Below are 40,573 nucleotides of genomic sequence, written 5' to 3'. Positions count from 1 at the left end.
GACCCGGCACACCAGACTGACCCGGCACCGACTGAGACGGAACACCCGACGGACCGGCAGTGCCCGGCGAACCAGCCGAACCCGGAACCCCGGCGCCATTGGATTGACCCGGTGCCGGAGCGCCGGCTTGACCCGGCGGAGGGGAAACACTCGGCTGTCCCGGTATAGCCGTGCCCGGTCGCGACCGCTGCTGATCCGGCCGATTCGACCACGGCGTCGCCGGGCCGGTCTGCTCATCTTCCGCCGTTTCCGGCTCTTGCGCTGCTACCTCGACCCCGGTGGGCCAGATTTCAGCAGAGGTCATGATCGTCCCCCGGTTGTCGGTGCCATCGGCAGGTGGAGGATGCCCGAACGGTAGGTTCGAGCAGTGGGTCGCTGACGTTCATCCAACCCGTCTCACAAGTTGCTGTGAACTGATCTGGCAGCCTGGACAATTCGCGCTTGTCAGTGTAGTTGGATTCGGAACCGGCCTCCCGGTTCTGCCAGCGCCGCGCTTCCCGCCATTGGGAAGCCTCGACAATGAAGACGTCGAAAGTAGGTCTCACTCATGGTCGATCGCTGTGCTGCGCGACTTGAGGTGTTTGATCCGAGAGGTGGACCTGGCCGTGGTGATCCACGTACACCCTGTGGCCTCGACCGGGTACGCCGGTCGTCGCAGTATCTGCTCCCCGTCGATGTCAGGTAGGTGATCCCATGGGCTTCTGGAGTGGGCTCGGCAACTTCACGGTGACCACCGCGGCCGGCTTGGTCGGTGGCGCGGTCGGGTCCTTACTGGGTCCGGCCGGGACGGTGGCTGGCGCCGCCCTGTTCTCTGGGATGGCGGAGGCTGTTTGGACGGGCACAGTGGAAGACGGCACTTTTGAAGAGTCGGTCACCGAAGGTGCGAAAACCGGTTTGTTCGGCGTTTTCCTGGGAGGAGCGGGGGGTGGCGCGGCGAGGGGTCTTTTCGCCACCGCGCCGCAATTGTTCGGTCGGACGATGACGACTGGAGGCGGTCGTGCACTCGCCGGCGCACTGCGGCCGAATGTCGCTACGAACAGGGGGTTCCCGTCGTTCAGGGCGGCAAGGGGTTGGTTGACCGGCGCGGGAGTGGGTAGCGGAGCTATGAGCCTGGTAAATGGAGCGCCGCCGAAGTCGTCGAACGGCCAGCCGTACTCCGAGATGCTTCCGACCAAAATCCTTGATAGCTCGACAGTATTCAGCACCAGCTGAGGGGCAGCGCTATGGACATGCACCAGATGCTGATGCCCGATCGAGACAAGGTTCGGCAGGGCAATTACCCTTCGGAATGGGTTCACTCGGTCTTCACCGAGTCTTGCTTCAAAGATTTGTATAAAAACTTCGACAAGATTTGGAAAAGTCTCGGAAAGGACTCCAAGAGCGACCCTCCTAAAGTCCCGAGCGTGCCGCAGGTCGCCCCTGCGAATGTGGGCAGCTTCACCAACTATGCGGAAGTTGCGGTGCAACTCCGGCGATCGTACACTGAGCTGAACGGCAACGTCACTGAGTTGGTGAAGTCGGTGCGAGAGTCCGGAAAATGGTCGGAGGCGGGACAGGAAGCGACCAACAAGATAATCGACGAGCAAATCGTCGCGATGGCGCCTACCGCTCCGCCTCAAGGGATACAGATCGACAGTTATATTCTGACTTGGGTCACCGAAGCCAACAATTCTCTTGCGAGCGAGATCGAGACCGTCAAGCAGGGGCAGAGCGGCGTGGCCAAGGACATCGACGATCAGACCAAGATGATCAAGGAACTGCAAGATCACATAAAGAAACTGGAACAGGCGCAGAAGCACCCGGATTTGGATCCGCCGTCCATCGATACGGGGAAATGGCCGACCGGCCTGGGGGACCCCCGGTCCACCGACAACACCCTGCCTCCAGGTTTGGATGGCCTCGATGGTCTCGACGACCCGGACAACTCCGGCCTGACGCCCCCCGGTTTGAACGATCCTGGTTTGGACACCCCTGGCGTGGACAATGGTTTGAACCCCCAGACACCCGGCGGCATCGACCCGATCGGCAGCACGCCGGGCGTGACGACACCCCCCACCCCCGCCGTGCCGCCCGCTTCCGCCATGTCGCCGATGGGCTCCGGCATGGACATGATGAGTTCCATGCTGCCGATGATGATGCAGCAGGCGATGATGCGGAACATGGCCGATCGGGACTTGAACGATCGCCGTGCGGAACTGGATCCGAGCCGCTTCGACGACCGGCTCGATGCGGTGGCCCCGCCGCCGGTCGCGCCGCCGGTCACGGCTCAGCCCGCCGTCGCGCAGCCGTCCACGACGGCTCCGGCGACGCATCACCCCGCGACGCCGGCAGGCACAACGTCTTCCACCCAGCCCACCGTGGCGCCGGGCCGGACCCCGGACGCGGACGGCAGCGTGACGTACACCTTCCCCGACGGACGCACGCAAAAGGTTTCCGCCATGGTCGCTCAAGCCCTGGACGCGGCATTCGGCAATCGCAGCGGCACCGACGCGCAGAAGGCGTACGAGAAGACGTCGGCGAAGTGGTCGGACAAGAAGCAGATCGGTACTTCCGTCGATCCTTTCCAGTTGATGACCGGAGACGTCGCCGTGTGGGAGAAGCGCACCGCGATCCTCGTGGTGTTCCCCTCCGACGACGGCGCGGGCACACTGGAGGCCGTCATCGACGGCGAGCTGAAACCCTGCAACCCACCGGAGATGTCCGACAAGGCGGGAGAATTCGGTAGCTTCACCGGGTTCGTGCACCCGAAGGGCATCGAGGTGACCGCGCCGACCGACGGGTCCGTACCCCCGTCGACGCCGGGTTCGGCCGATCAGCCCGCGGCTGCGGCGATGCCGGTTGTCGCGACGGGCTGATCGCGCGAGCATGGGGACAGCGGCAGATGAGGAGAGGAGGTCGCGATGGCGCTGAAGGTGGATCCGCACGAACTCGTCGCTGCGGCGTCGAAACTCGCCGCGATGGCGCGCGATACCGGTGCGGCGATGCCCGGCGGATGGGTCGTGCCCGCGGGGGCTGACCCGATCTCCGCCGCCGCGGTGCCGCAACTCAACGCGCAGGCCGCGTCACTGTTCAACGGGATGGCCGGGGTTCTCACCGATATCCAGCGCACCGCGTACAACATCGGGGCGGCAGCCGCCGATTACACGTCGGCCGACGACGACGGCGCTCGGACCATCAACGGCAGCGGCGGTGAGCTTCTCGCCAATCCGGTCGGCGACGTGCAGGAGATCGGCCCCCGGCGCCCGCCGGGTCTGCGTTTCCCTGCCGCCGGCGGAGCCGTCGACCCGTTGACTTTCGCTCAGCAGTTGCACTCGGGCCCAGGGCCCGGTGCGGCGAAGGGATTCGCGGACGCGCTGCGCAAGTTCGCCGGCGGTCCGCATCTCGCGGCGATCGAGGGCGTGAACTCGGCGGCGAAGTCGATGCAGAACTGGGAACCGGTCGGTTCCGCGGCCGCCGCGGAGCTCGGTCAGCGCCGCGGGTGGTTGGACCAGCTCGGCATCGGTCTGGGCATGCTGGCCGACGGAATCGATACCTACAGTGACGCGTTCCGGACCGCGAAAGCCAAACATCCGACGCCGCAGGAGATCATCGCCGCGCGAAAGGAGCTCATCGCGGCGATGCGCTCCAAGAACGAACTCGGTATCCAGGCCGCCCTTGCGAAGTTCAACGAACAGAACGCCCGATCGGCGGAGACCATCACCGGTTACTCCACCGAGGTGGGCGCGAAGGTCGGAGCGAGTGAAGGCGCCAGTGAAGGCGCAGGAAAGGGCAGCGGCAATGGTGATTCCAGCGCATTGACGCAAATGCTGCCTGCCCTGATGAGCGCCATGGCCTCGGCCGGAATGCCGCTGAGCCAGCTCGGGCAATCGGATCCAGCGGACGTCTACGACGACTACGGCCTCGACCAGTACGGTTACGACGACCTAGGCATTCCCAGCGGGCTCGGTGCGGGCAGCCCGAGCGGGATGCCGGCCGGCAGCCCCGGCGCCGGTATACCGGATATCGAAGCGGCAACCGTCGCGGCAAGCGCCTTGCCGGTCGCCGCGGCGGCCACCCTCGGATCCGGCATGCCGCGCGCCTCGGTGATCGAGCCTCTCGGCACGGCGTCGGCCGCCAATGCGGCCGCCGCCCGCGGCGGTTCGCCGATGATGCCGTACATGCCGATGGCCCCGGGCATGGGCAACTCGGGCGGCAACAACGACCGCAACCGGGTGGTGGCGTGGCATCCCGACCGCTTGATGTACGTGGACGACACTCCGCACACCGAAGCGGTGATCGGCGAACGGCCGACCATAGCCCCGACGGTCACCCCGCCGACGCCCACTCCGAGCAACCAGACCCCTTCCCAACCCGGAGGTAACGCATGAGTGAGCACAGCGAGGTGGAGTCGTGAGTGCCATCCACCCGGACGTGCAGGCGGCTTTGGACGCCGCCCGCGATCTGCGGCACCGGATCGCGGAGATGCGGGAGAAGATCGACAACATCCGGGCCCGCAGGCCGTCGCCGAGCGGCGCGGTCATCCCGGAGGTCGACGCGATGGGCAGGTTGACCGATCTCTACCTCGCCCCCGGTACCGCCGCGCGCCTCACCAGCCCGGAACTGGTCGCCGAGATCATGTCCGCTATCCGGGAGAGCACCGCCGACGCGGCGCGGCAGTATCAAAGCGTCATGGAGACTCCGGTCGATGGAATCGAGCCGGTCGCCACTGCGTCGGGGCAGTCCGGATGACCGAGCCCGCCCCGGACGTCACCGTCGCGGACACGGTCCGGTGGTTGCACGACGAGGGGTTGGTCCGGCTGGCGGGGGTGGCGGACGGCATCTCGTCGACGATCGTCGCCTACACGATCGATGTCGCCACCGGAACCGTCTCGGCGCACCCCGCCACTGGAGGCGGGGTCGGCGCGGACGTGGTGTCCCTGGCCGCCGACGACCTGCCGTACCCGGTCGGCACTGCCCGGCGTCTGGTGATCGCAGGTGTCACGACGACGGATGCGGTACTCGTGATCGACTTGGCGACGACGCTGACGATCGCGATCAACGCCGACCATCCGGAGCAGGCGGCCCGGTCCTGGGTTCTGCAACTGCTGTTGAATCCGGAGATCACCATCACCACCAACAGCGCCGACGTCGCGATCGGCACCAGCACCCGGCTGCGGCAGAGCTTCATCCCGGGTGGCGGCGCGACCCTGGTCAACGTCGACGACACCCGCCCTCCGGTGACGGCGGTGACGTTGAACCCGGCCACGGAAGGTCCCGACCATCTCGACGTGGACCCGGACGGCACCGGGGAGCTGTATCTCGGCGCACGGTTCTGGCAGCTGCGCCAGGTCATGCGCATCGAGGACGCGGCCTGGTCCGTACTGGCGGCGCGCCTGGAATCGGTGGCCGACGATGCCGATTACACCCTCAATCCTCAGCCCGGCGAACGATTCTCGGAGACCAGCCGATGACCGACATGCACCCGATTCAGGTGGACGACTACGACTTCGACGATGACGACCAGCCGGAGGCCACCCCACCGGACTGGCGGACCTTGACCTACGAGGTCTTCAACCCAGACCACACCGTCGGCGTCGGATGCGATCGCGACGGCGAGATCATCGGCCTGCACATCACCGATGATGCCCGCGACAACGGCGACGAGTGGCTGGCGTCCCAGATCGTCAAGCTCGCGCGGCTGGCGCACGCGAAATCGCGGGTGGGGCTGCGGGCCGAGATGGAATACAAGGGCACGCGTTCCTACACGATCGACTCGTTCGATCTTCCGACCGAGGCGTCGTATCGCGCCATGGAGGAAGCCGAGTTCCGACGCGACACCTGAGTGCCGACCGCCGCACGGCGAGACAGGACAGCGAGATGACCGACAAATTCGATACCGACGATCCGCACGAGGTGGTCGCCGCCGCGCACAAGTTCCGCACCGCGATAGCCACGGTCGGTGGCCAGGTCGGGCAGATCAGTAGCGGTTTCGTCGCGCCACGGCGACCTGAATCGGAGATCGACCGGCAGCTGGTGACGCACACGCGGTGGATCAAGGCGACCTTCGAGCGCGCCGTACGGGCCAACGGCCGCCGCGTGGACGCGACGACAGAGGTCACCGCCCAAGTGTCCTACGCTCACGCCGACGCCGATCGCGCCGGTGCCGCCGCGGTGCGTCGCGGCGCCGAATCCGTCTGACTGCCTGATGGAACCGGAGCGCGACAGTCCGTACTGGGACGCCATCGTCGGCGACAACTGGCCGGCGATATCGCCGGGGGACTGGAGTGCACTGGAACGTCTCGCGCGAGAGGGCGCGGGAGCGTTGGACTTGCTCGACGCCGACAGCAAGCGTCGCGACTTCGACGAACGTGCCCGCTCCAGCGCCGGTCTACAGCCGATCAAGGACGACATGCTGCGCCAGCGGATGAATCCGCAGGCGTTCGCCGACGCGCTGGAGGCCACGGCGGACACCTTCCGGGACTTCTCGGACCTGGTGTATCGCACCCGCAACAAGATCCTGGACATCGTTGACGAGACCACCTCGCGGATCAGTGCGACCAAACGCGCGGCCGCGGCGGAAGAGGATGAATCCGATGCCCAGGCCATCCGCAGCCGGATCCCCGGAATGATCGCCGCGGCCAGGGAAGACGTGGAGGACGTCGTCCGCGCCGCGCTCGGTTCGATCAACCCGCAAGGCCTGCCCAGCCTGGGTTTGATCGCCGACGCGCTGGGGCAGCCGGGTCCTTGGCAGCCGGGCCACCGCAATGCGGACGACCACAGTGGGGACGTCCGCCATCAGCACCGGCCTGCGACGGACCATTCCGGCAGTCCACGACACGACGGACCGCCGGGGACGGATCGTCCGAAAGACGATCTCCCGGACGCGGTGGTCCCGCGGGATGTCGACGACCGGCCGGTCACCGCCGATCCGGTCGGCCCGGTGTTGCCCGGTGGCGAGCTCGAAAAGCCGCCCGGCCCCATCGTCGCCGGCGACAGCTCCAGCCCGCCGTCGACCGGCACCGTGCCGGATCAGCACATCCCCGGCGGACCGACGACCGTCCCGGTGAACACCGCGCCCGGCGGAGTCCAGGAGGGCGGACCCGGTCTGCCCGCCGCGGGTGGTCCGCCGCGCGGGCAGGTCACCGGCACCGAGCACACAATGCCGGGCCGGGATGCCCCGATGGACAGTGATGATCCGGCTGCGGCCGGTCCGGATGCGCGAGATTCGCACGGGAGGGATCCCGAGGTCACGGCCGAGGGAGCGGAGTCTGCGGCCACCGACCGTTCCACCAGCACCGTTTCGGCGGCGGATGCGCACGACCCGGTCGCGCCCGAGCAGCAGTTCGCCGGCTCTTCGACGGCTGTGGACGACATCACCGCCGCCACATCAGCTCCACCGCCTTTCATCCTTCCTCCACCGGTCGCGGCGCCCGCGTCCACCGCACCGTTCACACCAGCCGCGCCGACCGGGCAGGTCGCCTCGGCCGCTCCCGCCGGACCGGCTGTTTCCGCACCCGCGGCGCAGGCGGGATCGGTTCCGCCGCAAGTGCAGGCGAAGCAGACTGCGCCTCCACCCAGTGAATCGCGGGGGCCGGTCGCCGCACCCAAGGTCACGGTGGGGAGCGTCGGGCCGCCCCCGGGTGCGGGCGTGGGCAAAGCGCAGTCACCGGGTGCGACCGAGCAGCCCGCGGACCCGCGTGAGAACAGCACGGACGACAACGACGAGTCGATGCGCAGTGTGGTCGGCGCGGCCATGACATCGGCGGCCGCCCCGGCATTCGTCCTGGGTGAGCGGGTGGACGGTGATCTGGTGCTGGCCCGCACGCTGTTGGGGGGAATTCTGGCGGCGGGTGGGGACGCCGTTCTTGGGCTCGGCTGGGCGGTTTCGGTGATGCGTCATCCGAGCGGAATCACCGCGTTCGTCACCTCGAACGAGGGCCGCGGCTGGATACCGGCCGGGTTGTACCTGCCGCGTGAGTTGTCCACGCCGTGGGTATGGGAGGTGGCCGAGAGCGCGTGGGAGGGCGTCGCCGATCCTGTTCGCGTACTGGCGGAGTTCGGCATCGCCTGGGGTCGCAAGTCCGGCGCCAGGCTGACCGCTGTCGCCTCCTCGGAGGAAATCGACGCAGCGTTGCGACGGCAGTTGGGTGATGTGCCGATCGAAGGAGAAGTGGCCGCGTCGTCGGCGATGGACTTCAGCGCGCCGAGGCCGAGTCTGGCAGATCGCCTGGAAATGGTCGCGGCTCCGGCGCTGGTGCGGCGGGCCGCGACCACGCTGGAGTCGGAAATCGAACTGCGCTGCCGGGAACTGGCTTCGGACGCGCACGTTCGTGTCCACAAGGCCGGGCTGGGCTCCCCGGCCGCGCTGGACGCGCCGGCGACGCGCGAGCGCATTCTCGCCGCGCTGCGACAGCGCCGCGAGGTGCCGCAGGAGTGGTGGGAGGAGCTCCGGGATGCCGACGACCTGCTCACCGCGACGATGTTGTCGCATCGCGCCGATGTGTCCAGGGTCGCCCTGGGTGAGCTCCGCGCCGAACACGCCGACGGCCGACACGCATCGGAGATGAGCGCGTTGCGCGCCATGGTCTTCGAGCGGCGTTGTGACGAACTCGTGCTGCTGCTTGCCGAGGCGGCGACCAGGCAGAGTCTGCGCGACGCGGTGTATGCACATGCGCAGATCGTGAGTCACCCGGCTTTTGTCACATCCGCTCCCGCTCCCGCTGCGCCGGTTCGGCGACCGACCATCTCGGCAGGGCCGGGCCGCTGAGCGGAAGCGGATGCCGCGGTCGAAGGCATTGCGACACAAAGGTTTCGAAGAACATGCGCACCTGGCAACAGTCCCGCACTCCCCAGGTTTGGGAAGAATCGACAATAAGGGGACGTGTGGTGGGAAAGGATCTGATCGAGCATGCCGAACAGCAGCATGGAAATCGACCCTATGGTTTTGCGTCAGCTGGCCGACCAACACGACCGCGTCGCGCGCGACACGAGGGAATGGGCCAAACCGCCGACGGAGTGGCTCGCGAACTTCCTGCCCACCTACGGCAAGATCGCGTATCCGGTCTACGAAGCGCTGGAGCGCTACTACGACGCCCGGCAGCGTGCGGGCGAGGCGCTGGCCAGCGAACACGATCGCACCGCTGACTCGCTGCGGGCGTCCGCGGACGCCTACGAACAATCCGACGAGGATTTCGCCCAATACATCCGGCAGGTGGGCGGCGTGACCGACCAGCCGTCCCCGATCGCTCCGCCCGGAACCCAGACCGATCCGTTCGGTTCGGATCGCCCGACGGCGCCGTCCGTCTCCACACCCGGCGATGATCCCGGGACGGCCGACCCGAGTACAGCCGGGCCCGTTTCCACAGGTCCCGCTACGGCGGGCCCCGGCAGCGCCGAGAACGCTCCGCTCGCAGCAGCGCCTGGCGGACCCAACGGGGCATCGCCGACGGGTACGGGTGTGCCCGGCGCGACCGCCGCTCCGACGGATCCGGTAAGCGCCAACGGCAACGGCACGCCGAACGCGCCCGGAACGACGACGCCGGGCGGGCCGTCGAGCACCGGTGTGACCGCGCCGACGCCCGCAGGCCTGCCCCCCTCGGGGCCCGGCCCGCTCAACGGGGCTCCGGACGATCGCGCCGCCACGCAGTCGCCCAGTGGTGCGACGGGACGGACCGACATGCCGCCCATGCCGGTGCCGGTCGCGAGCCCGTTCGCGGCGGCGGTCGCCTCGGCGAAAGACAAGGAGGCCGATCCCGCGTACGTGGTGGGCAACCAGGTGAACGACGATCTGGTGCTGGCGAAGACGCTCCTCGGCAGCGTTCTCGCCGCCGTGGATTCCCCGGTGGGCATGGCCTGGGCGGTCGCGGTGATGCGCGGTCCCGGGGGTACGGGCGTCTTCATCACGTCGAACGAGGGCCGCGGCTGGCTGCCCGCCGGGTTGTTCCTTCCGCGTGAGGTTTCCACTCCGTGGAACTGGGACGAGTTGCTCGCCGCCGACGACGGCGCCGGATCGCCGTGGGAGGGCGTCACCGACCCCGCCCGGATATTGGCGGAGTTCGGCCTGGCCTGGGGCGCGAAGGCGAACGCGAATCTGTCGGCCCTGGTCTCCTCCGGACCGATCGATCCCGGCTTGCGATCCCGATTCGGCGAAGCGGCGATGGAGGGGCTCGTCGGCCCGTCCTACGACGTCGACCTGCGCGAGTTCACCCCGGATACAGCCGACCGCCTCGGCCTGACCGGTTCGATCGCGGGCCTGGAACATGTCTCGTCGGTACCCGACGCCCAGGTGCGGGCGCGCTGTGTGGAACTGGCCGTGGATGCCCACGCGCAGGTCGGCCGCTCCGGATCGGTTCCGGCCGAAGCCGCTACCTCGCGCCGGGTTCGGGAGCGAATCCTGGCCGACCTGCAAGCCGGACGGCCGGTGCCGCGCGAATTGTGGGACGAACTGCGCGACGCCGACGATCTGCTGGCGGCCTCCATGCTCGGGCAGCGGGTCGACGTGGGCCGGGTCGAGGTCGGGCAGCTGCGAGTGGACGCGGGGGCATCCCCCCTGCGCGGCATGGTCTTCGAGCGGCGCTGCAACGAGCTGGTGCTGCTATTGGCCGACGAGCCGAGCAAACAGACACTGCGCGATGCCGTGTACGCCCACGAACAGATCACGCTGCACCCCCAGTTCGTCTCGACACCGGCTCCCGTCTCCACCGCCGTGCAGCCGGAGCGCGTCGCACCCCCCGCGACGATTCCCTCGGTCACCGCTCCGGAGGTGGCCGGAGGGCCGCCGCCCGCGGTCGTGGCTGCGCCATCGACTCCGCCGCCGCCGGTGGCACCTCCTGAGCGGTCGTGAACACCGCACTTCGATAGACGGAGTCGGCGTGATCCGTGGCGCGGCAGCAACTCTTTCTGCCGCGCCACGAAGAATGCTCATACCTGAGCGAGCGGTTCCGAGTAAGGGGATCGTTCGTCAGGCGGCGTTGTCACGTGACTGCGGAGCAGGCATTCCGGAATTTCCCGGAATCTCGTTGGCGGGGTGACAGCGCCTGGGCGGCAACGAAGGCCCACCTACCCGGACGGTTGCGCCCACCGATCCAAGCCTGAGGTGGTGTGTCTTCGCGGGTCACTCCGACCGGCCTGGCGCCGCGCTGTGGCAGCGGGCGGATCGCGGCAGAACGCCACGACCAGCGCAGCGGCTTGCTCGCAGCATCGACGCCGAGCCTAGCCCGATTCTCGAGGCCGGATGTGCGCGGCCGCGTCGTCCGCCGGACTCGATTCGTCGGGCCTGAACCGTTCGTGCGGGATCGGCGCAAGGCCGAGGGTGCCCATCCCGCCGTCTTCGGCGCCGCATCGACCCAGGGCAGTCCCTCCCGACACCGGCCGAAGAGCTCCGGGCTAAGCCTCGATGACGGAAACCGCCTCCGCTTGCTCTTCGTCGGCATCGACCGCCGCAGTCTGCGTGGGCTCCCCGCTCGGCTGCTCGGACACGGCACGGTCCCTGGTCCGCCGGACCGGGATCACGCCAGGCGCCGTGGTCGTCGCCGGAGCGGGATTCGGATTGTCCGCAGGTTCGGTATTCCCCACCGGGGCCGCGGTGATGCCGCCGGGCTCCGCGGTGGCCGGTTGCGCGACGGCCGGTTGCGCATTCGGATCGCCTTGCGGCGGTGCGCCCGCGGGGGCGGCCTGATTGCCGGGGGGCGGGTTCTGGCCCGGCTGTCCGGGGGCGCCCTTGTTCTGGGCCTCTTTGGCTTTCTCCGCTTGCTCGGCCTTGTTCTCTTCGGCCCTCTGCATCATCTCGGGTATCTGCGAGATAAGCGGCATCGCCGCCATCGGCAGCATCGCGAGCATCGGCAACAGCGACGACAATCCGCCGTCACCACCACCACCGGTACCGCCGCCGGACGCGCCCCCGCCGCCGTTCTGGCCGCCGCCGTTCGAGTTACCCTTTCCTTTGCCGTTCGCCATGTCATCGTTGAGGTCGGCGATCGCGGTGACTTTGTCGTAGACCGCCTCCACGGCCGCGGCCACCGCCTTGAGCAGGGGAAGCTCCTGTGCGGGCTTGAGTTTGGCGCTACCCGCGGCCTTGAGCTTCGTATTCAAGTCGGTCACTATCGTTTTGATGGACCGTAGGGCCTGTACCTGTTCGGCGGCCACTGTGACGGAGGTTTTGACCACCTGGTCGTCCATCTGCAGCAACTTGAGCTGCCTGGCCTCGACCTTGTCGACGGTCTTGCGGTATTCGTCGTCCGCCTCGCCCTTGCCGAGGGTCTCGTAGATCGCCGGCTTGAGCAGGTCGTCGACTTTCGGCGGCGGGGTCGTCATGCCGCGGCCCAACAGGTCCACGGCGGTCTGAATCGCCGTGTCTGCCAATGCGATGAAGGCACGCAGCCCTTCCGACGCGCCAGGCGGGCAGTGCAGATCGACCAGCCAGAAGTGCTTGGCCTCGGAGGCGTAGCTCGCCAAGGGGGCAGAGGCCGACACCGCCGCCTTTTTGGCTTCGGTATTCGTCGCCGTTGTTACCATGCCGTCGCCACCCGCCTCTCAGGAGTCCCAACCATTGTCTCCGCTTCCCGGTTCTGGGAAGTGGTTCATAGTTCGATCACCCACCCACGAATGGGAATACGGCCGAATCGGTTCGGGCGACACAATAACTGGAAGAGTGTGAGAGGCGGTCGGTGATGAGCGATGGCGAGTCGGTCGAATGGCACCGGCACTGACGAACGACCTGGACGGGGTGCTCCGATCGCTGCTTGCGCTGTACGGAGACGGTCAGCCCGCAGGCCAGGCGGCAACCGGGACACAAGCGCTCGCCGCCGACCTGCGTACTACGTCCGGGGCGGTGGCGCTGCGGTACGGCGAGGCACAGGGCATGCAGTTGTCGGTCGCGGAATCGCATGCGGGCAAGGACAGCATCGTGAGCAAAGCGGTCGGCGAGTCCGGTGACGGAACCGTCAACGGACGCGGCCGCCTGACCAACCACATCGCGGATTTCCAGACCCGGGCGCAGGCGATCGCCGCGGTGGGTGACACCCGCTTCAGCGGTCCCGCGCTACTGGACGCGGCGCAGACCACGATCTCGAATGCCGCCAAGCAGGTCGACGCCGATGTCGCCGCCGCACGACAGCAGGCCGCGCAGATCATGCCACCCGCGGCGCCGCCGGTCCGGCAGGCCCGGCACGGCCCCGCGCCGCGGCGGCGGCGACGGACACGCTCGAGGTCCAGGTCCTCTTCCCGGCTGCGCCGCAACAGCGCGGTGCGCTCGGACGGCACCAGGGGGAGCGACGCGGTGCTGGCCGCCAGTAATTGGCTCGGCACCCCCTATGTGTGGGGCGGGGGCGGCGCCGGTGGACCCAGCGGCGGCGGATTCGATTGCTCAGGTCTCACTCAGTACGCGATCGCCCAAGCCAGCCACGGGGAAGTGGTGCTACCCCGCACCACGTACGATCAGATCTACAGCGGGGTTCGGGTGCACCCCGAGGACGTGCGTCCCGGTGACCTGGTGTTCCCCGCCGGATCGTTCAGTGCGCGCGGGCCCGAGCACGTGCAGCTGGCGGCCGGCAACGGCATGGTCATCGAAGCGCCCTACACGGGTTCGACGGTGAAGTGGTCGCGTATGCCGAGCGAGGCCGTCGTCGTCCGCGTGCTGTGAACCGGTGACGGGGGAGGAGAGCCGAGCGTGGTTATAGACATCCCCAGCGAGGTCGCGCTCTTCCTCAATATCTGCGGCATCCCCTACCCCGATATCAACGAGGACGATGTGCGCGCTCTTGCCGCGCATGTGCGCACCTTCGCCGCACAGGTGCGTGACACGCACGACTCGGCCACCGGCGTGATCGGCCAGATGGGTGACTTCTACTCGGGGGAGTCCTACCAGCAGCTCGTCGCCACGTGGGCGAGCATGAGTTCAACCCACATGCGGCAACTCGACAGCGCGTGCGACTTCGTCGGGCAGGCACTCGACGTGGCGGCGACAGTGATCACCGCGGTGAAGGTCGCCGTATTGGCCGAACTCGCCGCCCTGGCCGTGACGTACGCCTCGATCCTGGTCACGCCGCCGCTGGCGCCGTCCGCGCCGCTGGTCGTCGCCGCGGCGCGCCGACTGTGCGAGGAGATGGCGCAGTACCTGATCGCCTACATCGTCGCCGAAGTCATCGGCAAGGCGATCGAACCGCTCGAGCAGGCCATCGACGACATGGTGTCGGGAATCGTCTATGACGCGACCCGGGACGCGCTCGACATCCCGTCCTCGGGCAAACCCACGCCGCTGCGCATCGACCCCGACGCGGTGCAGCATTTCGCGAAAGTGCTCGATGATCACGCCGACGACATCATGCGGCATGCGGCGACATTCGCGGATAACGTCGCGACACTCGACTTCACGACATCGATGCCGTTCGACGCCATGGTGCCTCCCGCCGCGACGGACGGCGGCCCTCCAGGTGGACCCGTGCCTACGCCGGAACAATTGCTTCTCCGGCACGGCGAACAGCCCGAGACGCGCTTCGGCACAGCCGGGCCGAGCGGCCTGCCAGGACACGGAGCCGGCGATGCGCCCGTCCCCGCCACGATGCGTGAACCCGCGAACGCCGCCGCGACCGGTGAACGACCGGCCGGTCGAAACGGATTCGAAAACGACGGGGCTGCACCGGTCCGTGCCGGTGACCGATCGGCCTCTCACGCGGAGGCGGAAGCTCGTGGTCCGGTCTCGGACACCGCGAAGATGTCGCAGGTCTCCGCGCCGCACAGCGCGGCGTCGAATGCGACGGACGCGCCGACAGGACTCGAGAGCCCACGCGCGAGGGTGGTACACCCCGGCGCGGATGCCGCAGCGGCGGCTCGCGACGTAGTGCCGGCGGACCCGGCGTATTCCCAGTTCAGCCGCCCCGGCTTGCAGTCCGGTGTGGCCCCGGCCGGGGATGTGCCCGTGATCGACGAGCTCGCATCCGACAGTCCCGTCATGGCCGAATCTCCGGGCGTTGCGCCACTCGCCCAGCAGGGTGGCGGCGCGGCCACGCCATGGGGACGTGCCCCGCAACCGGTGGGCGCGTCGAATTCCAATCCGAAACCCGGACCTCCGGCGAAGGTCCCGCCGAAGGTGCGTCGGCCTGCGGCCACCCCGTGGGCGAAGAGCCGTCGGACTCGGCAGGTTCCCGCTGGGGTACAGGTGCCCGCTGGGGTATACGCACCGTCCACTCGGCCGCCTCTGAGTCCGGTACCGGAAAAGGGTTCCGAAGCCAACGGTGCGAAAGATCTCGCCGACGCGAACCCCGCTCCTTCACGAGTTACGGCTTCGGCGTCCGACTCGGGGAACCCGCCCCCGCCGCGCGCCTGACCGAAAAGAACCACGACATAGGAAAACCCATTCCCGAGCGCGGGAATGGGTTGCTGAGTCCACGAGGCGGCAGTGGTAGACCTAGACGCTTCAGGCCGAGCGTCCTGTCCCCCACAACGGCCGGTGGCCTGCCGGTGCCACCGGCCGTTGCTTTTGGGTTCAGATCGCCGGGATGAGGGACCGGCGATCTGTGTTCAGACAGTACCCTCTTCTGTCGGAACGTTCAATAGCGTGCACCTAAATAACGGCAAGAATTTTGCGAAGCGTTTGGTGATCTGCTGCGCGGCGGCTGGGAGACCGGGTCGCGGCTGGCCAGCCGCCGCTGAAGGGGTCGTCTGCAGGGGGATGATTGCCGACCCCGAAGTGAACATACCGTTAACTGACGGCACGTTCAAAATGGCATGCCGCGGGCGAGGGTCGCCGAGGTCATCGAGCTTCCCATCATTGGGAAGTGGTGAGTCCGAAGCGTGATCGCCGGAATCTATCGTTCGAGCAGGCTAGTTCGGCGGAAGGGAAGTCCGAGTGTCAGCGGCCGAGGACGCGTTCTACACGGGTGTTCAGAATCTTGGGTTGGTCGCCGGGGGTGTGCGCAACGAGCAGCACGCGGCGGCGGCGTTTCGGGCGGCCACCGACCTCGATCCGGACATGTGCGATGCCTGGCTCGGGCGCGCCATGGCAGGGGAGGTCACCTCGGAGGTGATCTACGGCGCCTATCGCTCGGTGCACAACCTCTACCGCGACCAGCAGCGGGCGGGTCTGGTCGAGCGCGCCCTCTGGTGTCAGGTCGAGATCGGCATGTACGGCCTGCGGGTGGCAATGGCCGATCGCGATCAGATCGCGATCGCTCAGGCGTGCTCGTACGCCGAAGGCGGTGAATGGCAGGAGGCCGCCGCGATTCTCGACGAGGTGCCACGCGACGACGTCTCCGACTTCGTGCGCATGTCGTTGTACTTCCGGACCAAGCAATGGCCGGAGGTGCTCGCCCTGCGCAACGCGCGTCCGGTTCTGGAGGATGGCCTGCTGGACATCGCCGCCGAGTTGATGACCGCTCAGTCCCTGGCACACCTGGGCCGCTTCGGCGAGGCCATGCCGCGCGCACAGCGGATCGTGGAGGACAGTTCCTCGGGCAACCTGTCCTACATCTGGGCCGACGCGCACTTCCTGCTCGGCATGCTGATGCGGCACAACGGCGATCACGACGCCGCCGAGAAGGTTCTCAAGGGGCTGCAGGGTTCGGCGTTGTGGCCCGAGCGCGAGGAATGGCAGCGCGCGGTGCGGGACAAGTCGTACCGATTCGAGGTCGCCACCGCGGAACTCATCGCGTCCCGCACGAACAGGTGGGACCCGACGACCGGTGATGATCCGCGCGAGGCGGCTGCCAGCGCGGCCCGCGCGGAGCGCGAGAGCCTTCTCACGGAGGCCTCCGATCTGCTGCAGGCGCAGATCGGCATGGATTCGGTCAAGGAGCAGGTCGACCGGCTCAAGTCGGGCGTGCTGATGGACCAGGTGCGCGCCAAGCGCGGGCTCGCAGTGGATTCCAAGTCGCAGCACCTCATCTTCTCCGGCCCGCCCGGCACCGGCAAGACGACCATCGCCCGCGTGATCGCCAAGATCTTCGCCGGCCTCGGTGTCGTGGAGAACGCCGACGTCATCGAAGTGTCCCGCAACGACATGGTCGGCACCCACCTGGGGCACACGGCGCCCAAGACCAACGCGCTGATCGACTCGGCGCTGGGCGGCGTGCTGTTCATCGACGAGGCCTACACCTTGATTCAGGAGGGTCTCTCCGGCGGCGACGCGTTCGGCAAGGAAGCGGTCGATACGCTGCTGGCCCGGATGGAGAACGATCGCGACAAGCTCGTGGTGATCATCGCCGGGTACGAGGATCAGATCGATCGGTTCCTGGCTTCCAACGACGGCCTCGCCTCGCGTTTCACCAAGCGCATCCGGTTCGCCAGCTACGGCGCCGACGAGTTGGTGCAGATCGCCGACCATATCGCGCGGAAGAAGGATTCGATCCTGTCCGAGCAGGCGCGCGAGGTGCTGCGGCTGCGGTGTGAAGAGCTGGCGGGACAGACCAAGAACGGCAGGCGGCTGATCGACCTGGCGGGCAACGGCCGTTTCGTGCGCAACGTCGTCGAGGCCGCCGAAGCCGAGCGTGACTACCGCTTCACCAGAGACAACGCCGATATCGCCGCGATGACCGATGAGGAGCTCATGACGATCGACGCGTTCGACGTCAGCGCGGCGCTGGAGGGTTTGGCGCCGAGCGCACGGGCGTGAGGCGTCCGCTGAGCCAGTATTCCCGCTACTGGGAATGTGGGTCGTACTGATGCTGTAACCGCTGGTTACGGTGTGGTGGCAGGGCGGCGGAAGGAACGAGAACCGGTGGCGCGCTTCCGGGTTGTGACCAAACACCAGATCTCCGGCTGGCGTTTTCTGCTTCGCCGGATCGAGCACGCGCTGGTCCGTCGGGACGCGTCGATGATCGATGATCCGCAACGCGGTCGCTCGACGGCGTTGTCCATCGGCATCGCGATCGCCTGTGTGATCATCGCGGGCGCCGCGGTGCTGGCCTTTTTCAAGCCCGCCAAAAAGGTCGGCGACTCGAACATCGTGGCGGAGAAGGACAGCGGGGCATTGTTCGTGCGCCTGAACAACCGGTTGTTTCCAGCGCTGAACCTCACCTCGGCGCGGTTGATCGTCGGTTCTCCGGACAAGCCGGTGCAGGTCTCCCGCGAGGAGTTGTCGAAATACCCGCGCGGGCCGTGGGTCGGTATTCCCGGCGCGCCCGGCAGCATCGTGGACACCGACGAGAGGGATTCGTCGTGGACGGTGTGCGACACGGCGCGAACCGGTGCGGCTGCGCCGGTCAATCCCGCCACCGGCCTGCCGACCTTGAGTCGCTCCGCGGTGCGGACCACAGCGATCGGCGGCCCGCTGACCGTGGATGGCGAGGCCAACCGCCCGCTGGGGGATGGCGAGGCTCGTCTGCTGCGCGACGACACCACGACGTGGTTGGTGTACGGCGATGCCGAGAAGGGCGTGGTTCGCGCCGCCATCGACCTCGCGAACACCGCGGTCGCCATGGCGCTCGGCATCGATTCGACCGCGCCGGTGATGGCGGCGTCCAAGGGCTTGGTCAACGCGATTCCGGAAGCGCCTCCGTTGCGGGTGCCCGACGTGCCGGGTAAGGGCGAGTCGATCACGCTGAACAATGGATTCACCACGCCGGTCGGGTCGGTACTGACCGTGTCGACGCCGGACCAGGGAGCTTCGTATTACCTTGTGTCGCAATCGGGGCTGGTGCGGATCAGCACAGTGTTGGCGGCGATGGTCCGGAACGCGGACTCCCAAGGCTCGGTGTCCACCCGCGCGGTCGGGCCCGATGTGATCGCGGCGAATCTGCGTCCCGGACAATGGCCGGGCACCGCCTCCTATCCGGTCCGACCGATTCGTCTGGTCGACCCCGAACGGTCCGGCGTGACGTGCTTGCACTGGTCGCGCACCGGAAACGACCCGAACGCGACTACGGAACTGCTGGTAGGCAGGCAGTTGCCCCTCACGAAAGACGAGCAGGGCCGCTCGGTGGACCTGGTGACCTCGGCCGCCTCGCGTGGCACCACCGCGGACGCGGCCTACCTGCCCAGGGATACCGGCCGTTTCGTGCAGGTCACCGGCGCGGAACCGGGGTCGCCGCTGCGGGAATCGCTCTACTGGGTCTCCGACAGCGGCGTCCGCTACGGCGTCATCACCGCTAACAACGGAGGTGGCTCCGATCCCACCTTGGCCGCGCTCGGGCTACGAGCGCCGGTGCCGGCGCCGTGGAGCATCATTTCTCTGTTCGCGGTCGGACCCGCCCTGTCCCAGAAGGAAGCACGCATCCAACACGACGGAATTCCGAACAACAAGACCGTCGCCGGGCTCGGTGGTTCGTAGTGACCACGACTCGCCGATTCGTGCGGCCGGCCCGGATGGTGCGCGGTCCGAAGGCCCCCGCGGTGACCGAGCTGCGACTACAACCGCCGACCGAGCTGCCCAAGCCGGTTCCGCCGTCGCGACTGCGCATGATCATGCCCGTGGTCATGGTGGCGGCCATGTGCGGCATGATGGTCATGATGTTCCGCGGCGGCGGAGCCATGAACCCGATGATGTTGATGTTCCCCGCCATGATGTTGGTGTCGATGTTCGGCATGATGGGCGGTGCGTTCGCGGGCAACTCCAGCGGCGGCGCGGCGAGCCTGAACGAGGAACGCAAGGACTACCTGCGCAGCCTCACCGACAACCGCAAGACGGTGCACGCGGCGGAGGCCGAACTGTATGCCTTCCTGCGCTACACCCATCCCGGTCCCGAGGAGATCGCCCGGCTGATCGGTGGCAAGCGGATGTGGGAGGTGCAGGTCGCGAGTCCGCAATTCCTCCGGGTGCGGGTCGGCCGCGGGCGCATCGCCAACCAGGTGCGCGTCATCGTGCCCGAAGCCGCGCCGACCTCCGATCTGGACCCGGTCGGCGTCGTGGAACTGACCCGTTTCGCCAAGGCGTACTCCACGGTCGGCGGCATGCCCGTCGCGATCAATCTGCTCTCGGCGCCGCAGGTCGGCATCGACGGCGATCCCGATCTGGTGACCGGTTTGATTCGCGCGATGATCGCCGAGGTCGCGGTGCTGCACGGCCCGGACCAGGTGGCGGTCGCGGCGGTGCTGTCGGATCCGGACGCACCGGAATGGTCCTGGCTGAAATGGCTGCCGCATTCCCAGCATCCGAGTGAGACCGACGCCATCGGCTCCAGCCGGATGGTCTACCGCACCGTCGCCGAGCTGCGTACCAAGGTGCTCGCCGGGCTGAATCGAGGGCCGTTCTCGGCCAATTCACAGCCCACCCTGGACCGCACGCACTACCTGCTGATCGTCGACGTCACCGGGCCGGCGAGCGATCGCGACATCTCCGGCATCGATGGCTGCACGTGGCTGCGGCTGGGGTCCGCGGAGCAGAATCTGCCGCGCGCACTGCGCTTCACCGTAACCGAGGACCGGTCGCTGAACGAGGTGTCTGCGCGCGGGTTGCGGCGGGTCGGAGTGGCCGATTCGCTGTCCGTGGCGGCGATGACGTCGATGGCGCGCAGTCTTTCGCCGTACCGATTGTCCACCGTGGTCGAGGCGGTGGCCGCCGAACAGGCCAGCGGTGGCACGTCTTGGGAGGAAATGGTCGGCATCGCCGACCCCGGCGCCATCCGCGTGGAACAAGCGTGGATTCCGCGTCGCGACGAGGACCGGGCACGTCTGAACATTCCGTTCGGTCACGACCCCGCCGGCGGTGTGGTCTATCTCGACATCAAGGAATCGGCCGAAGAAGGCATGGGTCCGCACGGCATGTGCATCGGCGCGACCGGGTCGGGTAAGTCGGAGTTTCTTCGCACCCTGGTGCTCTCGGCGGTGGCGACACACTCCCCGGATGTCCTGAACCTCCTGCTCGTCGACTTCAAAGGTGGCGCGACCTTCCTCGGATTCGACCGGCTGTCGCACGTGACGGCCGTGGTGACGAACATGGAGGAAGAAGCCGACCTCGTCACCCGTATGGAAGACGTCATCAACGGTGAGATGGCGCGGCGGCAGCGGATCCTCCGTGACGCGGGCAATTTCGCCAGCGTCGCCGACTACGAGCGGGCCAGGGAGCAGGGGGCGGACCTGCGCCCGCTGCCCACGCTGCTGATCATCCTCGATGAGTTCGCCGAACTGCTCGAGCAGTATCCGAACTTCTCCAAACTGTTCGTGGCCATCGGCCGATTGGGCCGATCGCTGCGCATCCACCTGCTGCTCGCGTCGCAGAAAGTGCCCGCCAACCGGATGGGCGAGCTGGAAGCGCACCTGTCCTACCGGATCGCGCTGCGCACCAACCAGACCAGCGACTCGCGCGACGCGATCGGCACGGCGGACGCCTACCACTTGCCGAAGAAGCCAGGTTCGGGTTACCTGCGGGTGGGCTCTGGCGATCTCCAGCGGTTCCAGGCCGCGTACGTGGGCGAGAAGTACTCGCCGCCCGCGCAGGTGTCCGCGGCCTCCGCGCAGCGCGCGCGACGGCCCGGCGGCGGGTACCGTCCACCGCAACGCTTCATCGCTGGGCACATCGCCGACACCCGGCCCGCGGTAGTTGAGCCGGTGGCCGTCCAAGAGGCGCCCGAGGCTGCCGACGGCGAGTCGATCACCGTGATGGAAGCGGTGTTGCAGCAACTGGCCCGGCACGGAAATCCCGCGCACAAGATGTGGCTGCCGCCGCTGGTCACGCCGCCCACCTTGGAGCGGATGATCCGCGCTGTGCCGCAGGGAGCGTTGCAGATGCCGTTGGCGTTGGTGGACAAGCCGCGTCAACAACGCCAGGACGTCTGGTCGGTCGACATGTCCGGCGGTGGCGGGCACATGGCCATCGTCGGCGGCACGCAGTCCGGCAAATCGACGGCGCTGCAGTCGTTCATCCTGTCCGCGGCGCTGACCCATACTCCCGAACAGGTGCAGTTCTACTGCCTGGACTTCTCCGGCGGCGGGTTGTCGTCGTTGGCGAATCTGCCGCACGTGGGATCGGTCGCTGCGGCCAGGGACGGTGACCGCATCCGGCGGACGATCGCGTTGGTGACGAACCTGCTCGAGAGCAGGCAGTCGCTGTTCGCCGAGTTCGGGATCGACACCATCCGGAAGTTCCGCACGGTGCGTGACGGGCCGGGTGGGGCGCCCTGGCTCGACCGTGATCCCTACGGTGATGTCTTCTTGGTCATCGACGGATGGGACGTCGGGTTCGGTACGAACGGCCCGTACTACGACGAGTACACCCCGCTGATGGAATCCCTCGCCCTGCAGGGTTTGAACTACGGCATTCACTTGGTGGTGAGCAGTTCACGCTGGATCGCTATTCGCCCCGCGATCAAGGACCTGATGCAGACTCGCCTCGAGATGCGTCTGGGCGACCTGGCCGACACGACCTTCAATGTCCACCGCGCTGTGGTCGCGGCGATCCCCGCCAACCGGCCCGGGCGCTGCATCTCGACCGACGGCCTGCACATGCTGACGGCGTTACCGCGTATCGACGGGGTGGGCGATGCCGAGACGGCCGCGGAGGGCCTCGCCGCCGCCGGCGCCGAGATCATCCAGCGGTACCCCGACAGGCGCGCGCCGCAGGTGAAACTGCTACCACCGCAGGTAAGCATCGATGAGGTGCGCGCGGGATGGCCGGTGCCGCAGACACTCGCGCAACGACTCGTAGTGCCCTTCGGTCTCCGGGAATCCGATTTGCGGCCGGCGACGATCGATTTCAGTGTGTCGACGCACTTTATCGTGCTCGGCTCGACCGGATCGGGGAAGTCGACCACATTGGCTGCTCTGCTGGCGTCCATTCAGCGTCAGTATGACCCCTCGCAGGCACGTGTGCTGCTGATCGACTACCGGCGCAGGCATTTGGAAACGGTGCCGCCGGAAATGCTCATCGGGCACGTCACCAACGAGCGTGACCTGCGTGATGCGCTGCCTGCGCTGGTGGAGAAGATGCGCTCGCGGCGCCCACCGGAGAATGTGACCACGCGGCAGCTCGCGGAAAGATCCTGGTGGAGCGGACCTGAGGTCTTCGTCGTGATCGACGACTACCACATGATCGCGCAGCGCGGCGCGTTCAATCCGCTGGAGCCGCTGAAGGAGATCATTGTCGACGGTCGAGACACCGGCTTGCACGTCATCGCGGCGCGCAACATCGCGCAAGCGGATACCGCGTTGTACGACAACGTGATCGGCCAGATGAAGAACCTCAATTCCTCCGGTCTGGTCATGGATGGCTCGAAGCTCGACGGCATACTGATCGGCGACGTGCGAGCCACCAAGCAACCGCCTGGACGTGGAATCTATGTGGAGCCCATGAGTTCCCGTAGAGACCTCGTCCAGGCGGCCTGGGTACCCCAGCAGATGTGATTCCGGCGGGTCGTCCCAAGGTTGGGAATAAATTACGGTTTTCTTAGCAGCCGCTCGATCCGAGCTGGTAGTCACGCTCGATTGGAGTCTCGCCATGGCGCTCCCGGATGTTGGCAAGATGCTGCCGGATGTGCAGGAGGCCGAGACCGCTCCCCGGTGGGCACTCGGGTCCATCTCCGGCAGGGCTGTCGGTTCGGGGATGTCGTCGAAACGGCGGCCGGCAGTGGAGCCGCGCGGGATTCCGCTGAGCGACGTCGGAAGGCCCTCGGATACTGCCACGCTGGTGTCGGCCGCTCGGTGCGATCGTCGAAGACGGGACGCCACCGAAGCGAGAGAGATCCATGCTTTCGCAGCGGTATTCGATCCCGAAGTAACTCAGGAGGTGCCGGTACTGGAGAAGCTCTCCACAAGCGGTGTGGTCGAGGACGTCGGTGTCGCGAGTCGCGTATCGACGAGTCCGATGCACACGTTGTCAACGTCCTCGGCGAATCCGTCCGAGGCAAGGTAAACGCCCCATAGGATAGGAATAGATATGGCCATCGGCTACACCGGCGACGAGGATGACATCAACACCGCCGCCAAGAAGTTCTTTACCCACGCAGACACCTTCAAGAACCATTTGGGCATTCTCGAAGGAATCAAGATGGAGTACGCGCCTGCGGTTCAGGGCGCGACCGGAAATGCCATCCAGCAGGCGATGCAGGGAGCTCTCGACAAGGGCGGAAAGCTGCACTCGACCTTCATGGAGATCGTCGACGCACTGAATGTCGCCGGTTCGACCTTCGGTAGCCAGGACCAGGAAAACGCGTCGCAGGTCAACAAATACAATCTCAACTTCTGATGCCGGATCTGCAGAAGAAAGATATCGGGAAAGGTCTCCGAAAATGGTTTTGAAGAACGATTACAATGCCGTTGAGGGCCTGGTGATCCGCACCAGTAAGGCGCTCGAGGACATGACCGTCAACAAGGAGGAGCGGAAAGCGGTAGCCGCTCTGCTCGAGCAATATTTCCAAGGTGACGCCGGTAGCGAAAACGAACGCCTGCAGAAGCGCATCGATGGCCTGATCACCCAGTACAACGAGGCGCTGGAGAGTCTGAAGGCGGCCACCAAGGGCGTGTCCGGCATCGATGGCCAGTTCCGTGTGGTTGACCAGGGTCAAGCCATGAGGTTCTCGCAGATCGGGCTCTGACGACCCGGTCCCGATCGCCATCCGCGCGGATCGTCCGGCTCGACTCGAGCCGGCTCCGTGATGGTCGATCGGATGCGATGGCGGTGCTCGCGTTGTGCCGGTGCCGCGGCCGCTCGGAAATCGAATGCGATCGCCCTCGACGAATTCGTTCGCGAACATCGTCGAGGGCGATCGCATGTCCTGGATGCCGGTCGGCGGGGTGGGCGGACGACTCGTGTCACGTGACGCGTCCGCTCGGGTTTCAAGGGTCTTCCGCAGGCGGCGAGGGGTGGTCGGCAGGGGTGAACGCGAGTTCCGTGTCGCATCCCCATCGCTGGGAATAGCTTAACGTTCTGATTGCACCGCTCGATGTCGATGTACTACTCGCCAAGAGTGGGTACTGGTCGTTAGGAGACTTCCATGCATCTCGCTGTCGATTGGGATCATCTCCCGGTTATCGCCTCGCAACTGGGCGTCAGCGCGGAGGATTTGATGTTGATGCTGGGTGCGACCGCTCCCGTCGCTGTCCCCGCCCCGCCGGGTCTCGATGATGTGAGCGCGCTCATCCCCACCGCGTGCGCCAAGCAGGCGGGGCTGTTCTTCCCCACCACGGCAAACGGAATCGCCCTCGGCGTCGATGGTGCGGTCGCTCTACCAGAAGTGGGCGTTGCCTTCGCTGTCGGTGACGCGACCGGCCATAGCCAGGTGATCAGTAGAGTAGCCGCGTTCTAGGCGCGGATACCGCGAGCGAAAGCTGACGAGATGCTTGCTGTGGTACTCGGCGCGCTGGGGCCGGAGGGGATCATCGCCCCGGTGCTCGCCGGCGATGGGGTCGCCACGACGCGGCTGACCGCGAAAGCTTATTCGGCTATGGCCATGCGATTGAATGCCGCCGCGGCCAACACCGACAGTTCGATGCTCCAGATGAGTACGACGTTCCAAGCGCTCACCGCCGACCAGGCGCAGGCGGCGTTCCGCAAACATGCGGCATGGTTGCGTGAGCAGGCGGCGGTGGCCGAGGCGACCGGCCAGTTGCTGGACCGAGCGGCGGACATCTCCACCGCCGCGAAGGCCGCGATGGCGGTCCTCGCCGCCAAGGCCGCCCAGGTCCGGGCTCAGGAGGGCGCCGCGCTCCTCGGCGGTTTCGGCCCATTGAGCGGGGCGGCCCTCCTCGAAGCCGAAGCCGAGTTGCTCGCGCTCCGAGCGGCCGCCCTCGGCGTCATGGGCGCTTACGCCGGGGCGCTGGTGCCCACACTGGCCGCATTGCCGCCACCGCTCGAGGCGCCGCCTGTCGTGACCGGCGGCCCAGGGCCGGGTCCGCAGACGCAAAACGTGTCCTACGACAACCCGACCGACTACACCGGGAACGACTTCACCAAGACGGACCTATCGTCGACGTCTACGGGCGATGGGCCGACCAACGGAACGGACAACACCGGATCGGGCGGTGATAAGAACCTCACCGATACAACAAAGCCCGACCCGACCCAGCCGACGGATCCCACTCAACCGGCCGATCCGACCCAGCCGACGGATCCGCTGGACCCCGCCACGAATCCCGAGCAATTGTCGCCGGACCCGAATGCCAATGGCTGGTCCGGAGATTCGGGAATGAACGGCACGGGAGACGGAGCCACGGACCAGTGGTTGTATGGCGCGTCGCAGAACTCGCCGACATTGGCCGCATTGAGCGGTGGAGCCGGGAGTCTCGTCGCGCTCAATATGGCCCGCGGCGGCCTCGGATCGATGCCGGGCGTTGCGACCGGTTTCCGGATGCCCGCCAGCTGGAATCCAGGAGCCGGACGGGCGTTCGGCGCCATGCCGCAGCAAGCGGCGTCCGGGCCGATGGGCCGGAAGGGTCCGCCGCGCGGTGCGGTCGCGCCCAGGGCGCGAATGCGACGACGCCGCGACGACGAGAAGAGGTCGTCGAAGGTGTTCGTCCCGGGTGAACCGCAGGATGTTCCGGTACTCGAGCAACCTCCCGTCATCGGGGTCATCGAGTACGAGGACCGGGACGGCCGAGACGAGGCGATGCTCGAATCGGTACCGGCGGTGGGTGTTATCGAGCGAAACGACAACGAAGACGAAGGGGTCCTCGCCTCCGCAGAACGTCCTCGGTGAAGCGCACCGAGGCCGATATCCAGTCGAAGGGGATGATCGATGCATTCGAGGAAGGTGTGGAAGACGATCCGGTCGCAATCGACCTGAATGTCGATGCCGCCCTGCTGTTACAGCATCTGGTCGACATCGAGTCCTATCCGCCGGTACTGGCGCTGCTGCCGAACATCTACCGCATCGAGGATCGGGATCGGGTGTACGCCGTAGTCGCCGAGCAGCTCACCGAAGTGGGCGTGCTCGAAGATGGACGCGTGCACCCGGTCGTCGAGCACTGGCTGCGGTGCCTGTACCGGCCGGACGTGGAAATGGCGGTACGGATCCTGGACACCGGTTTGGACGGCGAGCCGAAAGGAATGCTGCGGATGTCACTGGTGCGCGCGGGCGAGACCCATGTACTCGCGGTGCGCTCCGACGACCATGTCGTCATCCAGTCGGTGTTCCAGCAGGGCGACCAACTCGACACCTTGCCGGCTGCTGTCCTGGCCGCGCTCGGTCCGGCACCGGTATTGCAGTTCGAGTCGGTCGCCGCCACGGTGGAGCAATTCGGGGAGATTCCCGATGACCCGGACGAACGGCGGCGCGCCCTGGTAGAACTCGGGGCGGAACCGCACGCCGCCGCGGTGTTGAGCCGGGTGCTGGACGAGGTGGTCCGACGGGCGGAGGTGGTGATCATCGAGCATCGCGACGGCAGCTCCGCGCAGTCCGTATCCAGCGTGAACGTGGTGGATACGCTGTCGGGGCGAATCATCGTGACGCCGAGCGTCGCGATGGACGGACGGAAGTGGGCGAGATATGCCCCTGGCGACGATGCGGCTTTACGGGCGGGCATCGGGGCGCTCATCGACCTGCTGCCCGGTCGAAGTTGGTTCGACACCAGCAGAGTGAACTGAACGTCGGACCGTGGTTGTGGAGAGGACGACGGATATGAACCGAGCACCGAGCAGAAACGGTCACGCGGCCGAGTCCGCGCGCGCTCGCGGCGGTTACGACGCGTACTTCGCCCCGACGAACGAGCTGTCCGACGCGGCCGTCGCGCCGGGCCCCGCCGCAGAGATGAGTCAGGACGCCGACAAGTCCGCCCACGTCGATCCGGTGATCGGTGCGCCGCGCGAGCCGCAGGCGCCCGCCGGGGAGCCCGATCCCCGCTCCGCGCAGGCGGCAGTGACATCGCCGGTCGGTGCGAGCATGCCGCCTCGGCAGGCGAATGGGCCGACAGCGCAACCCGACATGCCGCCGCAGGCCAATGTGGCTCCGCCGCGGACAGATGTGCCCCCGCCGCCCAATGCCTCATCGGCACCGACGAATATGCCTCCATCACAGAGGAACGCGCCGTCCGCGCAGGCGAGTACGCCTTCGCCCGACTATTCGGCGGCCCCCCCGCCTGCCCCGCAACAATATTCGGCGCAGCAGCGGTCCGCCGAGCAGTACCAGGTCGACCGTGCTGCCTCCACGCAGTCCCAGGCGATCGCGCGAACCGACGCTACGTCCGCGAATCAGGAGTGGGCGTCGGGCTCGGCCACGCCCTGGGTCCCCGAGCGCGTCGACCACTCCGCCTACGAGCCGACGCCCCGCATCGAGGTGCTGCCCGCCGCGCTCAGCTCGATCGACCTGCTCGCCGACATCTCCGCCGCGAAGCGGGCGCAGCTGCGATCCAACTCCGGGATGCGCGGCGCGCTCAACAAAGTCGGCTTCAACCTGGGGCTCTCACCCGCCGAGCAGCGCGCCGAGGACCGCAAGACGCGCATTCGGCGCCAGCTCACCACGACTTATCAGATCGCGGTGATCAGTGTGAAGGGCGGCGTCGGCCGCACCACCACCGCCGCGACGCTCGGCTCGACCTTCGCGGGCCTGCGCCCGGACCGGGTGGTCGCGATCGACGCGAATCCGGACTTCGGTGATCTCTCGACCCGCACCTGCCGGCACCCGTACGGCTTGACCTTGCGCGACCTGGCGCAGTCGCAGAACCTCGACGCGTTCTCCGCGGTGCAGTCGTTCACCTCGATCAATTCCTCCGACCTCGCCGTGATCGCTTCGCCGTGGTCCACAGAGGCCACCGAGGCGCTGTCCGGTCGCGAGTACAGCACCGCCGTGGAAACCCTGCGCAAGCACTTCAATCTTCTGGTGGTCGACTGCGGGACCGGCGTGCTCGATTCGGTGACGGCGACGGTGCTGCAGACCAGCGATGCCGTCGTGGTCGTCACCCCCGCCACCGTCGGCGGCGTGACCGGCGCGGTGGCCACCTTGAACTGGCTGAGTTCGCACGGCCTGCAACACCTGATCGCGAAGTCGATCGTCGGCATCGTGCATCACCAGCCGCTGAAGCCGACCGTCGACGTGGACGCGATCGAGAAGCTGTTCGAGACCGCGCAACGCCCGACCTGCGTCCTGCCCTATGACGCGCATCTGGCCGAAGGCGGCGAGATCGACCTGCGGTTGTTGGAGAAGGAGACCGTGCTCGCGTTCGAAGAGCTGGCCGCTTGGCTGGCCGATGGATTCCCTGGATACCTCTCCAGCGGCGCCGACAGCTCCGGTGACCGCGGAGGGTGGCGATGAGTACTGCCGTCGCGCCCGCGCCCGCCGGGACGCAGCCGTCGGCGGAGGTCGCGCGGGCTCGCATCGCCGTGATGGTTTCCACCTATCAGGTCGACGTGGTGGTGCCGACCAAGTTCACCATCGAGACGTTCATCGATGATCTGCTGGTCGTGCTGGCCTCGGCGATCGATGACGAGAGCGTCGATTTCACGCCGCCGCAGGGACAGTGGAGCCTGGCCCGGCCAGGCGAGCCGCCGATTCCGCGCTGGCGCAGCCTGGCCGACCACGACGTCACCGACGGGGCCGTGCTGATGCTGGCGGTCGTCGAATCGGCTGAGGTGTTCACGCCGGTGGTCGAGGACATCACCGACGCTCTCGCCTTGATCAACGAGCGCGAGTTCGCCGAGTTCGACGCGAACACCGCGGCGATCGTCGGGCTGTCCGTCCTCGGCATCGGAGCCTCGGCGGTGGCCGCCATGCTGGCCTGGTCGTGGACCATGACCGGATCGACGCTGTGGTGCGGGCTGCCCGCCCTGTTGCTCGGCGGGCTGTGCTGGGCCGCGGCCGCGCTGGCCCATCGGCGCAACGCGCCGGCGAAGCTGCCTCTCGGCTTGACGCTGACGGCGACGCCGCTGCTGTTCGCCGGAGGCGCGATGCTGGTGCCGCCCGCCTATGGTCAGCCAGGCCCGTTCGCCGCGGCCAACCTGGCGGCGGGGGCGGTGGTCGCAGCGGTAGCCGCCGCCACCATGATGCGGTTGAGCAAGACGGGCATCGCGACCCTGATGGCGGTGACGGTGCTCGGCATCGTGCTGACCGTCGCGGCGTTGCCGCTGACCTACGCGGATCTGTCCGTCGGGCAAGTAGCGGGCGGCACGGTATTCGTCGCGATCGTGCTGTTGACCGCGGCGCCACGTTTGGCCGTGGTCATCGCTCGCATTCGTCCGCCGGATCTGCCGGACCCGGGCAACGAGGTCTCCCCGACCACGCTGACCGATATCTTCGACGCGGAGACGGTGCGCGAAGGCGACGAGCACACTGCCGTCGGCGAGCAGCAGCGCCATGCCAACGAAGCCGGTATCGAAGGCCGTGCCCGGCTCGCGGTGACCAGCCTGCGCGGTTTGATGGCCGCTATCTCCACCGTGCTCGCGATCGCCGCGGTGATCTCGGCCGCGGTCAGCCCAGGCGGCATCCGCGAGATCGTCATGGCCGCGGCGATCGGCGGACTGCTTGCCATGCGCGCGCGCTGGCATCCGGATCGAGTGCAGGCGATCGCGCTGGTCGCCGGGTCCGTGGCGACCGTCTGCGGTGTCGGCTTCGTTCTGGTCGGCGCGTACGAGAGCCCCGTGGCGCGGCTGGTGGTCGGCCTCGTGGTGGCGTCGGCGGCCTGCCTCGCCTGCGTCGCGGCGCTGCGGCTGCCGGGCAAACGGCTGTCGCCGGTCACCCGCAGGGTCATCGACCTGGTGGAATACGCGCTGATTCTGATCGTTCCGGTGATCGCGTTCTGGATCATGGGCGTCTATACCGCGATGCGAGGGATCTGATGAAGGTCGGCAGTGCCGCTGTGGCGGTTCTCGCCGGGGTGATGCTGGCCGTCCCCGCCGCACCCGCGGTCGCCCTGGAGCCGCCCCAGGTCGTGGTCGGCGCTCCGCCCGCGGACGACCCGCCCGGGCCCGAGCAGCCGATGAAGCAGGACAAAGGCTGCCTGGCCGCGGGTGTGCTGCCCGACAGCGATCTCAGCCGCACGCCACCGGCGGAGCTGGCGCTGGATCTGCGCCGTGCCAAGGCGCTGAGCAGGGGCGCGGGAGTGACCGTGGCCGTCATCGACACCGGGGTGCAGCCGCACCCGCGCATGCCCAACCTGGTCGGCGGTGGCGACTACCTCGCGGCCGGCGGCGACGGACTGTCCGACTGCGACGCACACGGCACGCTGGTCGCCGGAATCATCGGCGCCACCGCCGATCCGCAAGATGGATTCGCCGGAGTAGCGCCGGACGCGCGCATCATCTCCATCCGTACCCGTTCGGGCGCGTTCAGTCCCGAACGCCCGAGTTCCGATCCGAGCCAGCGAACCGCCATCGAGATCCGGACGCTGGCGCGGGCTATCACGCGCGCCGCGAATCAGGGCGCCGGTGTGATCACCGTGTCTCTGCCCATCTGCCTTCCGGTGGACGCGCAGGTCGACCAGTCCATGCTTTCGGCGGCGATCGGCCATGCCGTCCACGTGCGCGGCGCGCTCATCGTGGCCGGTGCGGGTAACACCGGAGGCGGCGGCTGCGCGCAGAATCCGGACATCGACCCGACGCGCCCGGCGGACCCGCGCAACTGGCGCGACGTGAAGACCATCTCCACCCCCGGGTGGTTCGGCGCCGACGTGCTCACGGTGGGCTTCACCACCGCGACCGGCGCTCCCATGCAGGATTCGCTCACCGGACCGTGGGTTTCCGTCGCCGCCCCCGGTACCGGCATCGAATCACTCGGACCGGGCGGCGGTGGCCTGATCAACGGTGTCGGCGAACCCGACAAGCTGGTGCCGGTCGGCGGTGCGTCGTTCGCCGCGGCTTACGTCAGCGGGGTTGCCGCCCTGTTGCGGTCCCGTTTCCCCAACGAGACACCGCGCGAGATCGCCGCCCGCCTGCAAGCCAGCGCGCACGCCCCCGCACGCGGCATCGACAACGCGATCGGCGCGGGCGTGATCGACCCGCTCGCCGCCCTGAGCTATCGCACACCGCCACAGCAGCCATCGGGCCTGTTCCGGTCCGCGGAACTACCGGTGCCGCCGCCGCCGCGCGCGAAGGATCTGCGGCCCGCGATCACCGCGACTGTCGTCATCCTCGCCGCCGTGCTGCTCGGCCTCGCGGGCAGCCACCTGAACTCCGTCATGCGGAGGCGCCGGTGAGCTTCCCGAGCGTACGGGTCGCCGGCGTCGAGCGTGGTCCGTTCGCCGCCTTCGTCGTCGTCGGCAGCCCGCTGCTGGTGGGCCTGTCGGCGAAGACGCCGTGGTGGGTGAGCGCGGTGGTGGTCACGGTCCTGGTTGTGACGGTGACCGTCCGGGTGAACGAACGGACGGGCGTTCGCTGGCTGCTCGACTGGGCGGTCTACCGCAGAGCCCGGGCCGCCAGGGCGCGCGAACGCACGCAGATCGCCAGCATTCGGGACGTGCAGGTCGCCGCAGGTGTATGCGGCGTCAACGAGGCGGGCAGCACGTTGGTCGCGATGATCCAGCTCGCGCCGAACCTGGACCTGCCCACCGTCATCGCCGAGCGGACCCTGTATACCGAGGACACCATCTCGGTGGACATGCTGTTCCCGATGCTGGATCAGTTCGGCATCGCGGTCGACATCGACATCGTGACCACCGGTCAGCGGGTCCGCTCGGGTGGCAGCTACAGCATGCTGTACGACCAGCTGATCGGCACTCATCCGGTGGTCGGTGACCGGTTGACCTGGCTGGTGGTCCGGCTCGATCAGGAGCGCAACCTGCAGGCGCTGAGTAAGCGCGGACCGTGCGCGGTGGTCGCCCCCAAAGCGCTGGCCAGTGCCACGCATCGGATCGCGAGCCGGCTGCGCGAGCGGGGCATCGCCGCGCACGCGCTGCCCGCCGCCGCCTTGCGGGAAGCGACGCGCCTGCTGCACGCGGGAGTCGAACTCTCCGATCTCCGGGAGAATTGGAGCAATCTGGAGTCGTCGGTGCCCGGCCGGTGTGTGACCAGCTTCCTGATCGACTGGACCCGGTTGGGCTCGGAGAGCCTGGACGACTGCTGGACCTGGAACCGCGGCCGCACCACCCTCGTGGTGAGCCTGACCGACGACACGGTAGGTCCGCGCGCCATCGTCCGGTTCATCGGCCCCGCGGTCACCACCGATCCGCCGGACTATCTACGGCTGCTGCGCGGCGCGCAGTCCACGGCCTTGCTGGCGTCGTTGCCCACCGGTGCCTCCGTCCGCGCTCTGCGCGGCTTCGAGTCCGGCGCCGACATCGCACCCGAGGATGTCGCCAGCGATCTGGCCATCGCGATCGGACCGAATGGTCAGATCCTCGGCGCGATCAGCGGCCAGCCGCGCCACACGCTGGCGCTGCCGTTGTTCGATCCGGCCCGGTTCAACCCGCGCCGCCGCACCATCGACGTGCATGCGAGGTTGCCCGTCGCTCAGCAGATCATCCTGCGGGCGATGGTGGTCGGCGCCGACGTGGAGATCCATTCGGCGCGTCCGGAGAGCTGGCGCCAGTTGGTGACCGCGGTCGGCGATCCGCGCTCGATGCGCTTGGCCGACCCGGGCGACGGGCATACCCGCTCGCAAACTGCGGAGGTGGAGCCCCCGGCCACCATCGCCGTCTTCGACCACCTGCCGCCACGTGCGTCCAGGGCGCACACGACGGTCACCATCAGCGAGCCCGGCGGTCCGCGCAGGCGTGCGGTCGATCTCGCGATCAACCAGGTCAGCGCAACCGCGGTGGACGTGAGCATCCCGATGCGCACGGTGCGGGTTGACCTCATCGAGCCGAGAGGCGAAACACGATATTTCGATACTGTCGACGGCCCGCCCGCGCATCCCGCGCAGGCATCCGGACCCGTGGTTGCACCTCCGCAACCCGGTGGCCGTCGCGTGAGCTGATGGGAGCGGTCGGTTAATGTCTATCACCGTGGTAGCGGACACCCATTCCGATGGCGGCGATCTCCCTCATCCGGACGCCGGGGACGCGCTGACCCCCAGACAGGCCGCGGCGGCGATCTTCTCCAGTCGGCTGTCGGAGCTGATCGCGGAATCCGTCGTCTCGACCGAGGACGGATCGACGCGGTCGCTGACGCTCTACTCACTGGCGCAGCATCTGGAACTGGCCTACCCGGACGTGCCGGTGTCGCAGTCGGGCCTGTACCGGCTGATCCACGGTGACGCGATCCCGCGCTTGGACCTGGTGATCGCGCTGGCGCGGGTGTTCGACGTGCCACCGGAGTACTTCGTGACCGAGGAGAAGAAGCGCTGATCCGGCCGACCGGCTGTTCTCTCCAGCGGGAATAGCGACGGCTCGGTGGATGACATGATCCGGATACGATCCGGATCATGCCCGCCGAGGACCCGGGAGACGTCTTTCTCCGTCATCGAGGTGCGGTCCTCGACGCACTGCTCGCCGATCCTTCGCTCGGGTCTTCCGCGTCGCCGTCCACCGTCGCCGCGGATTTCGGCGCCGACCCGGTCGACAGCGCGGCGATCAGCGTTCCGTCGCTCGGTTTGCCGGATCTCGACTCGCAGCCGCGCGAGGCCGCGCCGCGGCGTCGCGCCGGTGACGGCCCGAAGGCCAGCGAACGCATCCTGGCGCTGCTGAACGGGCAGGCGCAGGACCCCACCCCGGCGATGGATTTCGCGAACGACTACTCGTCGGTCGCCGCGAGATCGAACGCGGAGGCCACGCCGGAGCCGGAGCCGGAGCGTCCGTCGACGGCGTCGGCCACCCGGCTCGCCCCCGCGCAGCAGATGGCGAAGGACGCGCTCGTCCAGCTGCGCAAACCCAAAGTCGCGCTGATCGTCGCCGCGGTGCTCGCCGTCCTGCTGGTGCTGCTGTTGATCACAACGGGCGGCCAGGAGAACACCTCGCAGAACCAGGTGCTGGTCGTCACGCCGCCGCCGAGTTCCGCCGCGCCGTCGACCTCGCCCGCACCGCCGGCGAGTGGGATCATTCAGCCGAAGGCCGCGAACTCGAAGTGCCCGCCCGGCAGCACGTCGGCAATGGACGCTTTCGGCGGGCAGACGGGCAAGGCGTGGTCGTGTGTACGCGCCTACAAGGTCGACGGGCAGGTCATCACCATCGATCTGGGCAAGACGTATCAGATCGACTCGATCGGCATCGTGCCCGGCTGGGACCACATCAGCGCCGACGGCACCGATCAGTGGGCCAAATATCGCACCGTCAGCCGGGTTTCCTACCAGTTCGACGACGCCAACAAGACCGTCTACACGCAGCCGACCCTCGACCAGCGGACCCTGGTGGTGACCAAGACCGAGCCCCCGGTGAGCGCTTCGAAGATCGTGCTGACCGTGCTGGAGTCCAAGGGTGATCCGTCGATCAACACCACCGCGATCGCCTCGATCGTCATCACGGGGCGCTGAGGTGTCCACCCTGCCCGAACTGGTCTGCCAGTACTGCTCGCACCGCAACACCGGTGCCGATGCGCGCTGCGCGCACTGCGGAGCGCCGCTGCACGCGGCCGTGGACAAGGTGAAGTCCGTCGCGGAGAAACTGCCCGCCCAGGTCGCCGAAGTCGCCGAGAAGGCCGGCGGCGAGGCGAAGCGATTGGTGCACAAGGCGTATCCGCGCTGGCAGTGGCAGGCAGTCGGGGTGCTCGGGCTGCTGATGGTGCTCGCCGCGGTCTGGGGTGTGCGGTCCTGTTCGCTGTCGCTGCCGTCGACGGTGCAGGGAACGGCGCCGGTGCGAGCCATGCCGGATCTGCTGCGCACCTCGGCGATCTGTCAACCGCTCGACTCGGGCGGGCAGCGAGAGAAGTGCGTCATCACCGCCACCGACCCGATGTTGTTCGGCAATATCGCCGGCGGCCGTGACCTGACCCTCTACGTCGAAGTGCTACCGCAGGATCGATTGGCCGACAGCATCTCTCGATGGCGCGGCGCGGGCGGAGCGGCCCTCGTGGACGGTCCCGTCTACGCGGCGATCGGCCCCTCGGCAACCGTCTGGTACGCCGACACTCGGACGGGTCTGCGGTTGGAGACGGGCACCTTCGCCGGACGAACCGGTGCTCAGACCTTCATGTCGAGGGCAGGGCTGGTCCGCTGACGTAACAGCGACCGCTCCACCGAGCCTCGGAAAATCCCTGATCCGGACGGCGTAACCCATGTTCGTCCTGGCAGATTATTGTTACACTGTTGATTGTGCCGTTATCCAGCGGTACGTTATGTGAAGTACGAAACACGTACGAGCGCAGTTCTCGGGAAGGCAACGGATCGATGGTGGCAACCACCCAGCAGACGATTTCACCGAAGCGGTTCCGCGATGATCCGACCGATCTGGAGGCGGCATATTTCCGGTGGATCCAGCCGGGACCCTCGGCGTCGGCGATCACGGACCGGGCCGAGCGGATCTTCCGGCAGCACTTGGAGCTTGCGGCCACCCGCGCGCCCGGTTCGGCGACCACCAGGGTCTACCGGCCGGACGACAGCGCCGGGGTCGGCGCCGCGATCCAGATCGTCAACGACGACATGCCGTTGCTGGTCGATTCGGTGACCGCGGCGCTGCGCCGCCTCGGCGCGACGGTCACCGAAGTCGTGCACCCGGTCTTCGACGTCTCGCGTGATGTGGACGGCCGCGTGCTGTCCATCGCGCCCCGGGACGGCGTGACCGAGCAGGCCGCCGGGGAAGCCGACGGGCGGACGCTGCGCGAATCGTGGATCCACGTGCAGCTGGGCGCGGGCCTGTCCGACGAACTGGTGGACCGGATCGAACAAGCCTTGCCGCCGCTGCTGGCCGACCTGCGGCGGGTGGCCGACGACACGCCGACCATGGTCGAGGTGCTCAATACCGTTGCCGATCAGCTCGATCAGGCCGCGCAGTGGGCCGGTGACGCGGAGATCCCGCAAACCGCCGGGCTGTTGCGCTGGCTGTCGGACGGGCATTTCACGCCCCTCGGCTACGGCTACTACCACTTCCGCCGCTCCGCGCCCAGCGCGAACGCCGACTTCGAGCCGTGGCAGCTGCCCGGCACCGGGCTCGGCATCCTCGGCAACGGCGCCGACGCGGACATCAGCGTGCCCGTGGTGGGTGCGAAGCGCACGGTGCTGCGGATGGCCAACGGCTCGGTCGACTCGCTGCTGCCGGGATCGCGGGACCTGTACTTCATCAGCGTGGCCGATTACGGCGCGAGCGACCCGAGCGGCCGGGCGGCCTGGGGCGACACCGTCAAGATGGTGAAGGGCGAGCACGTCTTCGTCGGCACCTTCACCGTCGCGGGCCTGCACGAGAACATCCTCGACATCCCGGTCATCTCCCGGCGGGTGCTGCAGGTCATCGAATGGGCGGGTTTCGGCCTCGACTCGTTCTCCGGGCAGGCCATGCTGGAGATGCTGCAGTCGTTCCCCCGGGTGGAACTGTTCTCCACCGATGCGCGGAGGCTGTTCGAAACCGTCTCCGCGGTCATGAATCTCGGGCTGCGTCGGCAGGTGCGGCTGTTCATCCGGCGCGATTCGCGCAGCGACACCATCTACTGCCTGGTGTACATGCCACGCGACCGCTACTCCACCGAGGTCCGCGTGCGCATGGGCGAGATCCTGCGCGAGCAGTTCGACGCCGAGCAGATCGCGTACTCGGCCCGGGCCACCGAATCGGAGCTGGCCGTCGTGTACTTCACCGTGCACCGGAAGCCGGGCGCCGAGGCCGCCGACATCTCCGAGGAGAATCGCGAGCGGATCCAGGAGTTGCTGCTGGCGACGACGTGGACATGGGGCGACCGCCTGGTCGCCGAGGCCGCGGGTGTAGCCGACGTGCCGCAGGCGCTGGTCACCGAGTACGTGACGGCCTTCCCGGCCAGCTACCAGCAGGAGCACGAGCCCGCGCACGCGCTCAGCGATCTGCGCAGGCTCGAGCGACTGGCCGATGGCGCGATCGATACCGATTTCTACCGCCAAGGCGACTCCGCCTCCGCCGAATGGCGCTTCACGCTGTACGTGGCGGGCGAGGGTGTCTCGCTGAGCCGGGTGCTTCCGGTTCTGCACAGCCTCGGCGTGGAGGTGGTCGACGAGCGGCCCTACCGCATCGTGCTGGCGGACCGGCCGGACCGCTGGATCTACGACTTCGGGCTGCGGGTGACCGCGGCGCCGCTGCGTGAAGCGCTGGCCGCCGAGCCCTCCGCGCAACTGGCGCACTCCGTCGACGCCACGTCGCTGCCGGAAAGCAGTGTGCGGCGGCGTTTTCCGGACGCGGTGACCGCGATGTGGTTCGGTCGCGCCGAAGTCGACGGCCTGAACGAACTGGTGCTGCGCGCCGGTCTGCACTGGCGCGAGGTGGCCTTGCTGCGTGCCTACGCGAAGTATCTGCAGCAGGCCGGATTCGCCTACACGTTCGGAAACATCACCCGCGTCTTGCTCACGCATCCGGCGACGGCGCGCTCATGCCTCGACCTGTTCGCCGCGTACTTCGACCCGGACGGCGTCGGCACGCAGGCCGCCGACCGGGCAGCGGAGATCGCCGCGCGGGTGCAGGACGAGATCGACGCGGTGGTCAGCCTGGACACCGACCGCATCCTGCGCGCCCTGTTCGGCCTGATCGAGGCGACCCTGCGGACGAATTACTACCGGCATGACGAGGCGGGTGCCACGCTGGACTACCTGTCGGTCAAGCTGAATCCGCACGCCATTGCCGAATTGCCCAAGCCCAAGCCGCAATTCGAGATCTTCGTCTACTCGCCCCGAGTCGAGGGCGTGCACCTGCGCTTCGGTTCCGTGGCGCGTGGCGGCTTGCGTTGGTCGGATCGGTTGGAGGACTTCCGCACCGAGATCTTGGGTTTGGTCAAGGCGCAGGCGGTGAAGAATGCCGTGATCGTGCCGGTGGGCGCCAAGGGCGGCTTCGTGGTGAAGCAACCGCCGACGCCGACCGGTGATCCGGTCGCGGACCGGCAGGCATTGGGCGCGGAAGGCGTCGCGTGCTATCGCACGTTCATTTCCGGCCTGCTGGACGTCACCGACAACGTGGACCGCGCTACCGGCGAAGTGCTCCCGCCAGCGCGGGTGGTGCGCCGGGACGGTGACGACACCTACCTGGTGGTGGCCGCGGACAAGGGCACGGCGACGTTCTCCGACATCGCCAACGACGTGGCGCAAAGCTACGGCTTCTGGCTCGGCGATGCCTTCGCCTCCGGCGGTTCGGCCGGCTACGACCACAAAGCCATGGGCATCACCGCCAAGGGCGCGTGGGAGAGCGTCAAACGGCACTTCCGCGAGATGGAGATCGATACTCAGAGCCAGGATTTCACCGTCGTGGGCGTCGGTGACATGAGTGGTGATGTGTTCGGTAACGGGATGTTGTTGTCGGAGCACATCCGGTTGGTGGCTGCGTTCGACCACCGCCATATTTTCTTGGATCCGGATCCGGATGCGGCGCGTTCGTATCGGGAGCGGCAGCGGATGTTCGCGTTGCCGAGGTCGTCGTGGGCGGACTACGACACGTCGCTGATCAGCCCCGGCGGCGGCGTCTACGACCGCTCCGCCAAAGCGATTCCGGTGACGCCGGAGGTGCGCGTGGCACTCGACCTGCCCGCGAATGTGACCACCTTGTCGCCGCCCGAGATGATGAAGGCCATTCTGCTGGCCCCGGTCGATCTGCTGTGGAACGGTGGGATCGGCACCTACGTCAAGGCGAGCACCGAAACCAACGCCGACGTGGGCGACAAGTCCAACGACTCGGTCCGGGTGAACGCCGACCGGTTGCGGGTCAAGGTGATCGGCGAGGGCGGCAACCTGGGCGCGACGGCGCTGGGCCGCATCGAATTCTGCCGCAACGGCGGACGCATGAACACCGACGCGCTGGACAACTCGGCGGGCGTGGACTGCTCCGACCACGAGGTCAACATCAAGATCTTGCTCGACGCCGTCGTCTCCAGCGGGGAGCTGCCCCTCGCCGAGCGCAATCCGCTGCTGGCCTCGATGACCGACGAGGTCTCCGACCTCGTGCTGCGCGACAACATCTCGCAGAACTTCCGGCTCGGGATGTCGCGGGCCGACGCGGCGGGCATGTCCGGGGTGCACGGCAGGATGATCAACGACCTCGAGCAGCGGCGCGGTTTGGACCGCGAACTGGAGGCGCTGCCGACCGAAGCGGAGCTGGCCCGCCGCGCCGCCGATGGGACCGGGCTCACCTCGCCCGAATTGGCGAATCTCATGGCGCACGTGAAGCTCTCGCTGAAGGCCGACCTGCTGGCCGGTGATCTGCTCGACAGCGCGGCGTTCGCGTCGGTGCTGCCCGCCTACTTCCCCGCCCCGCTGCGGGAGCGGTTCGCCGCCGCGATCGGCAGGCACCCGCTGCGGCGGGAGATCGTGGCCACCGTCGTGGTCAACGAGATGGTGGACTACGGCGGGATCACCTACGCGTTCCGCCTCGCGGAAGAGGCCGGGGCAACCACCGACGACGCGGTGCGCGCGTACAAGGCCGCGGTGGAGATCTTCGATCTGCACGCCCTGTGGCAGCGCATCCGGGAGACGCCGATGTCCACGGCGGCGCGCAACGAACTGGAGTTGGAGACCAAGCGCACCTTGGACCGGGCGTCGCGCTGGCTGCTGTCCAACCGGCCGCAGCCGATCGCGATCGGCGCGGACATCGCCAGGTACCGCGACGGCGTGCGCGCCCTGTCCGGTCAGGTGCCCACGTGGCTCACCGGCTACCTCACCGACGATCTCGCCGAGCGTTCGCGGCGGTCGATCGCCCGTGGCGCGCCGCGGGAGCTGGCCGAGGAGGTCTTCGGGCTGATCCACCGCTTCCCGCTGCTGGACGTGATCGACCTGGCCGACAT

General features: G+C 67.8%; 27 protein-coding genes (1 of these 27 only partly in view). 26 read left to right on the top strand and 1 reads right to left on the bottom strand.

Annotated features, from left to right (window positions below; all coding sequences use genetic code 11):
• The first annotated feature begins 1,223 nt into the window (after positions 1-1,223).
• The 8 genes from ACWEKR_RS20615 to ACWEKR_RS20580 all read left to right on the top strand — a co-directional run bounded on the left by ACWEKR_RS20615 (position 1,224) and on the right by ACWEKR_RS20580 (position 10,822).
• Entirely contained in the window at positions 1,224-2,855 is a 1,632-nt protein-coding gene (locus ACWEKR_RS20615) for a hypothetical protein (protein ID WP_452355838.1), read from the top strand.
• A 45-nt stretch (positions 2,856-2,900) separates the two neighbouring features.
• Complete coding sequence (locus tag ACWEKR_RS20610; RefSeq protein WP_452355837.1) at positions 2,901-4,367, top strand: PPE domain-containing protein; 1,467 nt, start codon at positions 2,901-2,903, stop codon at positions 4,365-4,367.
• A gap of 22 nt (positions 4,368-4,389) precedes the next feature.
• Entirely contained in the window at positions 4,390-4,728 is a 339-nt protein-coding gene (locus ACWEKR_RS20605) for a YbaB/EbfC family nucleoid-associated protein (RefSeq protein WP_195087235.1), read from the top strand.
• Entirely contained in the window at positions 4,725-5,450 is a 726-nt protein-coding gene (locus ACWEKR_RS20600) for a hypothetical protein (RefSeq protein ID WP_452355836.1), read from the top strand. Before ACWEKR_RS20605 ends, ACWEKR_RS20600 begins: the two co-directional genes overlap by 4 nt.
• On the top strand, positions 5,447-5,821 hold the full coding sequence (locus tag ACWEKR_RS20595; protein ID WP_452355835.1) for a hypothetical protein: 375 nt from the start codon (positions 5,447-5,449) through the stop codon (positions 5,819-5,821). Before ACWEKR_RS20600 ends, ACWEKR_RS20595 begins: the two co-directional genes overlap by 4 nt.
• 35 nt (positions 5,822-5,856) lie before the next feature.
• Positions 5,857-6,177 carry a hypothetical protein gene (locus tag ACWEKR_RS20590; protein ID WP_452355834.1) on the top strand — a complete coding sequence of 107 codons (321 nt, stop codon included), beginning with the start codon at positions 5,857-5,859 and terminating at the stop codon, positions 6,175-6,177.
• Between the two features lie 7 nt (positions 6,178-6,184).
• Entirely contained in the window at positions 6,185-8,746 is a 2,562-nt protein-coding gene (locus tag ACWEKR_RS20585; protein ID WP_452355833.1) for a hypothetical protein, read from the top strand.
• A 141-nt stretch (positions 8,747-8,887) separates the two neighbouring features.
• On the top strand, positions 8,888-10,822 hold the full coding sequence (locus ACWEKR_RS20580) for a type VII secretion target (protein ID WP_452355832.1): 1,935 nt from the start codon (positions 8,888-8,890) through the stop codon (positions 10,820-10,822).
• A gap of 542 nt (positions 10,823-11,364) precedes the next feature.
• Here ACWEKR_RS20580 and ACWEKR_RS20575 read toward each other — a convergent pair.
• The gene (locus ACWEKR_RS20575; RefSeq protein ID WP_452355831.1) at positions 11,365-12,492 is read right to left on the bottom strand and encodes a hypothetical protein; all 1,128 of its coding nucleotides are present in this window, start codon (positions 12,490-12,492) and stop codon (positions 11,365-11,367) included.
• A gap of 178 nt (positions 12,493-12,670) precedes the next feature.
• On the opposite strand from ACWEKR_RS20575, the gene ACWEKR_RS20570 reads away from it, so the two are divergent.
• From ACWEKR_RS20570 to ACWEKR_RS20485, 18 genes are all read left to right on the top strand, one after another.
• Entirely contained in the window at positions 12,671-13,618 is a 948-nt protein-coding gene (locus tag ACWEKR_RS20570; protein ID WP_452355830.1) for a C40 family peptidase, read from the top strand.
• 27 nt (positions 13,619-13,645) lie between these two features.
• Positions 13,646-15,301, top strand: coding sequence for a WXG100-like domain-containing protein (locus ACWEKR_RS20565; protein WP_452355829.1), 1,656 nt, complete (start codon positions 13,646-13,648; stop codon positions 15,299-15,301).
• A gap of 522 nt (positions 15,302-15,823) precedes the next feature.
• Complete coding sequence (gene eccA / locus ACWEKR_RS20560; protein ID WP_195087220.1) at positions 15,824-17,584, top strand: type VII secretion AAA-ATPase EccA; 1,761 nt, start codon at positions 15,824-15,826, stop codon at positions 17,582-17,584.
• A 105-nt stretch (positions 17,585-17,689) separates the two neighbouring features.
• Positions 17,690-19,240, top strand: coding sequence for a type VII secretion protein EccB (gene eccB, locus ACWEKR_RS20555; protein WP_452355828.1), 1,551 nt, complete (start codon positions 17,690-17,692; stop codon positions 19,238-19,240).
• A complete protein-coding gene (gene eccCa, locus ACWEKR_RS20550; protein WP_452355827.1) occupies positions 19,240-23,247 on the top strand; it encodes a type VII secretion protein EccCa in 4,008 nt (1,335 codons plus the stop codon). The genes eccB and eccCa overlap by 1 nt, the downstream gene beginning before the upstream one ends.
• Before the next feature lie 532 nt (positions 23,248-23,779).
• Positions 23,780-24,088 carry a WXG100 family type VII secretion target gene (locus ACWEKR_RS20545; protein ID WP_452355826.1) on the top strand — a complete coding sequence of 103 codons (309 nt, stop codon included), beginning with the start codon at positions 23,780-23,782 and terminating at the stop codon, positions 24,086-24,088.
• A 43-nt stretch (positions 24,089-24,131) separates the two neighbouring features.
• On the top strand, positions 24,132-24,437 hold the full coding sequence (locus ACWEKR_RS20540) for a hypothetical protein (RefSeq protein WP_452355825.1): 306 nt from the start codon (positions 24,132-24,134) through the stop codon (positions 24,435-24,437).
• A gap of 399 nt (positions 24,438-24,836) precedes the next feature.
• On the top strand, positions 24,837-25,148 hold the full coding sequence (locus ACWEKR_RS20535) for a hypothetical protein (protein ID WP_452355824.1): 312 nt from the start codon (positions 24,837-24,839) through the stop codon (positions 25,146-25,148).
• Between the two features lie 30 nt (positions 25,149-25,178).
• Positions 25,179-26,537, top strand: coding sequence for a PPE domain-containing protein (locus ACWEKR_RS20530; protein WP_452355823.1), 1,359 nt, complete (start codon positions 25,179-25,181; stop codon positions 26,535-26,537).
• Complete coding sequence (locus ACWEKR_RS20525) at positions 26,534-27,424, top strand: ESX secretion-associated protein EspG (protein ID WP_452355822.1); 891 nt, start codon at positions 26,534-26,536, stop codon at positions 27,422-27,424. Before ACWEKR_RS20530 ends, ACWEKR_RS20525 begins: the two co-directional genes overlap by 4 nt.
• A 34-nt stretch (positions 27,425-27,458) precedes the next feature.
• Positions 27,459-29,087 carry an AAA family ATPase gene (locus ACWEKR_RS20520; protein ID WP_452355821.1) on the top strand — a complete coding sequence of 543 codons (1,629 nt, stop codon included), beginning with the start codon at positions 27,459-27,461 and terminating at the stop codon, positions 29,085-29,087.
• Complete coding sequence (gene eccD, locus ACWEKR_RS20515; protein ID WP_452355820.1) at positions 29,084-30,607, top strand: type VII secretion integral membrane protein EccD; 1,524 nt, start codon at positions 29,084-29,086, stop codon at positions 30,605-30,607. Before ACWEKR_RS20520 ends, eccD begins: the two co-directional genes overlap by 4 nt.
• A complete protein-coding gene (mycP, locus tag ACWEKR_RS20510; protein WP_452355819.1) occupies positions 30,607-31,962 on the top strand; it encodes a type VII secretion-associated serine protease mycosin in 1,356 nt (451 codons plus the stop codon). Before eccD ends, mycP begins: the two co-directional genes overlap by 1 nt.
• A complete protein-coding gene (eccE, locus tag ACWEKR_RS20505) occupies positions 31,959-33,680 on the top strand; it encodes a type VII secretion protein EccE (RefSeq protein ID WP_452355818.1) in 1,722 nt (573 codons plus the stop codon). The genes mycP and eccE overlap by 4 nt, the downstream gene beginning before the upstream one ends.
• A gap of 16 nt (positions 33,681-33,696) precedes the next feature.
• On the top strand, positions 33,697-34,050 hold the full coding sequence (locus ACWEKR_RS20500) for a helix-turn-helix domain-containing protein (protein WP_063024976.1): 354 nt from the start codon (positions 33,697-33,699) through the stop codon (positions 34,048-34,050).
• Positions 34,051-34,127: 77 nt separating this feature from the next.
• Positions 34,128-35,171 carry a hypothetical protein gene (locus ACWEKR_RS20495; RefSeq protein WP_452355817.1) on the top strand — a complete coding sequence of 348 codons (1,044 nt, stop codon included), beginning with the start codon at positions 34,128-34,130 and terminating at the stop codon, positions 35,169-35,171.
• A gap of 1 nt (position 35,172) precedes the next feature.
• Entirely contained in the window at positions 35,173-35,853 is a 681-nt protein-coding gene (locus tag ACWEKR_RS20490; protein ID WP_452355816.1) for a hypothetical protein, read from the top strand.
• Between the two features lie 173 nt (positions 35,854-36,026).
• Positions 36,027-40,573, top strand: the 5' portion of a protein-coding gene (locus ACWEKR_RS20485; RefSeq protein WP_452355815.1) for an NAD-glutamate dehydrogenase. The gene runs 397 nt beyond the window's last position; 4,547 of the gene's 4,944 nt are visible here — the first part of the coding sequence; the start codon lies at positions 36,027-36,029; the stop codon falls past the right edge of the window.

It is taken from the genome of Nocardia sp. NPDC004573 (genome assembly GCF_053602135.1).
This window is presented reverse-complemented; position numbering and strand designations above follow the sequence as displayed.

Excerpts from the sequence above, each read along its gene's own strand:
- ACWEKR_RS20615 (WP_452355838.1), top strand. The coding sequence starts at position 1,224 with ATGGACATGCACCAGATGCTGATGCCCGATCGAGACAAGGTTCGGCAG.
- ACWEKR_RS20610 (WP_452355837.1), top strand. The coding sequence starts at position 2,901 with ATGGCGCTGAAGGTGGATCCGCACGAACTCGTCGCTGCGGCGTCGAAA.
- ACWEKR_RS20600 (WP_452355836.1), top strand. The coding sequence starts at position 4,725 with ATGACCGAGCCCGCCCCGGACGTCACCGTCGCGGACACGGTCCGGTGG.
- ACWEKR_RS20595 (WP_452355835.1), top strand. The coding sequence starts at position 5,447 with ATGACCGACATGCACCCGATTCAGGTGGACGACTACGACTTCGACGAT.
- ACWEKR_RS20590 (WP_452355834.1), top strand. The coding sequence starts at position 5,857 with ATGACCGACAAATTCGATACCGACGATCCGCACGAGGTGGTCGCCGCC.
- ACWEKR_RS20585 (WP_452355833.1), top strand. The coding sequence starts at position 6,185 with ATGGAACCGGAGCGCGACAGTCCGTACTGGGACGCCATCGTCGGCGAC.
- ACWEKR_RS20580 (WP_452355832.1), top strand. The coding sequence starts at position 8,888 with ATGCCGAACAGCAGCATGGAAATCGACCCTATGGTTTTGCGTCAGCTG.
- ACWEKR_RS20575 (WP_452355831.1), bottom strand. The coding sequence starts at position 12,492 with ATGGTAACAACGGCGACGAATACCGAAGCCAAAAAGGCGGCGGTGTCG.
- ACWEKR_RS20570 (WP_452355830.1), top strand. The coding sequence starts at position 12,671 with ATGGCACCGGCACTGACGAACGACCTGGACGGGGTGCTCCGATCGCTG.
- ACWEKR_RS20545 (WP_452355826.1), top strand. The coding sequence starts at position 23,780 with ATGGCCATCGGCTACACCGGCGACGAGGATGACATCAACACCGCCGCC.
- ACWEKR_RS20540 (WP_452355825.1), top strand. The coding sequence starts at position 24,132 with ATGGTTTTGAAGAACGATTACAATGCCGTTGAGGGCCTGGTGATCCGC.
- ACWEKR_RS20535 (WP_452355824.1), top strand. The coding sequence starts at position 24,837 with ATGCATCTCGCTGTCGATTGGGATCATCTCCCGGTTATCGCCTCGCAA.
- ACWEKR_RS20530 (WP_452355823.1), top strand. The coding sequence starts at position 25,179 with ATGCTTGCTGTGGTACTCGGCGCGCTGGGGCCGGAGGGGATCATCGCC.
- ACWEKR_RS20520 (WP_452355821.1), top strand. The coding sequence starts at position 27,459 with ATGAACCGAGCACCGAGCAGAAACGGTCACGCGGCCGAGTCCGCGCGC.
- eccD (WP_452355820.1), top strand. The coding sequence starts at position 29,084 with ATGAGTACTGCCGTCGCGCCCGCGCCCGCCGGGACGCAGCCGTCGGCG.
- mycP (WP_452355819.1), top strand. The coding sequence starts at position 30,607 with ATGAAGGTCGGCAGTGCCGCTGTGGCGGTTCTCGCCGGGGTGATGCTG.
- ACWEKR_RS20500 (WP_063024976.1), top strand. The coding sequence starts at position 33,697 with ATGTCTATCACCGTGGTAGCGGACACCCATTCCGATGGCGGCGATCTC.
- ACWEKR_RS20495 (WP_452355817.1), top strand. The coding sequence starts at position 34,128 with ATGCCCGCCGAGGACCCGGGAGACGTCTTTCTCCGTCATCGAGGTGCG.